Source organism: Streptomyces sp. yr375 (genome assembly GCF_900110755.1).
GTDB lineage: Bacteria > Actinomycetota > Actinomycetes > Streptomycetales > Streptomycetaceae > Streptomyces.
In genome coordinates, this window is sequence record NZ_FOFF01000057.1 from 1 (window position 1) to 51,369 (window position 51,369).

At 70.4% G+C, this 51,369-nt stretch carries 39 protein-coding genes, 2 tRNA genes and 1 pseudogene; 9 read left to right on the plus strand and 33 right to left on the minus strand.

The window, feature by feature from the left end:
* The 10 genes from BMZ82_RS34635 to BMZ82_RS34680 form a co-directional block, all read right to left on the minus strand.
* A partial coding sequence (locus tag BMZ82_RS34635; RefSeq protein ID WP_256252272.1) for a DUF4277 domain-containing protein occupies positions 1–186 on the minus strand: 186 nt, incomplete at its 3' end.
* Between the two features lie 265 nt (positions 187–451).
* On the minus strand, positions 452–1,420 hold the full coding sequence (gene galE / locus BMZ82_RS34640; protein ID WP_093781372.1) for a UDP-glucose 4-epimerase GalE: 969 nt from the start codon (positions 1,418–1,420) through the stop codon (positions 452–454).
* Positions 1,421–1,427: 7 nt separating this feature from the next.
* The gene (locus tag BMZ82_RS34645; RefSeq protein ID WP_093781373.1) at positions 1,428–2,711 is read right to left on the minus strand and encodes a nucleotide sugar dehydrogenase; all 1,284 of its coding nucleotides are present in this window, start codon (positions 2,709–2,711) and stop codon (positions 1,428–1,430) included.
* A gap of 9 nt (positions 2,712–2,720) precedes the next feature.
* Positions 2,721–4,460 (minus strand): glycosyltransferase family 2 protein, encoded by a 1,740-nt coding sequence (locus BMZ82_RS34650; protein WP_093781374.1) that lies wholly within the window; start codon positions 4,458–4,460, stop codon positions 2,721–2,723.
* Between the two features lie 110 nt (positions 4,461–4,570).
* Entirely contained in the window at positions 4,571–5,596 is a 1,026-nt protein-coding gene (locus BMZ82_RS34655) for a Gfo/Idh/MocA family protein (RefSeq protein ID WP_093781375.1), read from the minus strand.
* Positions 5,593–6,708 (minus strand): DegT/DnrJ/EryC1/StrS family aminotransferase, encoded by a 1,116-nt coding sequence (locus BMZ82_RS34660; protein ID WP_093781405.1) that lies wholly within the window; start codon positions 6,706–6,708, stop codon positions 5,593–5,595. The genes BMZ82_RS34655 and BMZ82_RS34660 overlap by 4 nt, the downstream gene beginning before the upstream one ends.
* A gap of 437 nt (positions 6,709–7,145) precedes the next feature.
* On the minus strand, positions 7,146–11,300 hold the full coding sequence (locus BMZ82_RS34665; protein ID WP_093781376.1) for an Rne/Rng family ribonuclease: 4,155 nt from the start codon (positions 11,298–11,300) through the stop codon (positions 7,146–7,148).
* A 277-nt stretch (positions 11,301–11,577) separates the two neighbouring features.
* On the minus strand, positions 11,578–12,342 hold the full coding sequence (locus BMZ82_RS34670; RefSeq protein WP_093781377.1) for a TIGR03936 family radical SAM-associated protein: 765 nt from the start codon (positions 12,340–12,342) through the stop codon (positions 11,578–11,580).
* A 47-nt stretch (positions 12,343–12,389) separates the two neighbouring features.
* Positions 12,390–13,484 (minus strand): hypothetical protein, encoded by a 1,095-nt coding sequence (locus tag BMZ82_RS34675; protein ID WP_093781378.1) that lies wholly within the window; start codon positions 13,482–13,484, stop codon positions 12,390–12,392.
* Between the two features lie 61 nt (positions 13,485–13,545).
* Positions 13,546–14,667 (minus strand): glycosyltransferase, encoded by a 1,122-nt coding sequence (locus BMZ82_RS34680; protein WP_093781379.1) that lies wholly within the window; start codon positions 14,665–14,667, stop codon positions 13,546–13,548.
* Positions 14,668–14,934: 267 nt separating this feature from the next.
* On the opposite strand from BMZ82_RS34680, the gene BMZ82_RS42570 reads away from it, so the two are divergent.
* A complete protein-coding gene (locus tag BMZ82_RS42570) occupies positions 14,935–15,789 on the plus strand; it encodes a hypothetical protein (RefSeq protein ID WP_305729231.1) in 855 nt (284 codons plus the stop codon).
* A 66-nt stretch (positions 15,790–15,855) separates the two neighbouring features.
* On the opposite strand, the gene BMZ82_RS34690 is transcribed toward BMZ82_RS42570, so the two are convergent.
* The 11 genes from BMZ82_RS34690 to BMZ82_RS34740 all read right to left on the minus strand — a co-directional run bounded on the left by BMZ82_RS34690 (position 15,856) and on the right by BMZ82_RS34740 (position 31,359).
* Complete coding sequence (locus BMZ82_RS34690) at positions 15,856–17,808, minus strand: TIGR03960 family B12-binding radical SAM protein (protein ID WP_093781380.1); 1,953 nt, start codon at positions 17,806–17,808, stop codon at positions 15,856–15,858.
* Positions 17,809–17,930: 122 nt separating this feature from the next.
* Positions 17,931–19,475 carry a CYTH and CHAD domain-containing protein gene (locus tag BMZ82_RS34695; RefSeq protein ID WP_093781381.1) on the minus strand — a complete coding sequence of 515 codons (1,545 nt, stop codon included), beginning with the start codon at positions 19,473–19,475 and terminating at the stop codon, positions 17,931–17,933.
* 93 nt (positions 19,476–19,568) lie between these two features.
* Complete coding sequence (rodA, locus tag BMZ82_RS34700; protein WP_093781382.1) at positions 19,569–20,768, minus strand: rod shape-determining protein RodA; 1,200 nt, start codon at positions 20,766–20,768, stop codon at positions 19,569–19,571.
* On the minus strand, positions 20,765–23,059 hold the full coding sequence (mrdA, locus tag BMZ82_RS34705) for a penicillin-binding protein 2 (RefSeq protein ID WP_093781383.1): 2,295 nt from the start codon (positions 23,057–23,059) through the stop codon (positions 20,765–20,767). Before mrdA ends, rodA begins: the two co-directional genes overlap by 4 nt.
* Before the next feature lie 166 nt (positions 23,060–23,225).
* Positions 23,226–23,897 carry a rod shape-determining protein MreD gene (gene mreD, locus BMZ82_RS34710; RefSeq protein WP_093781384.1) on the minus strand — a complete coding sequence of 224 codons (672 nt, stop codon included), beginning with the start codon at positions 23,895–23,897 and terminating at the stop codon, positions 23,226–23,228.
* 15 nt (positions 23,898–23,912) lie between these two features.
* Positions 23,913–24,851, minus strand: coding sequence for a rod shape-determining protein MreC (gene mreC / locus BMZ82_RS34715; RefSeq protein ID WP_093781385.1), 939 nt, complete (start codon positions 24,849–24,851; stop codon positions 23,913–23,915).
* A gap of 205 nt (positions 24,852–25,056) precedes the next feature.
* On the minus strand, positions 25,057–26,076 hold the full coding sequence (locus tag BMZ82_RS34720; RefSeq protein ID WP_054244925.1) for a rod shape-determining protein: 1,020 nt from the start codon (positions 26,074–26,076) through the stop codon (positions 25,057–25,059).
* Between the two features lie 233 nt (positions 26,077–26,309).
* The gene (gene ndk, locus BMZ82_RS34725; RefSeq protein ID WP_093781386.1) at positions 26,310–26,723 is read right to left on the minus strand and encodes a nucleoside-diphosphate kinase; all 414 of its coding nucleotides are present in this window, start codon (positions 26,721–26,723) and stop codon (positions 26,310–26,312) included.
* Positions 26,724–26,785: 62 nt separating this feature from the next.
* A complete protein-coding gene (locus BMZ82_RS34730; RefSeq protein WP_093781387.1) occupies positions 26,786–27,151 on the minus strand; it encodes a DUF4233 domain-containing protein in 366 nt (121 codons plus the stop codon).
* A gap of 9 nt (positions 27,152–27,160) precedes the next feature.
* Positions 27,161–28,645, minus strand: a complete 1,485-nt coding sequence (locus tag BMZ82_RS34735; RefSeq protein ID WP_093781388.1) for a bifunctional tetrahydrofolate synthase/dihydrofolate synthase — start codon at positions 28,643–28,645, stop codon at positions 27,161–27,163.
* Positions 28,646–28,734: 89 nt separating this feature from the next.
* A complete protein-coding gene (locus BMZ82_RS34740) occupies positions 28,735–31,359 on the minus strand; it encodes a valine--tRNA ligase (RefSeq protein WP_093781389.1) in 2,625 nt (874 codons plus the stop codon).
* A 136-nt stretch (positions 31,360–31,495) separates the two neighbouring features.
* On the opposite strand from BMZ82_RS34740, the gene BMZ82_RS34745 reads away from it, so the two are divergent.
* A complete protein-coding gene (locus BMZ82_RS34745; protein ID WP_093781390.1) occupies positions 31,496–32,536 on the plus strand; it encodes a hypothetical protein in 1,041 nt (346 codons plus the stop codon).
* A gap of 78 nt (positions 32,537–32,614) precedes the next feature.
* Here the strand turns inward: BMZ82_RS34745 and clpX are convergent, their stop codons facing one another.
* The 5 genes from clpX to BMZ82_RS34770 form a co-directional block, all read right to left on the minus strand.
* Positions 32,615–33,904: an ATP-dependent Clp protease ATP-binding subunit ClpX gene (gene clpX / locus BMZ82_RS34750; protein WP_093781391.1), complete on the minus strand. Its 1,290-nt coding sequence runs from the start codon at positions 33,902–33,904 to the stop codon at positions 32,615–32,617.
* 182 nt (positions 33,905–34,086) lie between these two features.
* Complete coding sequence (locus BMZ82_RS34755; RefSeq protein ID WP_093781392.1) at positions 34,087–34,767, minus strand: ATP-dependent Clp protease proteolytic subunit; 681 nt, start codon at positions 34,765–34,767, stop codon at positions 34,087–34,089.
* 227 nt (positions 34,768–34,994) lie between these two features.
* Complete coding sequence (locus tag BMZ82_RS34760; RefSeq protein WP_177244809.1) at positions 34,995–35,600, minus strand: ATP-dependent Clp protease proteolytic subunit; 606 nt, start codon at positions 35,598–35,600, stop codon at positions 34,995–34,997.
* Between the two features lie 387 nt (positions 35,601–35,987).
* Entirely contained in the window at positions 35,988–37,382 is a 1,395-nt protein-coding gene (gene tig / locus BMZ82_RS34765) for a trigger factor (protein WP_093781394.1), read from the minus strand.
* Positions 37,383–37,688: 306 nt separating this feature from the next.
* Positions 37,689–37,765: transfer RNA gene (locus BMZ82_RS34770), tRNA-Pro, on the minus strand.
* A gap of 165 nt (positions 37,766–37,930) precedes the next feature.
* Between BMZ82_RS34770 and BMZ82_RS34775 the strand changes: the two genes are divergently transcribed.
* Both BMZ82_RS34775 and BMZ82_RS41065 read left to right on the plus strand, forming a co-directional pair.
* Positions 37,931–38,001: transfer RNA gene (locus BMZ82_RS34775), tRNA-Gly, on the plus strand.
* A 175-nt stretch (positions 38,002–38,176) separates the two neighbouring features.
* Positions 38,177–38,644: a DUF6083 domain-containing protein gene (locus tag BMZ82_RS41065; RefSeq protein ID WP_177244807.1), complete on the plus strand. Its 468-nt coding sequence runs from the start codon at positions 38,177–38,179 to the stop codon at positions 38,642–38,644.
* Positions 38,645–38,666: 22 nt separating this feature from the next.
* Here BMZ82_RS41065 and BMZ82_RS34785 read toward each other — a convergent pair whose 3' ends face one another.
* Positions 38,667–38,861: a hypothetical protein gene (locus tag BMZ82_RS34785; protein WP_093781395.1), complete on the minus strand. Its 195-nt coding sequence runs from the start codon at positions 38,859–38,861 to the stop codon at positions 38,667–38,669.
* 390 nt (positions 38,862–39,251) lie between these two features.
* On the opposite strand from BMZ82_RS34785, the gene BMZ82_RS34790 reads away from it, so the two are divergent.
* Positions 39,252–40,406 carry an acyltransferase family protein gene (locus BMZ82_RS34790; RefSeq protein ID WP_093781396.1) on the plus strand — a complete coding sequence of 385 codons (1,155 nt, stop codon included), beginning with the start codon at positions 39,252–39,254 and terminating at the stop codon, positions 40,404–40,406.
* 5 nt (positions 40,407–40,411) lie between these two features.
* Here BMZ82_RS34790 and BMZ82_RS34795 read toward each other — a convergent pair whose 3' ends face one another.
* Positions 40,412–40,864 (minus strand): HD domain-containing protein, encoded by a 453-nt coding sequence (locus tag BMZ82_RS34795; RefSeq protein WP_093781397.1) that lies wholly within the window; start codon positions 40,862–40,864, stop codon positions 40,412–40,414.
* A 55-nt stretch (positions 40,865–40,919) separates the two neighbouring features.
* Positions 40,920–42,104 carry a PP2C family protein-serine/threonine phosphatase gene (locus tag BMZ82_RS34800; protein WP_093781398.1) on the minus strand — a complete coding sequence of 395 codons (1,185 nt, stop codon included), beginning with the start codon at positions 42,102–42,104 and terminating at the stop codon, positions 40,920–40,922.
* Between the two features lie 163 nt (positions 42,105–42,267).
* On the opposite strand from BMZ82_RS34800, the gene BMZ82_RS34805 reads away from it, so the two are divergent.
* On the plus strand, positions 42,268–43,539 hold the full coding sequence (locus BMZ82_RS34805; RefSeq protein ID WP_093781399.1) for a GNAT family N-acetyltransferase: 1,272 nt from the start codon (positions 42,268–42,270) through the stop codon (positions 43,537–43,539).
* Between the two features lie 49 nt (positions 43,540–43,588).
* Here the strand turns inward: BMZ82_RS34805 and BMZ82_RS34810 are convergent, their stop codons facing one another.
* The gene (locus BMZ82_RS34810) at positions 43,589–44,395 is read right to left on the minus strand and encodes an Fpg/Nei family DNA glycosylase (protein ID WP_093781400.1); all 807 of its coding nucleotides are present in this window, start codon (positions 44,393–44,395) and stop codon (positions 43,589–43,591) included.
* A gap of 827 nt (positions 44,396–45,222) precedes the next feature.
* Complete coding sequence (locus BMZ82_RS34815; protein ID WP_093781401.1) at positions 45,223–45,708, minus strand: ribose-5-phosphate isomerase; 486 nt, start codon at positions 45,706–45,708, stop codon at positions 45,223–45,225.
* A gap of 225 nt (positions 45,709–45,933) precedes the next feature.
* Here BMZ82_RS34815 and BMZ82_RS34820 point away from each other — a divergent pair, with 225 nt between their 5' ends.
* Positions 45,934–47,397 carry an amino acid permease gene (locus BMZ82_RS34820; protein WP_093781402.1) on the plus strand — a complete coding sequence of 488 codons (1,464 nt, stop codon included), beginning with the start codon at positions 45,934–45,936 and terminating at the stop codon, positions 47,395–47,397.
* Positions 47,398–47,463: 66 nt separating this feature from the next.
* On the opposite strand, the gene BMZ82_RS34825 is transcribed toward BMZ82_RS34820, so the two are convergent.
* Positions 47,464–49,296 carry a protein kinase domain-containing protein gene (locus BMZ82_RS34825; RefSeq protein ID WP_143098968.1) on the minus strand — a complete coding sequence of 611 codons (1,833 nt, stop codon included), beginning with the start codon at positions 49,294–49,296 and terminating at the stop codon, positions 47,464–47,466.
* Between the two features lie 201 nt (positions 49,297–49,497).
* On the opposite strand from BMZ82_RS34825, the gene BMZ82_RS34830 reads away from it, so the two are divergent.
* Positions 49,498–50,211: an LPXTG cell wall anchor domain-containing protein gene (locus tag BMZ82_RS34830; RefSeq protein WP_093781403.1), complete on the plus strand. Its 714-nt coding sequence runs from the start codon at positions 49,498–49,500 to the stop codon at positions 50,209–50,211.
* Between the two features lie 132 nt (positions 50,212–50,343).
* Here the strand turns inward: BMZ82_RS34830 and BMZ82_RS34835 are convergent, their stop codons facing one another.
* Positions 50,344–50,925 carry a biotin transporter BioY gene (locus tag BMZ82_RS34835; protein ID WP_093781404.1) on the minus strand — a complete coding sequence of 194 codons (582 nt, stop codon included), beginning with the start codon at positions 50,923–50,925 and terminating at the stop codon, positions 50,344–50,346.
* A gap of 146 nt (positions 50,926–51,071) precedes the next feature.
* On the opposite strand from BMZ82_RS34835, the pseudogene BMZ82_RS34840 reads away from it, so the two are divergent.
* Positions 51,072–51,369: pseudogene (locus tag BMZ82_RS34840) on the plus strand (LLM class flavin-dependent oxidoreductase); the annotation flags it as partial.

Consider the following 51,369-nt stretch of genomic DNA (forward strand, 5'->3'; position numbering starts at 1 on the left):
CCAGTCCCCGACCCGCACCAGCGGCGCCGGCGAGGTCAACCGGTTCGCCACCATCGCCTCGATCACCTGCCCGTGGCTCAGGTGGGCGCTCGCGCCGCCCGGGCACAGCTCGTCGACGATCCTGGCTACATCCAGCCGGCGCAGAAACTCGGCAGCGACAGGCAGAGCACCCAGACGCTTCTCCACCACGGACACCACCGCGCACTCGAAGCGCTGACGCTGAGACCGTGGCCGCGGGGACCGGGAAGTCATCGACACACCCCACCCAACGCCACACCCCCGGCCCAGGACACCCCGGGCCGGTCACACCATACGAATCAGCGACCCGCGAAGTACGGGACTAGCCGCGTCGGTACCCAGGAAATCGGTACATCGGTACATGGGAAGGGCCCCCGGAAACATTCCGGGGGCCCTTCCCATGTGTACCTTCTGGCATGCCTTCCGGCAGTGGCTACGGGTGCCGCAGCCGCCACCCCGCCCACGCGGACTCCACCATCTCCCGCACCCCGCGCCGCGCGCTCCAGCCGAGCTCCTCGCGGATGAGGTCGGCGGAGGCCACGACCCGGGCGGGGTCGCCCGCGCGGCGGCCGGTCACCTGCGGCTCGGCGTCCGCGCGGCCGGTGACGTCCCGGATGACCTCGATCATCTCGGCCACCGAAACGCCCTCGCCGCGGCCGATGTTGAGGACCAGCCGGGCATCGGGGTCGGCGGCCAGCCGACGCACTGCGGCGACGTGCGCGGACGCGATGTCCTCGACGTGGATGTAGTCGCGCACGCAGGTGCCGTCGGGCGTCGCGTAGTCGGCGCCGAAGATCCGCGGCGCCTCACCCGCCTCCAGCCGCTCGAACACCATCGGTACGAGGTTGAAGACGCCCTCGTCGCCCAGCTCGGGCGTGGCCGCGCCGGCCACGTTGAAGTAGCGCAGCGACGCGGTCGCCATCCCGTGCCGGGCGCCGACCGCCGCCACCAGCCACTCGCCGGCGAGCTTCGTCTCGCCGTACGGGTTGATCGGCGCGCACGGCGTCTTCTCGGTGACGAGGTCGACGTCCGGCATGCCGTACACGGCGGCGGACGACGAGAACAGGAACCGGCCCACGCCCGCGGCGACGGCCGCGTCGAGCAGGACGCGCATGCCCTCGACGTTCTCGCGGTAGTAGTGCAGCGGCCGGTCCACGGACTCGGCCACCTGCTTCTTGCCCGCGATGTGCACGATGCCGGTGATGCCGTGCCCGCGCAGCACCCGCGCGACGGCGTCGCCGTCGAGCACCGTGCCGACCTCCAGGACGACGCCGTCCGGGAGCCGCTCGGCGCGGCCGGTGCTCAGGTCGTCGAGGACGACGACCCGCTCACCGGCGTCCGTCATCGCCTTCACCACATGCGAGCCGATGAAACCGGCGCCGCCCGTGATCAGCCAGGTCATGGGAGGCTCAGCCGCCGATGACGACCCGGCGGACGCCCTTCCAGGCCTCCGGGTCCGTCGTACGGCGACCGTCGACGAGGACGGTGACGTCGGGCAGGTCGGCCGGGGTCAGCGTGCGGTACTCGGCGTGGTCTGCCTGGAGGACCGCCGCGGTGACCTTCTCGCCCGCGTGCGGGGTCAGGCCGTGCGCGACAAGCTCCTCGTCGGTGTACATCGGGTCCGAGACGAAGGGGACCGCGCCGCGCGCCTTGAGGGCCTCGACGGTCGGGAAGACGCCCGAGAAGGCCGTCTCCTTCACGCCGCCGCGGTAGGCGGCGCCCAGCACCAGGACGTTCACGCCGGTCAGGTCGCCGTAGGCGGCGGCCAGCAGGTCGACGGCGTACTCGGGCATCGCGGCGTTCGCCTCGCGGGCGGAGCGCACGACGGTGGCCGCCGGGTCGTTCCACAGGTACATCCGCGGGTAGATCGGGATGCAGTGGCCGCCGACGGCGATGCCCGGCTGGTGGATGTGGCTGTAGGGCTGCGAGTTGCAGGCCTCGATGACCTTCTTGACGTCGATGCCGTTGCTGTCGGCGAACCGGGCGAACTGGTTCGCCAGGCCGATGTTGACGTCCCGGTAGGTCGTCTCGGCGAGCTTGGCGAGCTCGGAGGCCTCGGCGGTGCCCAGGTCCCAGACGCCGTTGGCCTGCGGCAGGTCGGCGCGCTCGTCGAAGTCGAGGACGGCCTCGTAGAACTCCACACCGCGGGCGGCGGACGCGTCGTCGATGCCGCCGACCAGCTTGGGGTAGCGGCGCAGGTCGGCGAAGACCCGGCCGGTCAGGACGCGCTCCGGGGAGAACACCAGGTGGAAGTCCTCGCCGGCGGTCAGGCCCGAGCCCTCGGCCAGCATCGGCGCCCAGCGGGTGCGGGTGGTGCCGACCGGCAGGGTCGTCTCGTACGAGACGAGAGTGCCGGGCTTGAGGCCCTGCGCGATCGCCTTCGTCGCGGAGTCCATCCAGCCGAAGTCCGGGGTGCCCTCGGCGTCCACGAACAGCGGGACGACCACGACGACGGCCTCGGACGCGGCGACCGCGGACGCGGTGTCCGTGGTCGCGCTGAGCAGCCCGGCGTCGACGGCCTGCTTCAGCTTGACGTCCAGGTCGTGCTCGCCGGGGAACGGCTCGACGCCGGCGTTGACCAGCTCGACGACCTTCTCGTTGACGTCCGCGCCGATGACCCGGTGGCCCTTGGAGGCGAACTGCACGGCCAGCGGCAGGCCGATCTTGCCGAGTGCTACTACACAGATGTTCATGGAGGGTCGCTACTTCCTTTTGGAACCGGTCGGCTTCTTGAGACCGGCGGACTTCAACTTCCTAACCCCGACCGCCCGCGCGCGGACGGCCAGGGACTTCAGCTTCCGGACGGGAACTGCCAGCGCCCGGATGACCAGTGCCCGCTTCGGCGGGTACATCTGGGCCGTGTCGACGACGACACGCCCCTTGTCGTTCACGATGGCCGACGCCCGGTAGGGGTCCCCCTCCCGGCCCCACTGCCGGGCCAGCGGCATCGGCAGATCCGTGCCCCGCACGGGCACCTCGTACGTGGCACCGGCCACGTCCAGGTATACCCGCACCCCGCGCTTCGCGGTGACGTGGTCCAGCGGAACCCGGGCGTGCAGCACCGTCGCGGCGCCGTCCGCGGCGGGCTCCCGCCGTATCTCGCCCACCGGCGCGGGCAGGGCGTGGTCGGCCTTCAGCCGGCGCCCGCCGGGCTTGTCCGCCGACTTGGGCATGGCCTTGGCGGCCAGCCGCAGCACCGCGCCGTCGACGTCGCCGAGGACCGGCACCCGCACGGACACCGTGTAGGCGAGCGCCTCGCCCTGCTGCTCCCAGTCGGAGGCGAGCAGCCGGGTGCCCTGGGCCAGCGGGGCGGCGACGGACTCGCCGAGCACCTCGTAGACCCGGTCGGACAGGCCGATGCGCGGGTCGCGGAAGCCGGGGTAGCGGGCGTGGGCCCGGCCGCCCTCGACGACGAACGGGATCGCCCCGCCGGCCTTCACGGACCCCGTGGACCGCGCGGACTCCGCGGTCTCCGCCGAGATCGCCTCGACGAGTTCGTCGATCGCGCCGACCTGCGCCAGCGCGATGCGCACCCGGCGCTTGACGTCCATCGCGTCCCGGATGCCGTCGGTGAAGTAGGCGTCGGCGAGCCGCGCGATGCCCGCGCAGATCTGCCGCTGCACCTCCCGCTCCAGGCCCGGGAAGTCGTCCTGGACGAGCTTGGCGAGCTCCCAGGTGAAGTGCCGGCGCAGCACGTGGTCGCGCTCGGGGCCGGCGTCGATGAGACCGGCCGTGAAGTCCATGATCTCGGCCGTGGCGCGCAGCCGCGCCAGGTGGTCGGCGCGGTAGGTGATGTTGCTGGCGTCGCCGCGCTTGACCGCGTAGTAGCAGGTGTAGTCGGCCACCACCGAGATCTTCTTGGCGCGTACGCACGCCTCGATGGTGAACGGCTGGTCGCTGCCCACGGGCAGGTGCTCGGGGAAGCGCAGCTTGTACTTCTCGACCAGGTCCCGGCGGAACAGCTTGGTGTTGGCCAGCGTGAACGGCAGCGCCGAGTCGTACAGGCTGACGTCCCGGTCGTTCTCCTTGTACAGCGCCTGGTGCACGTACCGGCCGTTGGTGCCGACCATCTTGCCGACGACGACGTCCGAGCCGTGCTGGTCGGCGACCGTGACCATGCGCTCCAGCGCTTCCTCGCCGAGGTGGTCGTCGGAGCCGATGAAGTACACGTACCGGCCGGTGGCCGCCTCCAGCGCCCGGTTGCTGGGCGCGGCGGGTCCGCCGGAGTTCGGCTGGTGGATCACCTTGACGGTGTCCGGGTACAGCGCGGCGAAGCGGTCCAGTTCGGGGCCGCTGTCGTCGGTGGAGCCGTCGTCGACGGCGACGATCTCCAGCCGCTCCCGGCCGATGCTCTGCCCGACCAGGGAGTTCAGGCACTCCGTGAGGTACGGCATCGTGTTGTAGACGGCAACGACGACGCTGACGTCAGGCGCAGCACGCATTCCCTGGCTCCTGGTCTCCGACAGCCGACGGCCGGCTGGGTCCTGCGGGGAAAGTCTCACAGAACATAGGAGTCCCGCCGAGCACGCACCGTTCCCCCGATGTGTGATGCTCAGCTTCCATGTGCGGCCAGGTCCTCCGGCTGAAGGGACACGCTGTGACCGGTCGTCGCCGACTCGAGCACGGCGGCCGCCACCTCGACGGTCCGCATGCCCTGGCGCAGCGTACAGATGTCGGCGGCCTTGCCGAGCACCGCGTCCCGGAACAGCTCGTGCTCGACCTGGAGCGGCTCGCGCTTCGGGATGGCGTAGCGGATCATGTCGCCCTCGGAGACCCCGCGGAAGGCCTGGAGGGCCTCCCACTCGGTGGTCACGGCGGCGTTGGAGTGGAACGTGAGGTCGGCGGTGAGGGTGTCGGCGATGAAGCAGCCGCGCTCACCGGTGACCGAGGTGAACCGCTCCTTGAGCGGGCTCAGCCAGTTGACCAGGTGGTTGACCATGGTGCCGTCGTCGAGCCGGCCCACCGCGGAGACCATGTCCTCGTGCGCCCGGCCGCTCTTGGAAACGGTGTGCGCCGCGATCGACACGTACTGGCGGCCGGTGACCCAGCCGGTGAGGTCGATGTCGTGCGTCGCGAGGTCCTTGACCACGCCGACGTCCGCGATGCGGTGCGGGAACGGGCCCTGGCGGCGGGTGACGACCTGGTAGACGTCGCCCAGCTCGCCGGCCTCGAGGCGGGCGCGCAGCGACATCAGCGCCGGGTTGCAGCGCTCGATGTGACCGACGCCGGCCACCAGCCCGCGCGACTCGAACGCCTCGACGAGACGGCGGGCGCCGTCCACGGTGTCGGCGACGGGCTTCTCGACCAGCGCGCACACCCCGGCCTCGGCGAGCGCCATGCCGACCGGCTCGTGGAGGGCGGTGGGGCAGGCCACGACGGCGTAGTCCACGCCGAGGGCGATGAGCTCCTCGACGGTGTCGAGGATCGGCGCGCCCTGGGCGGCGCCGAACTTGTCGCCCATCGGGTCGACGACGGCGACGAGGTCGACGCCGTCCAGACCGGACAGGACGCGGGCGTGGTGACGCCCCATGGAACCGAGGCCGACGAGACCAGCCCGCAGCGACTTCCCGGTGCTCACAGTTGCTCCCCCAGAGCATTGACGGCGGTGACGATGCGCTCCAGGTCCTGCGCCGACAGGGCCGGGTGCACGGGCAGCGAGACGACCTCGGCGGCGGCGCGCTCCGTCTCGGGCAGGTCCCAGGTGCGGCCGGCCTTCTGGTCCGGCTCCCAGAACGGCTTCAGCCGGTGGATGGGCGTCGGGTAGTACACGGCGTTGCCGATGCCGGCCTCGCTGAGCTTGGCCATGGCGGCGTCCCGGTCGCCCTGGATGCGCACGGTGTACTGGTGGTAGATGTGCCGGGCGCCGTCGGCGACCTTCGGCGTGACCACGTTCGGCGCGGTGATGTGCTCGGTGAGGTACGCGGCGTTGGCGATGCGCTGCTCGGTCCAGCCGTCCAGCTTGCGGCGCTGGACGCGGCCGATGGCGGCGGACACGTCCGTCATACGCACGTTGAGGCCGACGATCTCGTTGGCGTAGCGCGTCTCCATGCCCTGGTTGCGCAGCAGGCGCAGGGTGCGCGCGGTCTCCGCGTCGCCGGTGGAGATGATGCCGCCCTCGAGGCTGTGCATGTTCTTCGTCGGGTAGAAGCTGAACGTTCCGACCGCGCCGAAGGCGCCGACCGGGGTGCCGTGCAGCGCGGCCGCGTGGGCCTGGCAGGCGTCCTCGACGACGGCGAGCCCGTGCTGTCCGGCGATCGCCATGATCTTGTCCATCGCGGCCGGGTGGCCGTACAGGTGGACCGGCATGATCGCGGCGGTGCGCGGCGACAGGGCGGCCTCGACCGCGGCCGGGTCCAGGCAGTAGGTCTCCGGGTCGATGTCGACGAAGACCACGTCGGCGCCGACCAGCCGCACCGCGTTGGCGGAGGCGGCGAACGAGAACGACGGCACGATGACCTCGTCGCCCGGGCCGAGACCGAGGGCGAGGAGCGACAGGTGCAGCGCGGAGGTGCCGGAGTTGACCGCGACGCAGTGGCGTCCGTCGACCAGCTCCGAGAACTCCTCCTCGAAGGCGGCCACCTCGGGACCCTGGACGACCATGCCGCTGCGCAGCACGCGCACCGCGGCGTCGATCTCCTCCTCGCCGATCACGGGTTTGGCGGCCGGAATGAACACATGGGCGTCGGTCATCGACATCCCCTCCTCTACGGCGACCTTGAAGGCGCACCACGTCTACATGGCCGGGAAGGCACCGTGTCGATGCTCAGCACGGCCGCATCCCCGTTGTCCGCCGGCGCCGGTGGGCGGGCGGACGGCTCGTACACAGGACCCCGCCCCGTGAGGGTTCCTTGCGGGAAGTCAGCCGTGTCCGGCTGGAAGACCGGATGTGCTCATCGGCTGTGGTCACGGTGTGCATGCCTTTGGCCACCGGGACCAGAGTGCACGTTACCAGCCCGGAGACGGCGATTTTCCCCAGGGTTACCACAGCGAAACCCACCGCGCGGGTGCCCTGTATCACAAGCGAAACACAGGGTAACGCCGGGATGAACCTCCTGCGACACGGGCGCGGGCGCCCGGATGCATCATGCACCGGACGCCCGCTCCACCACTGTCGACCCGCCCCGACGTCAGTCCTCCGTCGAGGCCGGGACGGAGGTCGAGGCCGAGACGGACGGGGCGCTCTGCTGCGCCGCCACCGTCTTCTTCGCCACCGTCTTCGCCGCCTTCTTGGCCGTCGTCTTCTTGGCGACGGTCTTCTTGGCGGCCGTGGCCGTCTTCTTGGCCGCCGCCGTCTTGGTGGTGGCGGCCTTCTTCGCCGTGGCCTTCTTCGCCGTCTTGCGGGCGGCCGTCTTCTTCGCCGGAGCGGCCTCCGCCTCCTCGGCGGGCGCCTCGGGCGCCGCGCTCTCGGCGCTCGCCTCGGCGGCGACCTCCGCCGCGGCCGACGGGACGACCATGACGGCCGTCTCCTCGGACGCGGTCGGCGCGGTGGCCTTGCGCACGGCGCGACGCCGCGGGCGGGCCGGGGCCGCGCTCTCGACGACGGCCTCGGCGACCTGCCCGGCCTCGGCCTGCTCCACCGGAGCGGCCTCCGCCACGGCTGCCTCCACGACCACCGGCTCGGCGACCGTCACCACGGCGGCCTCCGCTCCCGCGGGCGAACCGGCCGGCGCGGACACCTTGCGGGTGGCGCGACGGCGCGTACGGCCCTTGGGCGCGGCGTCGTCGACGACCGGAGCCTCGACGACCGGGTCCTCGACGGCGTCCGGCTCGGCCTGCGCGACGGCGGCCTCGACGACGACGTCCGGCACGGCGGGCGTCTCCACGACCGGCTCGGCAACCGGCTCTGCGACCGGTTCGACGACTGCCTCGGCGGACTCCTCCAGGGCCGCGGCGAACGACTCGGAGCCGCCCGACCTGCGCGAACCGCCGCGCGGCGCACCCGCAGGAGCGGACGCCCTGCGGCTCGCCCGGCGCCGGCCCCGGCCACGCGTGGCGGAGGCCTCCGCCTCGGCGATGCTGCTGTACAGCTCCTCGTCGGGCGCGAACTCGGGCGCGGCGAGCGCGACCGGCTCGGCCACCTCGGCGGCGACCTCGGCCTCGCTCTCCGCCTCCTCCTCGACGCTCACCAGCGGCTCGGCGAGGGGCTCGACGAGGTCGGCCGCCCCCGTCTCGAACTCGTGGTCGTGGTCGTGGCCCTGCCCGTCGCCACCGCGCCCGCGCTTCTTGCGCTTGCCGGTGCCACCGCCGCCGACGGCGGTCGGCTGCTCCATGTGGACGATGACCCCGCGCCCGTTGCAGTGCACACAGGTCTCGGAGAACGACTCCAGCAGCCCCTGGCCCACCCGCTTGCGGGTCATCTGGACCAGGCCCAGCGACGTCACCTCCGCCACCTGGTGCTTCGTACGGTCGCGGCCCAGGCACTCCAGGAGGCGGCGCAGCACCAGGTCCCGGTTGGACTCCAGCACCATGTCGATGAAGTCGATGACGATGATGCCGCCGAGGTCGCGCAGCCGCAGTTGGCGCACGATCTCCTCGGCCGCCTCCAGGTTGTTCCTGGTGACCGTCTCCTCCAGGTTGCCGCCCTGGCCGGTGAACTTGCCGGTGTTGACGTCGACGACGACCATCGCCTCGGTCCGGTCGATCACCAGCGAACCGCCGCTGGGCAGCCAGACCTTGCGGTCCAGCGCCTTGGAGAGCTGCTCGTCGATCCGGTACGTGGCGAAGACGTCGACCTCGGAGGTCCACCGCGACAGCCGGTCGGTCAGGTCGGGCGCGACGTGCGAGACGTACCCGTGGATCGTCGACCAGGCCTCGTCACCGCTGACGATGACCTTGGTGAAGTCCTCGTTGAAGATGTCGCGCACGACCCGGACGGTCATGTCCGGCTCGCCGTACAGCAGCGTCGGGGCGTTGCCGCCCTTGGCGCGCTTCTGGATCTCCTCCCACTGCCCCTGCAGCCGCTCGACGTCACGGCGCAGTTCGTCCTCGCTCGCGCCCTCGGCGGCGGTGCGCACGATGACGCCCGCGTCCTCGGGGACGATCTTCTTGAGGATCGTCTTCAGCCGGGCCCGCTCGGTGTCGGGCAGCTTGCGGCTGATGCCGGTCATCGAGCCCTCGGGCACGTACACGAGGTAGCGGCCCGGCAGGGAGACCTGGCTGGTCAGCCGGGCGCCCTTGTGTCCGATCGGGTCCTTCGTCACCTGGACGAGGACCGGCTGGCCCGACTTCAGGGCGGCCTCGATACGGCGCGGCCCGTTCGCCATGCCGAGCGCCTCGAAGTTGACCTCACCGGCGTACAGGACGGCGTTGCGCCCCTTGCCGATGTCGATGAACGCGGCCTCCATCGACGGCAGCACGTTCTGGACCTTGCCCAGGTAGACGTTGCCGACGTACGAGGTCGCCTGCTCCTTGTTGACGTAGTGCTCGACGAGCACGCCGTCCTCCAGGACGCCGATCTGGGTGCGCTCGCCGCTCTGGCGGACGACCATCACCCGCTCGACGGCCTCGCGCCGGGCCAGGAACTCGGCCTCGGTGATGATCGGGACGCGCCTGCGGCCCTGCTCGCGGCCTTCACGGCGGCGCTGCTTCTTGGCCTCCAGACGCGTGGAGCCCTTGATGGACTGCACCTCGTCGGACGGCTCGGACTGCTTGCGCGGCTCGCGGACCTTGACGACCGTGCGCTCGGGGTCGCCGTCGCCCGGCTGCTCGGCCTCGCCCGAGGAGTCACCGGCGCGGCGACGACGGCGGCGGCGACGGCGGCTGCCTGCGGTCGAGCCACCGGCGGTGTCGTCCTCGTCGTCCTCGTCGTCCTGCTCGGGGGTGAACTCGGCGTCCCGCGTGGTCTGCTCGGCGGCGAAGTCGCCCTCGCCGTCGTCACCGGAGTCGCCCTCGCCGTCGGCGGCGTCGCCACGGCGACGGCGCCGGCCGCCACGGCGACGGCGGCGGCGCGACCCGGTCTCCTCGGCGTCGTCGTCACCGTCGACGGCGTCCTCGGCGTCGGCCTCGTCCGGCTCGGCCTCCGGCTCGTCCTCGACGACGGGGGCGGCGGCCTGCGCGACGGGCGCGGCGGCGCGGCCGGTCTCGGCCTCGTCGCCGAAGCCACCGGCACGGCGGCGACGGCGGCGGGAGCGCGACCCGGTCGGCTCCTCCGGAAGCTCCTGCGCCTCCTGCGTCTCCTCGGGCTCCTCGACCTCCGTGACCTCCGCCTCAGCGGCGGCGGCCTCGGCGGCGGCCCGCTGCGGCGTCTGGAACTGCGGCTCGGCGAACACAGGCGCCTGGAACACGGCGACGGAGGGCCGCGCGGGGCGACGCGGCGCGTCGTCCTCGCCGCCCTTCACCGGCTCGGGCGCCGAGAAGCCACCGGCGGCCCGACGGACCACCCGGCGACGCCCACGGCGCGGACCGGCGTCCTCATCGGCAGGCGTCTCGGCCTTCGCCTCTTCGACAGCGGCGGGAGCGGCGACGACCGGCTCCGCGGCGGCCACCTCGGTGACCTCCGCCACTTCGGTCGCCGCGGCCTCGGCGGGCGCGGAGACGCGGCGCGTGGCGCGACGGCGGCCACGGGGGGCGGCCTCGGCGGGCGCCTCTTCGGTCACGGCGACGACCTCGGGCGTCGGCGTCGGCCTCATCTCGGCCTCCGGCGCACCGGCGGGCGCGGTCGCCCGACGGGTGGCCCGGCGGCGCGCGCGGGGCGCGGCCTCGACGGGCTCTGGCGTGGGCTCTGATGTGGTCTCGGACTCTGCGGCGGGCTGTTCCACGACGGCGGCCTCCTGGGCGGCGGTCTCGACGACCTCGGCCGGAGCGGCTCCGGCGGGCGCGGACACGCGACGCGTGGCCCGGCGGCGGGTACGGCGAGGAGCGGCGTCCTCGTCGGCGGTGTCCTGGGCTTCGGCGTCCTGGACCGCGGTCTCCACGGCGGCGGCAGCCACGGGCACGACCGTCTCGGTGACGTCCGCGACGACCTCGGCGGCCTCGGTGACGGCCGGCGCGGAGGCCCGGCGGGTGGCGCGGCGCCGCGCACGGGGCGCGGCTTCGGCGACCTCGGCGGGCTGGTCGGACTGGATGTCCTCCTCCGCCAGCTCCTCGACGGATTCCACGGCCGGTATGGCCGGCGTGGTGATCTCGGCGGAGGTGTCGCCGGCGACCGGCGGACCCGCCGGCCGGGAAGCGGCACGGCGCCGACGACGCGGCGGCAGGGTGTCGCTGGGGGTGTTCGCTTCGGAGTCCGGCACAGCCCCTGTCAGGGGTTTTACGGACTCTGTGGATTCGGTTGGCTCGAGCATGCGGGCGTTTCTCCCGTCAGGCTCCCGGGCGCCGCGCCTGGTCCGGCGTCGATCACGGGGGATCGATCGCCGTTGACGTCCGCGGCTCGCGCGATGCGCGGTGCCGCCGTCCGGGGCGCGGGCGCCGCACGGGAGCTCTCTGTGTCCTGTCTCGCCGGTTCCGTACGCCGAATGCGTACGGCCTGGCGAAAGTCTTCTGGTCGGCGCGCTGCCCGACCCAGGTGGCTCCCGAGTACGAGGGCGGCGCTTACGACGTGCGTCCCTTCGCGGGACTTCCCTACGCGGGCGCCTTCGCGGCGGCAGCGGGATCGGCCGTTGTGGGGGCCTGAGCTGCCTCGCGGTCGGGCGCGAGCGGGTCGGTCACCGTGCCGGTCTCTTCATCGAGCAGCCCCTGCGCCAGCCTGGTCACCGCAGCGGGGACCGGCGGCGCCAGGTCGGCCACGGCGCGAAGACCGGACAGGACGTCGTCGGGTCGAACGGCAGGCGTCACGTGCCGAACAACCAGCCGCAGTATCGCACAGGGCTGGTCGCTAGGCCTATCAGCAGCTTCACTGTGCGTTTCCAGGTGTACGACCGCGGCCCTGGCGTCGAAGGTGCGGACGCCGTTCTTGGCCATGCGCTGGACCTCGACGAGGTCCGCCGCGTTGAAGGCGGCCACCGCGCGGTCGGCGTCGGCCGGGTCCACACCGGCCAGCCGCAGCTCCCACACGGAGGCCGTCAGCCGGTCGGCGAGCCCCGAGGTCCGGGCCTCGACCGCGTCGACGATGTCGAGCCCGGCGGGCAGCGACTCGTCGAGGAGGATTCTGAGCTTCTCCGGGTCACGCGCCGCGGTCAGCGCGATCTCCAGGAACTCCGCCTCGCTGCCCGTGCCGGTGGGTGCGGCATTGGCGTACGACACCTTCGGGTGCGGTGTGAACCCCGCCGAGTACGCCATGGGCACCTCGGCACGGCGCAACGCCCGCTCGAAAGCGCGCTGGAAGTCACGGTGGCTGGTGAACCGGAGGCGGCCGCGCTTGGTGTAGCGCAGTCGGATGCGCTGCACCGCGGGTGCGGGCGGCGGGCCTTCGGGCTGTCGCTTGCCCAGTGTCGTCAGTCCTTCGTGAGAGCGGTCGTACTTCTACCAAGAGTACGTGTCTCGCCCGCCGATGGTTCCCGCCGGACGACCGCCTCCCGCTCCCTGGGCTGCTTCGGCTCCCCGAACAGCATCCGGCGCACGTCCACGCGGGCCTGCCGGGCCGTCTCCCGGGCGGCGGCCAGCGCCTGCCGGGCGGTGCGGCCCACACTGCGCGCGGCCCGGGCGGCGGGACGCAGCACCGCGTCACGGACGACGTGCCCGACCGGGGTGAGGACCGTCCGGTACACCCAGCGCACGGGCTCGACGAAGATCCACCGGAAGAGCGTCCCGAGGGACCGGCCGACCGCGCGCGAGATCCGTCCGGCGATCCGCCAGGCGTGCCCGAGGGCGTCCCCCACCTCGCGCGCGACGACCGCGAGGAACCGGCCGACGGGGGCGAGCACCCAGCGCCACAGGGCGAGCGCGGGCAGCACGAGGAGGATCCGGCCGGTCCAGTACAGGACCAGACCGATCCCCCTCGCCAGCATCCCCAGGAACAGCCACACCTCGCGCACGCACCAGGCGACGCCCCGCCCGACCGGCGCGAGGCACCACGCGTACACCCAGCGGGCCGGAACGACGACCAGGTACCGCAGCAGCCACGCCACACCGGTGTGCGCGCCGACGCCGACGGCCCCGAGGACGGCCCCGATCCCCCTCAGCAGCCACAGCGCCGCGAGCCCGACCGGCGTCAGCACGCGCGCGTACACCCACGCCAGTCCGACTCCGGCAGGAGTCAGGAGGTACCGGTGGCACCACACCGCCGGCACGACGAGCAGCACGTGCCCGAGCCACCCGAGCGCCCTGCCCCCAGGGACGACGGCGTACCGCCACAGCCCGATCAGCGGCCAGACGCACAGCGCCTTCCCGAGCCACCACAGGCCCCGCCCGAGCGGCCGGAGCACCGCGTCCCCGAGGAACCGTCCCCCGACGACGAGCGCGTCCCACACCATCCGCACGGGCAGCACCAGCACGAGCACGACGATCCGCACCGGCAGCCGGATCGCGACGACGAGACACCCCTCGGGCGCCGCAACGGGCGGTGCGGCGGGCGGTTTTTGCAGCTCCATGTCGTCGTAGACGCTACAGGCGCCCTGGTGGATGCGTTGCTGAGCAGCCGTCAGGGAGCCGCTACCGCTTGCGTTTCTTCCGCCCGTTCTGGTTGCCCTGGCTGCCGCGGGGCTTGACGTGCGGGGCGGAGAACGCGCGGTTGGTCTCGGTCTGACGGCGGATCGGCTCGGGCAGGTCCGGCATCGCCAGCAGGGCGTCGCAGGCGCGGACGGCGGCCGTGTGGTCGCCGACCCAGTAGGCGCAGATGGCGAACTCGAAGAGCAGACCCCACCGGTACACCCAGGCCCTGGTGAACAGCAGATCGTCCGGCTCACGTGCGCCGACGACCCCGCCGAGCAGGGCGTACGCGGTGTGGTAGCGGTTGCGCAGCCGCAGTCGCGAGGCCATTTCGTAGACGGCTTCGAGGCGGGCGGGGCGCGACTCCCAGGCGCGCGAGAACGCGTCCAGGGCGCCGGGCCAGTCGTCCGCCTGCTCGGCTCGGAGGATGCCGGCTTCCAGGAGCGAGCAGTAGACCTCCTCGCCCCAGCCGCCCAGTTCGGCCCGCCGTTCGTACAGCGCGATCGCCTCGTCCGCGTGCCCGAGGTCGCGCTCGGTGTTGGCGAGGTAGAAGACGGTGCGCGGGTTGACCGGGTCGCGCTCCAACTCGCCCCGCAGCAGGCGCGCGTCGCGCTCGAACTTGTCGGCGCGGCAGCCGCCGTCCGCGTGGTCCTCGATGACGAGCGCGTCCAGGTTCTCCTGCCGGTCGCTCTCGTCGGTGCACGGGTACTCGTGGGTGACGCCCTCGTAGCGCCACGCCCGGTCGCCGCGCATGAGGTGCTTGAAGCGGTGCTGGGTGCCGGGGGTGTCGTAGCGCAGCATGTACGAGTCCGCCGCCAGCCGGGGCAGCGGGGCGTCCTGGCGCAGGACGTGGTCGGCGTCGAGGGTGAGCAGGTAGTCGGCCTTGCCGCGGGCGTGCCGGATGTTCCGCGTCCGGTTGTGCCCGAAGTCGACCCACGGGTCCTCGTGGAGCTCGCCCGGGATGCCGTCGAGCACCTTGCGGATCAGCTCCTGCGTGCCGTCCGTGGAACCGGTGTCGGAGATCACCCAGTAGTCGACGAGGGGGCGTACGGACTCCAGGCAGCGTTCGATCACCCGCGACTCGTCCTTGACGATCATGCACAGGCACAGGGTCTGCTGTTTCACGGCGCCAAGGTGGCACGGACCCGATCCCGGGACGGCCGTCCCACGCTCGGGAATGACCCATCAGCAGGTACCCATTAGTCCGATACGTCCATAAACATACGCATTCGGCCCCTGTGCCGCGCCCGACCCCGTCCGCTCAGGTCAAGCTCGCCCTCAGGTTCGGAGACCTCCCGTACCGGTCAAGGCAAGGAGCATGTGATGCACCCTCAGTTCGGACCGTACGCACTTCTCGGGCCGGTGGCCCGGCACCGATGTAAGCAGGCCGGCATGGTGGCCTCACTCGCCGTCGTCCTGGCGGCAGGCGTGATCAGTCCGGCCGCCGCGGCGGCACGCACCGTCACCGACCGGGCGGAGGCACAGGCCCCCGCCCCCGGCGACAAGTGCAAGCCGGGCCACCACCCGTCCCGGGCCGTCGAGACCGGCGGCAAGGAAAACTGCAAGGGCCCGAAGGGCCCCACCGGCCCCAAGGGTCCCAAGGGCGAGAAGGGCCCGAAGGGCGACAAGGGAGCCACCGGCGCGACGGGGCCGAAGGGCGCGACGGGTGCCACGGGCCCGACCGGCGCCCCGGGCATGCAGGGTGTGACAGGCGGAACCGGCCCGACCGGAGCCACGGGCGGCACCGGAGCAACCGGAGCCACCGGAGCCACGGGCACGGCAGGCACCAACGGTCTCACCGGAGCCACCGGGGCCACGGGCGCGACCGGACCCTGTTCCGACATCGACGCCGCGCAGGAGTCGGACGCCTTCGAGCTGCGGGTCGCGCTGACCGGCGGCCGCACCTACGCCGGCATCCACGACCTCCGTGCCGCCGGTGCGCCCCACAATTTCCTGTGGACCGACCTCAGCACCCACGCCAACTACCCTGCGGGCGGCATCGACCCCGACGGACGTGACGTCGGCTTCGTCTGCGGAGCAGCCGTCAACGGGCACAACGCCGTCACCGGGAACCCCATCAAGTTCGACGTCATGACCACCACGGGCCAGGTCTGGGAGACCACCTGCCTCGCGGTCGGCACCACCAACCCGGCCACCCTGAACTGCAACAACGCCCTGGGCATCCCCATCCCGTGGACCAAGGTGACATTGCAGCCGGCGCCCAGCGCCATCAACGGCGGCGCATGAGAAAGGGGTGCCCGAAGGCCGGCCGACCGGCCTCCGGGCACCCCTCACGAAACGTGACCGCGCCCCTCAGTGACTGTGCGCCGCACTCCCCGCCGGCTGCTTCACCGTGAGCGGCAGCAGCTTCTTGCCGGTCGGGCCGATCTGGATCTCGGTCTGCATGGCCGGGCACACCCCGCAGTCGAAGCAGGGCGTCCAGCGGCAGTCCTCGACCTCTGTCTCGTCGAGGGCGTCCTGCCAGTCCTCCCAGAGCCAGTCCTTGTCGAGGCCCGAGTCCAGGTGGTCCCAGGGCAGGACCTCCTCGTAGGTCTTCTCGCGGGTCGTGTACCAGTCGACGTCCACGCCGAACGCGGGCAGCGTCTTGTCGGCGCAGGTCATCCAGCGGTCGTAGGAGAAGTGCTCGCGCCAGCCGTCGAACCGGCCGCCGTCCTCGTAGACGGCCCGGATGACCGCGCCGATGCGGCGGTCGCCGCGCGACAGAAGGCCCTCGATGATGCCGGGCTTGCCGTCGTGGTAGCGGAAGCCGATCGAGCGGCCGTACTTCTTGTCGCCGCGGATCTTGTCCCGGAGCTTCGTGAGGCGCGCGTCCGTCTCCTCGGCGGAGAGCTGGGGCGCCCACTGGAACGGCGTGTGCGGCTTGGGCACGAACCCGCCGATCGACACCGTGCAGCGGATGTCGCCCTGGCCGGAGACCTCGCGGCCCTTCTGGATGACGTTCATCGCCATGTCGGCGATCTGGAGGACGTCCTCGTCGGTCTCCGTCGGCAGCCCGCACATGAAGTACAGCTTCACCTGCCGCCAGCCGTTGCCGTACGCGGTGGCTACGGTCCTGATCAGGTCCTCTTCGGAGACCATCTTGTTGATGACCTTGCGCATGCGCTCCGAGCCGCCCTCGGGCGCGAAGGTCAGACCGGAGCGGCGGCCGTTGCGCGTCAGCTCGTTCGCCAGGTCGACGTTGAAGGCGTCCACGCGGGTGGAGGGGAGGGACAGGCCGACCTTGTCCTCCGTGTAGCGGTCCGCGAGGCCCTTCGCGATCTCGCCGATCTCGGAGTGGTCGGCGCTCGACAGCGACAGCAGCCCGACCTCCTCGAAGCCGGTCGCCTTCAGGCCCTTCTCCACCATGTCGCCGATGCCCGTGATGGACCGCTCGCGCACCGGGCGCGTGATCATGCCCGCCTGGCAGAACCGGCAGCCGCGCGTGCAGCCGCGGAAGATCTCGACCGACATCCGCTCGTGGACCGTCTCGGCGAGCGGGACCAGGGGCTGCTTCGGGTACGGCCACTCGTCCAGGTCCATGACCGTGTGCTTCGACACCCGCCACGGCACGCCCGACTTGTTCGGTACGACCCGGGCGATCCGGCCGTCCGCCAGGTACTCGACGTCGTAGAACGCCGGGATGTACACCGCGCCCGTCTTCGCGAGGCGGAAGAGGACCTCCTCGCGGCCGCCGGGGCGGCCCTCCGCCTTCCACTCGCGGATGATCTTCGTCATGTCCAGCACGGCCTGTTCGCCGTCGCCGATGACCGCCGCGTCGATGAAGTCGGCGATCGGCTCGGGGTTGAACGCCGCATGGCCGCCCGCGAGGACGATCGGGTCGTCGACCGTGCGGTTCCTGGACTCCAGGGGGATCCCGGCGAGGTCCAGGGCGGTCAGCATGTTCGTGTAGCCCAGCTCCGTGGAGAAGGACAGGCCGAACACGTCGAAGGCCTTCACCGGGCGGTGCCCGTCGACCGTGAACTGCGGGACGGCGTGCTCCCGCATCAGCGCCTCCAGGTCCGGCCACACGCTGTACGTGCGCTCGGCGAGGACGCCCTCCTGCTCGTTCAGCACCTCGTACAGGATCATGACGCCCTGGTTGGGCAGCCCGACCTCGTACGCGTCCGGGTACATGAGCGCCCAGCGGACGTCGCAGGACTCCCAGGGCTTGACCGTGGAGTTGAGCTCGCCGCCGACGTACTGGATCGGCTTCTGCACATGCGGGAGCAAGGCTTCGAGCTGCGGGAAGACCGATTCGACAGACATCGCGGCGTTACCTTCGTGAGCTGACAGGGGTGGCCATCTAGCCTAACCCGCCGACAGACCCTCCCCGGCCCACGAAAAATCGGCGCGAACGGCCCAGAACCTCGGCCCCGCAGCCCTCCCCCTCACACCTCCATCGCCCCCCGCGTCGTCTTCCACTGCGCCGGCAGCTCCGTCTCGACGGCCGTCGCCCGCTGCTCCTCGCGCCCGTACAGCACGCCGTACGTGAACGCGCTCTCCCCGGCCGCGTGTGCCACGGCCGACAGTTCGCGCAGGGTGACGCGGGCCATGAGACTGTCCTGGTGCTCGCCGAGGAGGCTCTGGAGCGACTTCATGGACTTGGTCAGGGCCTTGGCGGGGCCGCCGAGCGCCGGGTTGGCGGTCTCGGCGGCGTACCGGGTCCGCTTGGCCTTCTTGCGGGCCTCGTGCAGGGCGAGGTCGCGGTCGGTGCCGGGCGGCTGCCCCATGGCCTCCTCGACCAGCGCGGACACCTTCGCGAAGTCCTTGCGTACGGCCTTGGCGAGCACCTTCTCCGGGTCGCCCCCGGCCGCCTTCAGCAACGGCGGGCCGGCGACCAGGGCGTCCAGGGTGTCGAGCAGGGTCAGATAGCGCTGGGAGTCCAGGGCGCCGAGCAGCCGGCGGCGCGAGCCGTGATGCTGCGCCTTCGCCCAGCTCTGCAACCGTTCACGGACCGGTCCCGAGACCAGGGGGTGGGGCAGGTCGTCCAGACCGGCCGCCAGCCGCTCGCTGAGCACCTCCTGATCGCGGCCCACACCCAGCTCACCCGCGAGCCACTTCAGCTCGACGGCGATCGGGTCGGTGACGGTCCGGTCGAGTACCTTGCCGAAGGAACGGAACGTGCTGCGCAGCCTGCGCGTCGCGACACGCATGTCGTGCACGGACTCCTCGGCCTCCAGCCGGACCGCCGGATCAAGCTCCACGATCGCGTCCCGCTGCACCCGGACATACGCCAGCACATGATCGCCGGCGGTGCCGCCTTCACCGACGAAAGGTTTCTCCCCCTCCCCCTGCCCTGCCCCCTTCGCCTTGGACCCCTTCTTGGGCTTCTTCCTGGACGCCGTCTCCGTCAGCGCCCGCGCCAGCTTCGACGACGACTTCGACGGCCGTACGCCCGCCTTGCGCAACCGCTTCTCCACCTTGTCGAGGAGGGCCGGGTCGCCGCCGTCGGCGAGCTCCACCTCGATCTCGGTCCACTGGGCGCTGCCCGTACCGCCGAACAGCCGGTCCGCCCGTACGGCGTCCACGCTGGCCTCGGCGAGCAGTCGGCCCTCGACGTCGACGAGGTCCCGGACGTCCCGGCTGGAGCGCAACCGCACCACCGGCACCAACTGCCCCTCGCGCACCCGGGCCCGGACCAGCCCGGCGAGTTCCTCGGGCACCGTGTCGGAGAGCGGGGCGTGCACCTCGTCCCGGACGCCCGGGCTGACCGGCAGTTTCAGATGCCAGCCGGCGTCGGACCCGCCGGTACGGCGGCGCAGCGTGATCGAGGCCGCGGCCAGGCGGAGGTCGGAGGTGTCGTAGTAGGTCGCGTCCAACTCGGCGACGCCCTTGTCCAGGACGGACACCACCCCGGCGACGCCGGTGAGGTCGGGCAGCCCACTGTCGTCGGATTCGTACTTGCGTTCGATCTCGCGTTTCGTCTCCGCCATGAAACGAATCTAGTCCCAGTCGGGCCCGAGCGGCAGAGCGCACGGAACCCGAACCACGGCTGAACTCCGGGAAACCGCAGGGTGTCCGGGCCCTTACGCCGACATGGGTCTCTGCACCCGGATGGACTGCAGCAGCCCCACCGCCACCCACACCGAGAACATCGACGTGCCGCCGTACGAGACGAAGGGCAGTGGCAGGCCGGTCACCGGCATGATGCCGAGCGTCATCCCGATGTTCTCGAAGGACTGGAAGGCGAACCAGGCCACGATGCCGGCGGCGACGATCGTGCCGTACAGCTCGGTCGTCTCCCGGGCGATGCGGCAGGCGCGCCACAGGACCACGCCGAGCAGGACGATGATCAGGCCCGCGCCCAGGAAGCCCAGCTCCTCGCCCGCGACGGTGAAGACGAAGTCCGTCTGCTGTTCGGGGACGAACTGCCCGGTCGTCTGCGAACCGTGGAAGAGCCCGGCTCCCGCTAGGCCGCCGGAGCCGATGGCGATGCGCGCCTGGTTGGTGTTGTAGCCGACGCCGGCCGGGTCGAGGCTGGGGTTGGCGAAGGCGGCGAAGCGGGCGATCTGGTACTCGTCCAGGATGTGCAGTTGCCAGACGGCGACCGCGCCGGCCGCGCCCGCGCCGAGCAGCCCGAAGACCCAGCGGTTGGACGCGCCGGAGGCCAGCAGCACGCCCAGCACGATCATCACCATCACCATGACCGACCCGAGGTCGGGCATCAGCATGACGATCAGCATGGGGATGGCCGCGAGACCCAGTGACTGGATCACCGTGCGCTGGTCGGGGTAGAGCTTGTCGCCCGCGTCGACCCGGGCCGCCAGCAGCATCGCCATGCCCAGGATGATCGTGATCTTCACGAACTCGGAGGGCTGGAGCGAGAAGCCGCCGCCGAGCACGATCCAGGAGTGCGCGCCGTTGACCGTCGAGCCCAGCGGCGTCAGCACCGCCAGGATCCCCATCAGCGAGAGGCCGTACAGGACCGGTACCGCGTTGCGCAGGGTGCGGTGGCCGAGCCAGACCGTGGCGATCATCAGGGCGAGCCCGATGCCCGTGTTCATGAGGTGCCGGATGAGGAAGTAGTACGGGTCGCCCTGGTTGATCTCGGTGCGGTTGCGGGTGGCCGAGAAGACCAGGAGCGAGCCGATCAGCGACAGGGCGATCGACGACAGCAGTATCGGCCAGTCCAGCCGCCGGGCCAGCGAGTCACGGGCGAAGACGCGCGTCCAGCCGGCCCGCTCGGGCCCGTATCCGGAGACGGAGAAGCTGTTCACGCCGGTCATGTGCACATCCTCCGGCTTCCCCTGCTTCCCTGACTGCCCCTGCTTCCCTGGCATTTCTGGCTTCCCCGCCTGCGCCGTCGCCTGCGGGTGTCACGGTTGGTGCCGGTGTCCTGCGGGACGGTCGCCCCCGGCTGCGTCTCGCCCGGCTTGGGCGCGCCCTCCTGGGCGACGCGCTGCTCCTTCCCCGGGTCCTTGGAGATCTTCGGGGACTTGATCGTGCCGTCCGCCTGGACCTTCGGCAGGGTGGTCTGCGGGGTGGGCAGCAGGGCGTTCTTCTTGTTGATCTTGCCGTCGTCGGAGACGCCGTACATCGCGTTGTAGATGTGCCGCACGGCCTCACCGGAGGCGCCCGAACCCGTACCGGCCTGGGCGATCGTCATGACGATCGTGTAGTCCTTGCTGTACGTGGCGAGCCAGGACGTCGTCTGCTTGCCGTAGACCTCCGCGGTACCCGTCTTGGCGTGCAGCGGGATCTTGTCCTGCGGCCAGCCGCCGAACTTCCACGCGGCCGTACCCCGGGTGACCACGCCCTCCAGGGCTGCGTCCATGCCCTTGATCGTGGCCTGGTCGACCGGCAGCCTGCGCTGGACGTGGGGCTTGATCTCCTGGACGGTCTTCCCGTCGGCGCTGACGATCGCCTTGCCGATGGTCGGGGTGTACATGGTGCCGCCGTTGGCGAGCGCCCCGTAGATCACGGCCTCCTGGATCGGGGTGACGAGCGTGTCACCCTGCCCGATGGAGTAGTTGATCGAGTCGCCCTCGCGCATCTTGTTGCCCTCGAGGCAGTTCTCGTACGCGATCATCTCGACGTACGTGCCGCCCTTCTTGCCGTACTTGCACCAGGCGTCCTTGTTGGCCTTCCAGTAGGACTCCTTCCACTGGCGGTCCGGGACGCGGCCGGTGACCTCGTTCGGCAGGTCGATGCCGGTCTCCTTGCCGAGGCCGAACTGGTGCGCGGCCTTGTAGAAGTAGTCCTTGGGCTCACCCTTCTTCGGGTTGATGCCGCCGTCCCGCTTCCACTCCCGGTCCGCGAGACCGTAGAAGACGGTGTCGCAGGAGACCTCCAGAGCGCGGCCGAGGGAGATGGGGCCGAAGCTCTCCCCCTCGAAGTTCTTGAAGACCTGGCCGCCCACCGAGTACGAACTCGTGCACGGGTAGCCGCCGTCCCACTCGTAGCCGGCCTCGACCGCGGCGGCCGTGGAGACCACCTTGAACGTCGAACCGGGCGCGGACTGACCCTGTATGGCCCTGTTGAGCAGCGGGTAGTCCGAGTTCTTCCCGGTGAGCTTCTTGTAGTCCTTGGCGGAGATGCCGCCGACCCAGACATTGGGGTCGTAGGCCGGGGCGGACGCCATGGCGACGACCCGGCCGGTCCTGGCCTCCATCACCACGACCGCCCCGGAGTCGGCCTTGTAGTTCTCGCCGGTGATCTTGTCGAACTGGGTGCGGGCGATCTTCATCGCGTTGTTCAGCTCGTACTCGGCGACCCGCTGGACGCGGGCGTCGATGCTGGTGACGAGGTTGGCGCCGGGCTGCGCCGCGTCCGCCTCGGCCTGGCCGATGACGCGGCCGAGGTTGTCGACCTCGTAGCGGGTGACGCCCGCCTTGCCGCGCAGCTCCTTGTCGTACTGGCGCTCCAGACCGGAGCGGCCGACCTGGTCGGAGCGCAGGTAGGGCGAGTCACTGTCCTGGGCCTTGGTGATCTCCTCGTCGGTGACCGGGGAGAGATAGCCGAGGACCTGGGCGGTGTTGGCGTTGCCCGGGGCCGCGTAACGCCGCACGGCCTCGGGCTCGGCGGTGATGCCGGGGAAGTCCTCGGCGCGCTCGCGGATCTGCAGGGCCTGCTTGGCGGTGGCCTCGTCGGTGATGGGGATCGGCTGGTACGGCGAGCCGTTCCAACAGGGCTGGGGCGTCTGCGCGTCGCACAGGCGCACCTTCAGCGCGACCTCCGCGGGCTTCATGCCGAGGACGGCCGCGAGCTTGGCCAGGACGGCCTTGCCGTCGTCCGGCTGCTTCAGCAGGTCGGTCCGGGAGGCGGAGACCACGAGCCGTGTCTCGTTGTCGGCGAGGGGCACTCCGCGCGCGTCCAGGATCGAACCGCGCACGGCGGGTTCGACGACCTGTTGGACGTGGTTGCCGGAGGCCTCCTTGGCGTACGCCGCGCCCTCCCGGATCTGGAGGTACCACAGCCGGCCGCCGAGGGTGCCGAGCAGGGAGAGGACGAGGATCTGGATCACGACGAGCCGGATCTGCACCCGTGGTGTCCGGCCGGTCTCGGGAATGTTGGTCACTGCGGCTGCCTCCCCCTCTCCGTGCGCGGCCGTGCGTGCGCGGACTGATGTGCGCGAACATGTGTGCGGCTGTGGGTCCGTACGCATGATGAACGACCGGCCTGTGCGCCCGCGTTCCGCCGGAACTTCCCCGTTCGAGTGAACCTTGCAGAGAACTCGTCGGCGCTCACAGCCGCTTGACCCCCTTGATGCGGCCCGCCCGGGTCGCCCGCGACTTGGCCGCCTTCAGCTTCAGGCCGCCGCGCTGCCCGCCGATCCGCAGGCCCGTCCCGGAGGAGAGCCAGCCGGCCGAGATGTCGGTGCCCTTCCCGGCGGAATTGGTCTCCGCGAGCGGGTCGTTGTCGGCGCGCCGCGCCAGGAACATGACCGCGGGCACCACGAACGGGGCGAGCAGCAAGTCGTACAGAGCGGCCGTGAACAGCAGCCCGGTGAGACCGACATGGCGGGCGGCGGTGTCGCCGACGAGGGCGCCCACGCCCGCGTACAGCAGGGTGGAGCCGAGCGCCGCGCCGACCACCACGACCATCGGACCGGTCGCCGACTTGATCTGCCCGCTCTCGGGCTTGACCAGCCCGGCGAGATAGCCGATCACGCACAGCACGAGGGCGTAGCGCCCGGCGGCGTGGTCGGCGGGCGGGGCGAGGTCGGCCAGCAGACCTGCGCCGAAGCCGATGAGAGCGCCGCCGACATGGCCGTAGATCATGGCGAGGCCGAGGACGGTGAGCAGGAGGAGGTCGGGGACGGCGCCGGGGAGGTGGAGGCGGGCGAGGACGCTCACCTGGATCACCAGGGCGACCACGATCAGCGGGACGGTGAGCAGGATCCGGTTGACGCGCATGGGGGTTGTCAGCTCCTACTGCTGCTGGCCGTCTACGGGTGCGTTCGCGTTCGGCGTGACCGTGACGGTCACCGTCGGCGTGGGGACCGGTTTGGGCTTCGAGGGGAGCACGGTGTCGCGCGGATCCTTCGTCGGGGCCTGGACGACGACGCCGACGATGTCGAGCTTGGTGAAGCTGACGTACGGCGTGACGTACAGGGTGCGGGTGAGGTCGCCGCCGGAGGGGTCGACGCGGGAGACCACGCCGACCGGCACACCCGGCACGAAGGGCTTGTCGGCCTGCGAGCCGAAGGTGACCAGCCGGTCGCCCTTCTTCACGTCGGCCTTGCCGTTGAGGAGTTCGACGCGCAGCGGCAGGTCGCCCTGTCCGGAGGCGAAGCCGAGCTCGTCGGACGCCTCCATGCGGGTGCCGACGGTGAAGTCGGGGTCGCTGGCCAGCAGCACGGTCGACGTGTCGGGCCCGACGGTGGTGACGCGGCCGACCAGCCCGTCCCCGTTCAGGACGGTCATGTCGCGGCGGACTCCGTCGTTCGCGCCGACGTCGATGGTGATGGTCCAGGAGAAGCCCTGGGCCGCTCCTATCGCGATGACCTGCGCGCCCTTGATGCCGTACTGGCCCGCGCCGGCGATCTTCAGCATCTTGTCGAGCTGCGCGAGGCGGCTGCGGTTGCGGTCGTCGCTGCCGAGCTTCGCCTTGAGGGCCGCGTTCTCCTTCTCCAGCCCGGCGAGCCGGTCATGGCGGGTGCCGGAGTCACGGACGGCGGAGACGGCGTTGCCGACGGGGTCCACCGCCGACGCGACACCGTCCTCGATCGGACCGAAGGCCGCGGCCGCGGCCCGCCGGGCGCCGTCGACCGGGGAGTCCTCCCCGCCGCGGATGTCCACCGTGATCAGCGCGAACGCGACGGCGATCAGCAGCACCAGGAGCAGCCGGCTCTCTCGTGTGTCCCTCACGTGCGGCGGCCGTGCCCTTCCTCGAGAGAAAACAGATCAGGAATCAGAAAGCGGGATCGGTAAGCAGGATGGGGAAGCGGGATCGGGAAATCCGGTAGCCCCGGGCCAGGATGACCAAGGGCGCTTTGTGGGAGCTTATGCCGAGATATCAACGATCCGCCGCACGAGAGGAGATCATCCCGTACGGCGGAATCGAAGCGTTACGTCATCTGCGGGGCGCGGCGTCCAGGACCTGCTGGAGCGCCTCGAACTCCTCGACGCACTTGCCGGAGCCGAGCGCCACGCTGTCCAGCGGGTCCTCGGCGATGTGGATGGGCATGCCGGTCTCCCGGCGCAGCCGCTCGTCCAGACCGCGCAGCAGGGCTCCGCCGCCGGTCAGAACGATTCCGCGGTCCATGATGTCGCCGGACAGCTCCGGCGGGCACTTGTCGAGGGTGGTCTTCACGGCGTCGACGATCGCGTTGACCGGTTCCTCGATCGCCTTGCGCACCTCGGCGGCCGAGATGACGACGGTCTTGGGCAGTCCGGAGACGAGATCGCGGCCACGGATTTCGGTGTGCTGGTCGTCGTCGAGGTCGTACGCGGAACCGATCGTGATCTTGATCTGCTCGGCCGTCCGCTCACCGAGGAGGAGCGAGTACTCCTTCTTGATGTGCTGGATGATCGAGCTGTCCAGCTCGTCACCCGCGACGCGGATGGACTGGGCGGTGACGATGCCGCCGAGCGAGATGACCGCGACCTCCGTGGTGCCGCCGCCGATGTCCACCACCATGTTGCCCGTGGCCTCGTGGACCGGCAGGCCGGAGCCGATGGCCGCGGCCATGGGCTCCTCGATGATGTGCACCTGACGGGCGCCGGCCTGGGTCGACGCCTCGATGACGGCGCGGCGCTCGACGCCCGTGATGCCCGAGGGCACACAGACGACGACCCGCGGCCGAGCCAGATACCGACGCTTGTGGATCTTCAGGATGAAGTAGCGCAGCATCCGCTCGGTGATCTCGAAGTCGGCGATCACGCCGTCCTTCAGCGGACGCACGGCAACGATGTTGCCGGGCGTGCGCCCGATCATCTTCTTCGCTTCGGCGCCGACCGCGAGGATGCCACCGGTGTTGGTGTTGATCGCGACGACGGACGGCTCGTTGAGTACGATCCCGCGACCCCTGACGTACACCAGCGTGTTGGCGGTCCCGAGGTCGACAGCCATGTCACGGCCGATGAACGACATTGAGTTCCCCATCAGGATTCGACTGGCCTTCCATGGGCTTTTGAGGGCTTTTCAGGTCGGCGTGGTGGGTGCTGTGACGTGAAGGCTTCCATCGTAAACGCGCCTGCACGAACACTGCGGAGCGGTCTCCGCCATTGTTTGCAGATGCTGTGTGGGTTCGCTTCTGGAGACGGGCGTTCGGGGGCACACGTTCCCTCGATCGCCCGCTTCAGCCGCTCCGGCCGCCGTCGGAATCAGGCGCGACCGGGGAAGAAGATCTTCACCTCGCGGTCGGCGGACTCCTCGGAGTCGGAGGCGTGGATCAGGTTCTCGCGGACGATGACGCCGTAGTCGCCGCGGATCGAGCCGGGTCCTGCCGCGATCGGGTCGGTCGGACCGGCGAGCGCGCGCACGCCCTCGATGACCCGCTCGCCCTCGACGATCAGCGCGACGACCGGACCGGACGCCATGAACTCGACCAGCGGCTCGTAGAAGGGCTTGCCCTGGTGCTCGCCGTAGTGCTGCTCCAGCGTGTCCTGGTCCAGCGTGCGCAGCTCCAGCGCGGTGATCTGCCAGCCGGCCTTGCGCTCGATACGGCTGATGATCTCGCCGGTCAGACCACGACGGACGGCGTCGGGCTTGAGCAGGACGAGGGTGCGCTGGCTCACGGGGTGACTCCTTCTACTGCGGGTGCGGTGGGATGAGGCTACAGGGCGTGTCCGGGCGGCTGTTACGCAGCGTCAGCGGTATCCGCGGAGGCCGCGGCGGCCTGTGCGGCGAAGCGGGCCTTGGCCTCGTCGACCTTCCGGCCGAAGTGCACGGACGCCCACCACAGGGCCCCGAAGAGCACCCCCATGAAGAACATGACGGGGACGAAGAAGCCGGACGCGACGAGGGCGATCTGCAGCGCCCAGCCGAGGGCGACGCCCCCGGGCCGGGTGACCACGCCGCACAGCAGCACGCAGAAGACCATGGCGATGCCGCAGACCGTCCACACCGTGGACGGGGTCAGGTCGGCGTCCTTCATGGCGACCAGACCGGCGAAGCCGATGACGAAGAACTCGCCGATCAGGGTCGAGGAGCAGAGCGTACGCATGACGGGGCCTCAGCCCTTCCCGAGAAGCAGCCGGGCCTCGCCGACGGTGATGACGGAACCGGTGACCAGCACGCCGCCGCCGGTGAACTCGCCGTCCTCCTCGGCCAGCGTGATCGCCGCCTCCAGGGCGTCGGGCAGCCGCGGCTCGACCTGGACGCGGTCGTCGCCGAACACCTCGACGGCGATCGCCGCCAGCTCGTCGGCGTCCATCGCCCGGTGGGTGGAGTTCTGGGTGACGACGATCTCCGCGAAGATCGGCTCGAAGGCCTCGAGCAGCCCTCGTACGTCCTTGTCGGCGCTGGTCCCGACCACGCCGATCAGCCGGCTGAAGTCGAAGGCCTCGCCGACCGCCTCGGCGGTGGCGCGGGCGCCGGCCGGGTTGTGCGCGGCGTCGAGGACGACGGTCGGGGAGCGTCGTACGACTTCCAGACGGCCCGGCGAGGTGACGGCCGCGAAGGCCTTGCGGACCGTGTCGATGTCGAGCGGCTCGGGCCGCTGGGAGCCGACGCCGAAGAACGCCTCGACGGCGGCGAGCGCGACGGCCGCGTTGTGCGCCTGGTAGGGGCCGTGCAGCGGCAGGTACACCTCGGGGTACTCGCCGCCGAGGCCGCGCAGGGTGAGCACCTGCCCGCCGACGGCGACCTGCCGGGCGACGATCCCGAACTCCAGCCCTTCCCTGGCCACCGTCGCGTCGACCTCGACGGCCTTCTTCAGCAGCACCTGCGCCGCGTCGACGGGCTGCTGGGCCAGGATGACCGTCGCGTCCTGCTTGATGATCCCGCCCTTCTCGGCGGCGATCGCGGCGGTCGTCCCGCCGAGCCGGTCGGTGTGGTCGAGGTCGATGGGCGTGACGACGGCGACGTCACCGTCGATGACGTTCGTGGCGTCCCAGGCCCCGCCCATGCCCACTTCCACGACGGCGACGTCGGCGGGCGCGTCCGCGAAGGCGGCGTACGCCATGCCGGTCAGCACCTCGAAGAAGGACAGCCGGTACTCCTGCGTACCGTCGACCATCTCGACGTACGGCTTGATGTCCTGGTACGTCTCGATGAAGCGCTCGGCGGAGACGGGCGCGCCGTCGAGGCTGATCCGCTCGGTGATCGACTGGACGTGCGGGCTGGTGTACCGGCCGGTGCGCAGCTCGAAGGCGCCGAGCAGCGCCTCGACCATGCGGGCGGTGGACGTCTTGCCGTTCGTCCCGGTGATGTGGATCGAGGGGTACGAGCGCTGCGGGTCCCCGAGCACGTCCATCAGCGCGGCGATGCGGGTGACGGAGGGCTCCAGCTTGGTCTCGCCCCAGCGGGTGGCGAGCTCCGCCTCGACCTCGCGCAGGGCCTTGTCGACCTCGGGGTCCTCGGGCCGCCCGGGGACGTCGCCCTGCGGCGCGCCACCCTGGGTGCGGAGGGTGCGGCTGCCGGCCTCGATCACCGCGAGGTCGGGGTCGCGGTCGGTCTCGGCGGCGACGATCTCGTCGAAGGGGTCGCTTTCACTCACGGGGCCAGTCTACGGACGACCACTGACAGACGTAGACGAAGGCCCCCGGCGCTCGGCTCCGGGGGCCTTCGCTGACGTACGGCTACCGCTTACGCCTCGGGCAGGCGCTCCAGTTGGGTCTGGATGCGGGTGATGTCCTCGTCGGCCTTGGTGAGGCGGGCGCGGATCTTCTCGACCACGTTGTCCGGGGCCTTGGCCAGGAACGCTTCGTTGCCGAGCTTGGCGTTGGCCTGGGCCTTCTCCTTCTCGGCGGCGGCGAGGTCCTTGGCCAGGCGCTTGCGTTCGGCGGCCACGTCGATCGTGCCGGACAGGTCCAGCGCGACCGTGGCGCCGGCGACCGGCAGGGTCGCCGTCGCGGAGAAGGCGTCGCCCTCCGGCTGAAGGCGCAGGAGCTGGCGGATGGCGGCCTCGTGCGGGGCGAGCGCGGTGCCGTCGAGGCTCAGCCGGGCCGGGACGCGCTGGCCGGGCTGCAGACCCTGGTCGGCGCGGAACCGGCGGACCTCGGTGATGACCGACTGGAGGCTCTCGATCTCCCGCTCGGCAGCCGCGTCCCGGAAGCCGCTGTCGGCCGGCCACTCGGCGACGACGACCGACTCGCCGCCGGTCAGCGTCGTCCACAGGGTCTCCGTGACGAACGGGACCACCGGGTGCAGCAGCCTCAGGGTGACGTCGAGGACCTCACCCAGGACCCGCTTGGAGACCTCGGCCGGCTCGCCGCCCGCCTGGAACGTCGTCTTGGACAGCTCGACGTACCAGTCGAAGACCTCGTCCCAGGCGAAGTGGTAGAGGGCGTCGGAGAGTTTGGCGAACTGGAAGTCGTCGTAGAACGCGTCGACTTCGGCCACCGTCTTGTTCAGGCGAGAGAGAATCCAGCGGTCCGTCGCCGACATCGCCGAGGCCTCCGGCAGCGGGCCGTCGACCGTCGCGCCGTTCATCAGCGCGAAGCGCGTGGCGTTCCAGATCTTGTTGGCGAAGTTGCGGGACGCCTGGACCCAGTCCTCGCCGATCGGGACGTCGACACCGGGGTTGGCGCCCTTGGCCAGGGTGAAGCGGACGGCGTCGGAGCCGTACGCGTTCATCCAGTCCAGCGGATCCACGGCGGTGCCCGAGGACTTGGACATCTTCTTGCCGAACTGGTCGCGGACCAGGCCGGTCAGGGCGATGGTCTTGAAGGGGACCTCGCCGTCCATCGCGTACAGGCCGAACATCATCATCCGGGCGACCCAGAAGAAGATGATGTCGTGGCCGGTGAGCAGGACGTCCGTTGTGTAGAACTTCTTGAGATCCGGGGTCTGTTCGGGCCAGCCGAGGGTGGAGAAGGGCCACAGGCCGGAGGAGAACCAGGTGTCCAGGACGTCGGGGTCCTGGGTCCAGCCCTCGCCGGTGGGCGGCTCCTCGTCGGGACCGACGCAGACGGTCTCGCCGTCGGGGCCGTACCAGACGGGGATGCGGTGGCCCCACCACAACTGGCGCGAGATGCACCAGTCGTGCATGTTGTCGACCCAGTCGAAGTAGCGCTTCGACATGTCGGCGGGGTGGATGGCGACCCGGCCGTCGCGGACGGCGTCACCGGCGGCCTGGGCCAGCGGGCCGACCTTGACCCACCACTGCATGGACAGCCGGGGTTCCAGCGTCGTCTTGCAGCGGGAGCAGTGCCCGACGGAGTGGACGTAGGGGCGCTTCTCGGCGACGATCCGGCCCTCGGCGCGCAGCGCGGCGACGATGGCCGAACGGGCCTCGAAGCGGTCCAGGCCCTCGAAGGGGCCGTGGACGGTGATGACACCGCGCTCGTCCATGACGGTCAGCGACTCCAGGCCGTGCCGCTGGCCGATGGCGAAGTCGTTCGGGTCATGGGCCGGGGTCACCTTGACCGCGCCGGTGCCGAACTCGGGGTCGACGTGGGTGTCGGCGACGACCGGGATGGAGCGGTCGGTCAGCGGCAGCTTGATGAGCTTGCCGATCAGGTGGCGGTAGCGCTCGTCGTCGGGGTGGACGGCGACGGCCGTGTCACCGAGCATCGTCTCCGCGCGCGTGGTGGCGACGACGATCGTGTCGTCCCCCTCGCCGTACGTCATGGAGACGAGCTCACCGTCGTCGTCCTGGTACTCGACTTCGATGTCGGAGATCGCGGTCAGGCAGCGCGGACACCAGTTGATGATGCGCTCGGCGCGGTAGATCAGCTCGTCGTCGTAGAGCCGCTTGAAGATGGTCTGGACGGCCTGGGACAGGCCCTCGTCCATGGTGAAGCGCTCGCGGGTCCAGTCGACGCCGTCGCCGAGCCGGCGCATCTGGCCGAGGATCTTGCCGCCGTACTCCTCCTTCCACTGCCAGACGCGCTCGACGAACGCCTCCCGGCCCAGGTCGTGGCGGGACTTGCCCTCCTTGCCGAGCTCACGCTCGACGACGTTCTGGGTGGCGATGCCGGCGTGGTCCATGCCCGGGAGCCAGAGCGCCTCATAACCCTGCATGCGCTTGCGGCGCGTCAGGGCGTCCATGAGCGTGTGCTGGAAGGCGTGCCCCAGGTGCAGGCTGCCCGTGACGTTCGGTGGCGGGATGACGATCGTGTACGGGGGCTTCTCGCTCTTCGCGTCGGCCTCGAAGTAACCGCGCTCGACCCAGCGCTCGTACAGCGGCCCCTCTACCTCGGCCGGCGCGTACTGGGTCGGCAGTTCGGTGGGGGGCGCTGGTGGCTGCTGCTGAGCGTTCTCGGTCACGGGCCCAGTTTAGGGGTGTCACCGGGCCGTCCCGAAACGTGTTTGCCGTGTGACGGTACGGGCCCCGCCGCCGTGCAGGTGTTGGCTTTGAGCCAGGATGTGAAAATCACATAAGCATCTGGAGGGGAACCCAGAAATGAGTCACAACCAGCCGGGCCCGTACGGCGGGCAGCCTCAGCAGCCCGGACCATACGGCCAGCCCGGCCCGTACGGCCAGCCGCCGCAGGCGCCCCAGCCCGGCTACGGCTACCCCCAGCAGCCCCCCGCCCCGCAGCCCGGCTACGGCTACCCGCAGCAGCCCCCGCAGGGCGTCCCCCCGCAGACCCCGCCCTACGGCCAGCAGCCGCCGTACGGTCAGCAGCCGCCCCCGCCGCCGTACGGCCAGCCCCCGTACGGCCAGCAGCCGCCCTACGGCCAGGCCCCCTACGGCGTCCCGCAGCCCCCCGCGCCGAGCGGCGGCGGCAAGAAGGCGGGGATCGTCATCGGCGCGGTGGCGGTCGTGGCGGCGGTCTGTGTGGGCGCGTACTTCGTGATCGGCGGGGGCAGCGGCGCGGGCGGTCTGGAGGACGACGGCGCGCACAAGCTGGCCACCCCGGCGACCGTGCTCACCGACTACAAGCGGGTCTCCAAGGAGGGCGCGAGCGCCGGCGACGACTCGGCGGCCGACCTGGAGAAGAGCGGCGTCAAGAACGGCACGTCCGTGATCGGCATCTACTCGACGGCGGACCTGACCGGGTACGACCCCGCGGACCCGAGCACCGCCCCCGACGCGGCCGAGCTCGCGACCGCCAAGGGCATGACGTTCGCCGGCGCCTACGGCACGATCGCCGACCCCGAGAAGGCGCTGGACCTGTTCTTCGCCAACTTCAAGAAGTCGTCCGAGAAGAGCTCCTCCGACAGCAGCGACAGCAGTGACAGCGGCAGCACCGGTGCTTCGGACGCCCAGTTGGTCGGCGAGCCCGAGGCGGTCGATCTCGACGGCGCGGTCATGAAGTGCCAGGCGGCCACGGGGACGGACACGGTCACCAAGCAGGAGAAGACCGACTGGTTCTGCGCGTGGGCCGACTACAGCACCATCGCCATGGTGTCGCCGGGTGACACCACCAAGGGCATCACCAAGGACGTGGCGATCGACCTCACCACGAAGCTGCGCGACGAGGTCCGCGTCAAGGCATGACGTGAGGTGACGTGACGTGCAACAGCGAAGGGGCCCCGGTCGGTTGTGACCGGGGCCCCTTCGGTTGAGCCGAGCTGCTTACGCCGTCTTCTGCTCCCCCGGACCGCGGCCGCCGCGCGCGTCGCGCGGGATCAGGGTCGGGTTGACGTTGGACAGGACGACATCCGCGGTGATGACCACGCGGGCCACGTCCTTGCGGGACGGGACCTCGTACATGACCGCCTGGAGGACTTCCTCCATGATGGCGCGCAGGCCGCGCGCGCCGGTCTGGCGGAGGATGGCCTGGTCGGCGATGGCCTCCAGGGCCTCACGCTCGAAGTCCAGCTCCACGCCGTCGAGTTCGAAGAGCCGCTGGTACTGCTTGACCAGCGCGTTGCGCGGCTCGATGAGGATCTGGAGCAGGGCCTCGCGGTCCAGGTTGTGGACCGAGGTGATGACCGGCAGCCGACCGATGAACTCCGGGATCATGCCGAACTTGACCAGGTCCTCGGGCATGACGGCCTCGAACTGGTCCTTGGACTCCATCTCGCGCTTGGAGCGGATCGTCGCGCCGAAGCCGATGCCCTTGGCGCCGGCCCGGGTCTCGATGATCTTCTCCAGGCCGGAGAAGGCGCCGCCCACGATGAACAGCACGTTCGTCGTGTCGATCTGGATGAACTCCTGGTGCGGGTGCTTGCGGCCGCCCTGCGGCGGCACCGAGGCCGTGGTGCCTTCCAGGATCTTCAGCAGGGCCTGCTGCACGCCCTCGCCCGACACGTCACGCGTGATGGAGGGGTTCTCGCTCTTCCGCGCGACCTTGTCGATCTCATCGATGTAGATGATCCCGGTCTCGGCCTTCTTGACGTCGTAGTCCGCGGCCTGGATCAGCTTCAGGAGGATGTTCTCGACGTCCTCGCCGACATACCCCGCCTCGGTCAGCGCGGTGGCGTCGGCGATGGCGAACGGCACGTTCAGCATGCGCGCCAGGGTCTGGGCGAGGAGGGTCTTGCCCGAGCCGGTGGGGCCGAGCAGGAGGATGTTGGACTTCGCCAACTCGATGGCGTCCTCGCGGCTTTGGCCGCCGCCGTTCTCACCGGCCTGGACGCGCTTGTAGTGGTTGTACACCGCGACCGACAGGGCCTTCTTGGCGGGCTCCTGGCCCACCACGTACCCCTCGAGGAACTCGTAGATCTCGCGCGGCTTCGGGAGTTCCTCCCAGCGGACCTCGCTCGTCTCCGCGAGCTCTTCCTCGATGATCTCGTTGCAGAGGTCGATGCACTCGTCGCAGATGTACACACCGGGCCCTGCGATGAGCTTCTTGACCTGCTTCTGGCTCTTGCCGCAGAACGAGCACTTGAGCAGATCGCCGCCGTCACCGATGCGTGCCACGGTGTGCTTCCCCTTCGCCTGGGAGACGCCTGGACGCTTTCGAATCCAGCGGCTCCTGGTGCTGCCTTATTCCGACGGTACCTTGCCTGGGCCCCCGTTCGGGTCCCCCTTGGCACGGTTCACTGCGACGTGGACCGTGTCACACCGTGCCGAGGAGGGCCCGAACGGGACGAACCCGTGGGTCAACGCAGAGAGCCGTTGTTCATCTTCCGGGTGGAGATGATCTGGTCGATCAGGCCGTACGCCAACGCGTCGTCGGCCGTGAGGATCTTGTCGCGCTCGATGTCCTCGCGGATCTTCTCGATCGGCGTGGTGGAGTGCTTGGCCAGCATGTCTTCCAGTTGCGCACGCATCCGGAGGATTTCGTTGGCGGCGATCTCCAGGTCGGAGACCTGACCGCGGCCGGTCTCGCTGTAGGGCTGGTGGATCAGCACGCGGGCGTTCGGCAGCGCCATGCGCTTGCCCGGCGTACCGGCCGCCAGCAGGATCGCGGCGGCGGAGGCCGCCTGGCCCATGCAGACGGTCTGGATGTCGGGCTTCACGAACTGCATCGTGTCGTAGATGGCCGTCAGCGCGGTGAAGGAGCCGCCGGGGCTGTTGATGTAGACCGAGATGTCGCGGTCGGGGTCCATCGACTCCAGGCACAGCAACTGCGCCATGACGTCGTTGGCGGAGGCGTCGTCGATCTGCACGCCGAGGAAGATCACGCGCTCCTCGAAGAGCTTCGCGTACGGGTCGTACTCGCGCACACCCTGGGAGGTGCGCTCGACGAAGCGCGGGATGACGTAGCGGGACTCGGCGCGGGGGCCGGTGTATTCGGCCTCGGTGCGGGCGTAGATGCCGCTGCCGGGGAAGTCGTTCACGGTGTCTCCTGGAGAGAGGGCTGGGGCGGTGGGCTGGAGGGGCTGGACGGGGCGCTGACGGCTTCCGAGGCCCTGGGTGGCCCCGGGGGGCCTGAGGGTCCTCCGGAGCCCCGGAGAGGCCCCGAGGGGCTTCCTGGACTCCCGGAGGGCCTCGGCGCTTCGGAAGAGGGCTCGCGGGGCGGGGCTCCGGGGAGCTGCCTGTGCGGCCCTGCTGCCGCCAGCGGCCCTCAGGCCGCTCCGGTACCGCCGCCGCCCGGCATGCCGGCAGCCGTTGGCATGACGTCGTCGATGAGGCCGTACTCCTTGGCCTCGAAGGCGTCGAACCAGCGGTCGCGGTCCGAGTCGCGGGTGACCTGCTCGACCGTCTGGCCGGTGTGCTGGGAGGTCAGCTCGGCCATGCGCCTCTTGGTGTGCAGCAGCCGCTCGGCGTGGATCTTGATGTCCGAGGCCGAGCCGGCCAGACCCGCGGAGGGCTGGTGGATCAGGATCTCGGCGTTCGGCAGCGCGAAGCGCTTGCCCGGGGTGCCCGCGCTGAGCAGGAACTGCCCCATCGAGGCCGCGAGGCCCATGGCGATGGTCACCACGTCGTTCTTGATGTACTGCATGGTGTCGTAGATCGCCATACCGGCCGTGATCGAGCCGCCGGGGCTGTTGATGTAAAGGAAGATGTCCTTGTCCGGCTCGGCGGCAAGGAGCAGCAACTGTGCGGTGATCTTGTTGGCGATGTCGTCGTCGACCGCCTGGCCGAGGAAGATGATCCGCTCGCCGAGCAGCCGGTTGTAGACCTGGTCGCCGAGGCCACCACCGATAGGGTCGCCGGCGGCTGTGGGCATCAGATTCGTCACGTATCCACCTGCTCGTCTTACGACGGCGCCGGGCCGTCTCACGTGTACTGCGGGGGGCAACGGGGACTCCCCTGCCCTCGTACTCATGGACCCTAACGCGCGGGTCCCTTCGGGGAATCCCGGAGAGTGGAGTGTTCGCCGGGGGCGTAGTCGCCGGCGACGCAGCGTGTTCACCGTATCCATGGGCTTCGGCGCTCCGCGCCTCGCCCCGGGCGTGGGATCGGGCGGTCCCGCGCGCGGGTTCGAGCGGGGGCTCGGGGACAGGCCGGGCACGGGCTCGGGGGCGGGCCGGAAGCACGAAGGGCCCCGGGGCGACTACCGCCTCGGGGCCCTTCGTGTCTACATCGGATCTACGTCAGAAGTACCGCGAGCCGCTCAGGCCTCGGGCTTCTCCTCGGGCTCGCCGGCGCCCTCGACGGCCTCGACCGTCTCGGTGGCGGCCTCGACCTCGTCCTCTTCGTCGTCCAGGTCGATGACCTCGCCGTTGGTGTCCTTCACCGTGGCGGACTCGACGACCGTGGCCAGCGCCTTGCCGCGGGCGACCTCGCCGACCAGGAGCGGAACCTGGCCGCCTTCGACGACCGCCTGGGCGAACTGGTCGGGCGACATGCCGGAGGAAGCGGCGCGGCGCATGAGGTGCTCGGTGAGCTCCTCCTGGTTGACGTTCAGCTTCTCGCGCTTGACGAGCTCGTCGAGCACGAACTGGGTCTTGATGCCCTTGACCGCGGCCTCACGGGTCTCGGCGTCGAACTCCTCGGCGGTCTTGCCCTGGATCTCCAGGTACTTGTCGAGGTCGAGGCCCATCTGGCCGAGCTGGTGGTGCTCCAGGTTGTGCTTGCGGGTGTTGACCTCGTCCTCGAGGAGCTTCTCGGGGACGGGCACCTCGACGAGCTCCAGCAGCTTCTCGAGGACGCGCTCCTGGGCCTGCGTGGCCTGGTCGTACTGCTTCATGTTCTCGAGGCGCTTGCGGCTGTCGGCCTTCAGCTCGTCGAGGGTGTCGAACTCGGAGGCGAGCTGCGCGAACTCGTCGTCCAGCGCGGGCAGTTCACGGGCGGCGACCTGGGTGACCTTGACGGTGACCTCGGCCTCCTTGCCGGCCGCCGAGCCGCCCTTGAGCTCGGAGGTGAAGGTGGTCTCGCCACCGGCCTCCAGGCCCTTCACGGCGTCGTCGATGCCCTCGAGCAGCTCACCGGAGCCGATCGTGTAGGAGACGCCGCTCGCGACGCCGTCCTCGAGGACCTCGCCGTCGACCTTGGCCTCCAGGTCGACGGTCACCACGTCGCCGTCCTCGGCGGCGCGCTCGACCGGGGAGGTCGAGGCGAAGCGCTCACGGAGCTGCTCGACCGACTTGTCGATGTCCTCGTCCGACACCTCTACGGCGTCGACCTCGACCTCGATGGAGGAGAAGTCCTCGGGGAGCTCGAGGGCGGGGCGGACGTCGACCTCGGCGGTGAAGTTCAGCGTCTCGCCGTCCTTCAGCTCCGTGATGTCGACCTCGGGCTGGCCGAGGACGTCGATCTCGGCCTCGTTGACCGCCTCCGTGTAGAACTTCGGCAGCGCGTCGTTGACGGCCTCCTCCAGCACGGCGCCACGGCCGAAGCGCTGGTCGATGACCCGGGCGGGGATCTTGCCCTTGCGGAAGCCCTTCACCGTGACCTGCTGGTTGATCTTCTTGTACGCCGCGTCGAGGCTGTCCTTGAGCTCCTCGAAGGGCACCTCGATGCTGAGCCGAACCCGAGTCGGGTTCAGGGTCTCCACGGCGCTCTTCACGGTTCGGTCTCCTTGGGGGCTGACTTCTTGAGGTTCTGCCGGAGCCAGACTGGCCCGGCGGATTTAGCCGCCCGGAGGACTTCAGTGGATGAGGACGCACGGGCGTGCAGCTTGCATAGTAACGGCAGCGACGACACGCCCCAAAGGCGATCAAGCGAACCGACCGAACAAGTGGCCGGTCACGACCGGTGAGGGCCCTTCGATGACCGACCGATGGCGATGATGCCGGTCGTTCGATCGTGATGACGCAGGTCGGTCGATCGCGATGGCGCCGGTCGGCCGGTGGCGATGATGCCGGTCGATAAATGGTCGGGGTGGCGGGATTTGAACCCACGGCCTTCCGCTCCCAAAGCGGACGCGCTACCAAGCTGCGCCACACCCCGTCTGGTGCGACACGTAGGGTACATGCCCGCAGCCCGTCTGACCGCCTCTTTTGCCGAGCGCCGGGGCGGGCCGCGGCGGGCCGGGAAACGGGGTGTGCGACACAGGGGGCCGACCCGCTACGATGCTCACAGTGCCGCGGTCGGCTGACCTGCGGCGCGTCCTCTGCGGGCGTAGCTCAATGGTAGAGCACTAGTCTTCCAAACTAGCTACGCGGGTTCGATTCCCGTCGCCCGCTCTGTACGACTCAGGGCCAGGTCGGAGGTTCAATTCTCCGCCTGGCCCTGATCGTTTTCCGGGGCCGTGGTGGAGGGTGGACGTGGCCGTATGGATGGCATCTGCGCCTCTGATCGTCGAATACGGCCAAATCGCGACCTACTGGGATCCCGTCGGATTCGCTCACACTCAAACACATGGGGGCGATTCGGGATCGTGACCAGTCGGCATGCCATCGCTGCGGGGAGATCGGCCGCACCGTGCGTGAGCGCGGGCGGTTCGGCCTCATGGCGAGCTACTGCGAGAGGTGTTGGAACACCTTCGCCAACGAGATGGCCGTAGCCGACGGGGCCACAGCCGCGCCCGGACCGGATCCCGACCCCGACGACGTGACATGGATCGAGCCGCCGATCTGCCCGGAATGCGGCGCGTCGGTCCGCGTGTATCCCACCAGCTACGACCGGTGGATCAGCCTCGCCATGGTGGAACTGCCCGCCAAAGACGTACCGGAGGCCTTCAGGTGGCGATTGACGAGGCTTCCGGGCCGCTCCCCCGTCCCCGCGGACATCGTGGCCGTACGGGTGCGTGGCATCGATCCGCTGCCGAGCGAACCCGTCACGCCGGCTCACCGCATGATGTGCGTCCCCGAGTGGGGTGAGCCGTAGCGGGGCGCGACGAAGGGCGGGGTCAGAAGGTGATCGAGTTGATCGTGTCCGCCAGGGAGTTGAGGAAGCGGTTGATCGACGGGGCCATGCCGGTCGACGCGAGGAAGAAGCCGAACAGGATCGCGACTATCGCCGGGCCCGCCTTGATCGACCCTCCTCTGATCAGTACGACCAGGATGATCGCCAACAGCACCACCACTGACAGTGAAATCGCCACAACTGATCACACACCCTCGATCGGTCCGCACTCCCGAGACCATCGTGCCACCAACCCGGCCTCCCTATGCGGCCTGTGACGCATCATCGCGCGAGTCTCCCGGGCGCGGCTGCGCCGCACGGTAATTCGAGCGCGTATCCGCACCGGGAATTGGGGCAGTTGGTTTCCATATTCACACAACGCGTGCGCAGGTAATTCGAATTATGGCCGCGGGCACGTCAACTACCGCCACACAACCGGCGTTATGCACCTTTTAGTCGGGATGAATCGTGACATCAAGGGCAGTTGCGAAGTGGGCGCGACTCAATAGGAAAGGGGGCGGGAAGGCGGGTAACGAGGAATGACCTGGGGTGTTTTACGAATGCGTGCACGGGACGTAGGGTGCCTTGGATGTTCTCCGCCGCCGCGTCACTCGTTCCGAGTCAGAACGATCAGCAGCACGACCAGTCCTCGGACAGATCCGCCGAGCGGCCGTCCGCGCGGCCCGTCGCGCAGCGTGACGCGTTCTTCGACAACGCCAAGTATCTGGCGATCGTGCTGGTGGCGGTGGGCCACTCCTGGGAGCCGCTCAAGGGCGACAGCCGGCTGCTGCAGGCCGCGTACCTGCTCGTGTACTCCTTCCACATGCCGGCGTTCATCGTCGTCTCCGGTTACTTCTCGCGCAGCTTCGACGCGAGTCCCGACCGGCTCCGGCGGCTGATCACGGGCGTCGCCGTGCCGTACGTGATCTTCGAGACCGCCTATCCGCTGTTCCGGCGTGTCGTCGACCACAACCCCGCCCAGGAGATCAGTCTCCTCGACCCCTGGTATCTGACCTGGTTCCTGTGCGCGTTGTTCATCTGGCGGCTCACCACGCCCGTCTGGAAGCTCGTGCGGTATCCGCTGCCGCTCGCGCTGGGCGTGGCCATGCTGGCGACCGTCACCCCGGCCATCGGGGACGACCTGGACCTCCAGCGGGTGTTGCAGTTCCTGCCGTTCTTCGTCCTGGGGCTGTGTCTGCGGCCCGAGCACTTCCGGCGGGTGCGTCGCCGCTCGGTGCGGATCGCGGCCGTGCCGGTGTTCGCCGTCGCGCTGGCCTTCACCTGGTGGGCGGTGCCGCGGATGAACGCCTCGTGGCTCTACCACCGCGACTCCGCCCAGGAGTTGGGCGCGCCCTGGTGGGCCGGGCCCGTCATGCAGCTCGCCCTGTTCGGCTGCTCGCTGCTGCTGACGGCCTGCTTCTTCTCCTGGGTGCCGGGCCGCACGATGTGGTGCACCACGCTCGGCGCGGGCACGCTCTACGGCTATCTGCTGCACGGGTTCCTGATCAAGGCCGCCGACTACCGCGGCTGGTTCGACCACCCCGCGCTGCACCGGCCGCTCGGCGAGATCGCCGTCAGCGTCACGGCGGCCGTGGCCGTCACTCTGTTGTGCACCGCGCCCGTGCGACGGGTCTTCCGGTTCGCCGTGGAGCCGCGGATGGAATGGGCGTTCAAGCGGGACGCCGCGACCCTCGCCCGTGAGCGGGAGAAGGGGCGGGAGGGGGAGAAGGGCGCGCTTGGTTAGTCGTCTTACTCGTCGCTCCGGTACGGCAGGCCGAGGAGTGTGTGCATGTGCGCGTATTTCTCGGTCAACCGGGTCCGGGTCGGGGTGTCCAGGGCGGCCAGGCGGGCCGGGTTCGCGTTGTGGGCCAGGTCCGCCTGCTTCACCAGCAGCGCGCCCGGTGTGGCCAGGATGCGCCCCGCATACGCCTCCGGTGTCTCCCCCGGCCGCTTGGTGACCGCCAGGACGACCGTCTTCGTGCGGTCGCTCAGCGCGGCCTCGTCGAGCCAGGTCTGCGGCAGGGCGTCGTCCTCGACGGCGTCGTGCAGCCAGGCGGCGGCGATCTGGTCGGCGTCGCCGCCACGCGCGCGTACGCCCTCCGCGACCGCCTGGAGGTGCTCGGCGTAGGGCCGGCCCGCCTTGTCGGTCTGGCCCTCGTGGGCGGCGCGGGCCAGGGCCTCCACCTCGGACAGGGTGAGCATGCGGGTCCCCCGTACTCAGATACTCGGATATTCAGGTGCTCGGATATTCAGGGGTTCAGGCGAGTGGGGTCATCTGGGACGTAGGGCCCTCGCGGCAGACCAGCAGCAGGGCGCGGTCGTCGTTGACGTCCTTCGCGACCGCCTCGATCAGGTGCCAGGCGGCGCCCTGGAAGCCGCCGGCCACATAGCGGTCGGCCTCGCCGGTGAGGCGGTCGATGCCCTCGACGATGTCCCGGTCGGAGGTCTCCACCAAGCCGTCGGTGAAGAGCATCAGCACGTCACCGGGGCGCAGCGAGCCCTTCACGGGGTCGAACTGCGCGCCGTCGTACACCCCGAGGAGGGGGCCTTCGGCGGCCTTCTCCTCCCAGCGGCCGCTGCCCGCGCTGAGCTGGAGGCCCGGCGGGTGGCCGGCGGAGTAGAGCTCGTAGTCGCCGGAGTCGAGGTCGAGGACCAGGTGGATGGAGGTCGCGAAGCCCTCGTCCCAGTCCTGGCGGAGCAGATAGCCGTTGGCGGCCGGGAGGAAGGCGTGCGGGGGCAGGGAGCCGAGCAGGCCGCCGAAGGCGCCGGACAGCAGGAGCGCGCGCGAACCGGCGTCCATGCCCTTGCCGGACACGTCCGTGAGGACGACCTCCATGGTGCGGCCGCCGTTCGTGCGGGCCGCGACGACGAAGTCGCCGGAGAACGACTGGCCGCCCGCCGGCCGCAGCGCCATCTCGCGGTGCCAGCCGTGCGGCAGGTTCGGCAGCTTGCTCTGCACGCGGATGCGTTCGCGCAGGTCGAAGAGCATGGTGCCGCCGCGCCGCCAGGGCACGCCGACCCGGCTGCGGAACTGGGCGATGAGCAGCCCGAAGAAACCGCATGCCGCGACGACCAGGACCACGCCCGGGGTCACCCGCGAGGGGCCTTCGGTGTACGGGCCGAGCTGCACGGACTCCACGATGAGGGCGGTGGCCGCCGCCGCGTACAGGCCGAGCAGGCTCGACGGGCGCAGCACCAGGCCGCCGGCGACGATCGGCAGGACCAGCGCGGCCGGTGAGCACCACACCGAGTTGGCGAGGGTGGTGAGGGCGATGAGCGGGACGGTGAGCAGCAGGAAGGCCAGCGCGATCCAGTCCGAGCCGTCGCCCCGGAAGTAGTCCACGGCGCTTCTGCGCACGCCGGTGCGGACCCGGTGCATCCAGTGCTTCAACCGGGCCGCCAACGTCTCGGCTTCCGCGCGCCGCTGTCGTCCTTCTGCCATTAGTTCGGGACCCTATCCATCGAACCCGCCGCTTGGCACGGGAGGTCCCACTTGTCCCCCGTCCGAGGCCCAACTTCACAGTGAACTTCACGGAAAGCGCTCGCGTCGCCAGGAGGGCGAAATTGCCTGGCTCGTCCCGCATCGGGCTGCTAGGCATGAACCCATGACGAGTGCGGCGAGTGAGGCGAGCAGCGGCGGGTCCCGGCCTGCGGACGGCCTGCGGACCCTGCGGCGGGACGAATGGGACGAGTGGTACGACACCCTGATCCGCGCCTTCGGCGGGGTCGAGGAACCGGCCGAGGAACGGGAGCTGTTCAGGGCGCTCACCCCGTACGAGCGCTCCCTGGGGGTGTGGGACGCCGGCGCGTGCGTGGCGACGGCGGGGGCGTACGACTTCCGGCTGACCGTGCCGGGCGGGGCCTCGGTGCCGGCGGCGGGCGTGACGATGGTCGGGGTGAGCCCGACGCACCGGCGGCGCGGGCTGCTGACGTCGATGATGCGGCGGCAACTGGACGACGTGCGGGCGTGGGGCGAGCCGCTGGCCGTCCTCACCGCCTCCGAGCCCGTGATCTACGGGCGGTTCGGGTACGCGGCGGCGAGCTTCGGGCTGCACGCCGAGATCGACACGAGTCGGGTACGGCTGTCCGTCCCGGCCGGCACGGACGGCGTACGGCTGCGGTACGTCGATCCCGGCGCGGAACTCGACGCGTGCGAGGCGGTGTACGCGCGGACCGTGCCCGGGCGGCCGGGGATGCTCGCGCGGCGGCCCGGGTGGGAGCGGCTGGGGCTGCTCGATCCGGAGAGCGGGCGGGGCGGGGCGTCGCCGTTGCAGTGCGTGCTCGCGGAGCGCGGCGGTGAGGTCACCGGGTACGTCCGGTTCCGGGTGCGGCCCGAGTGGACGGACAGCGGGCACAACGGGCAGGTGCTGCTCCAGGACCTCGCGGGGCTCGATCCGGTGTCGGAGGCGGCGCTGTGGCGGTTCCTGTTCGGGATCGACCTGACGAGCACGCTGAAGGTGCGGGGGCGGCCGGTGGACGAGGGCTGGCAGCATCTCGTGTCCGACATCCGGCGGTGCGAGCTGCGGGTGCGGGACTCGTTGTACCTGCGGCTGGTGGACGTGGGCGCGGCGCTGGAGGCGCGGACGTATCAGGCGCCGGTGGATGTGGTGTTGGCGGTCGAGGACGACTTCTGCCCCTGGAACTCCGGGCGTTGGCGGCTGTCCGGGGACGCCAAGGGGGCGGTCTGCGGGCGTACGTCCGACGCCGCCGATCTTTCCTTGTCCGTACGGGAGTTGGGGGCGGCGTACCTGGGCGGGGTGAGCCTCGGGGCGCTCGGGGCGGCGGGGCGGGTGCGGGAGGTGCGGCGGGGGGCGCTGGCGGGGGCGGCGGTGGGGTTCGGGGCGGGGGCGGCGCCTTGGTTGCCGCATGGGTTTTGAGCGGGGGCGGATAGCAGGGGGGTGGCTAGCGGGAGGGGGCTGGGGACTGTCAGGGTTTTTGGCAGGTTGGGCACCAGAAGAGGTTGCGGGCTGCCAGGTCCGCGGTGCGGATGGTGTCGCCGCAGAGGTGGCAGGGCTGGTGGGTGCGCCGGTAGACGTACACCTCGCCGCCGTGGTCGTCGACGCGGGGCGGGCGGCCCATCGCCTCGGGGGTGTGTTCCGGACGGACCGTGTCGATGCGGTTGTTGCGGACTCCCTCGCGCATGAGGGCGACCAGGTCGGTCCAGATCGCGTCCCACTCGGTGGGGGTGATGGTCCTGCCGGTGCGGTACGGGTCGATGTGGTGCCGGAAGAGGACTTCGGCGCGGTAGACGTTGCCCACGCCGGCGATGATCTTCTGGTCCAGGAGGAGGGCGGCGATCGTCGTACGGCTGCGGGCGACGCGGGTGTACGCGGCGGCTGGGTCGGCGTCGGCGCGGAGGGGGTCGGGGCCGAGGCGGGCGTGTACGGCCTGCTTCTCGGGGTCCGTGATGAGGGCGCAGGTGGTGGGGCCCCGGAGATCCACGTACGACGTGCCGTCGGCCAGGCGGAGTCGGACGGTGTCCGTGGGAGGCGGGGCCGGGGCCGGGCCGAAGGTGACCTTGCCGAAGAGGCCGAGGTGGATGTGGATCCATACGTCGCCGGTGAAGCCGAGGAAGAGGTGTTTGCCGTGGGCCTCGGTGCGGGTGAGGGTGGCGTCTTTGAGGAGGGCGGCGGCGTCGGTGAACTTGCCCTGGGGGCTGGTTAGTTGTGTGGTGCGGTGGGTGAAGCGGGCGTAGTCCTGCGCCAGTCGGTGAATCGTGTGGCCTTCCGGCACCGGTCTCTCCTCATCGTCATACCTTGCCCACCCACCCGCCCGACTCGCTTGCGCAAGAGCTGAACCCTCTTCGGGGCTCCGCCCCGAACCCCACGGGAGCTCCGCCCCCTGCACCCCAACGGGGCTCCGCCCCTGCACCCCCTCCTGCATCGCCGCCGCGACCCGGTCGCACTTCGCCGCCACGGCCCGCCGTGCTGCGCCGCAGGTGCCCATGCCGGGGCTTCGGTTCCGCTTCCCTGGGGTGCGGCTTCGCCGCTGCAGCCCTGCCGTACTTCACCACCGCGCCCCGCGCCGCGCCAGTCACCACGGCCCCGGGGCGCTGCGGCGCCGCAGCCCTTACTGGGGGTTCCGCTCCGCGTCCCCGGGGCTGCGCCTCAGGCCTGCATCCCCGGCTGACGTATCCGCCCCAGGATCCGTCCGGCCGACACGTCAGCCGGACGTCACCGGCTGGCGCCGTAGTCCTGCGCCTGCAGCGGTGCCTGCCGGTTCTGGAGCTACAGTCCGCGCTCAGAGACGTGGACCGACGGCCCGTCCCTCAGGCCGGTGCCCTGAGCCCGTCCCCTTGGGGCTATGCCCGGGGGCCTGTCCCTGGGGGCTGCGCCCGGGGGTCGCCCCTGAGGACTGCACCCGGGGTTCGTCCCTGAGGACTGGACCCGGGTTCGTCCCTGGAGGCTGAAACGCAGCCCGTTTCTCAGCGCCTTGGGGCTGTGGGGTGGAGGACGTGTCTCAGGCCCGCGTTCCCAGTCGGCCCATCTGCCCTCGCGCGCCCCTGCGCGGCCGTCGGTGTGGTTCGTGGCTGCGGTTGTCGTGGGTGGGTGTGCGTGGGGTCAGGGGTGGGGGTGGTGTGCGGGGATGGGGGGGAGGGTGCCGGTGGTTTCGTAGGTTGCCAGCATGTCGATTCGGCGGATGTGGCGGGTGTCCTCGGAGAACGGGGTGGCCAGGAAGGTTTCGACGAACTTCGTCGCCTCGTCCTGGGTGTGCATGCGGGCGCCTACCGCGACGACGTTGGCGTTGTTGTGCTGGCGGCCGAGGGACGCGGTCTCCTCGCTCCAGGCGAGGGCGGCACGGACGCCCTTCACCTTGTTGGCCGCGATCTGCTCGCCGTTGCCGGAGCCGCCGATCACGATGCCGAGGGAGTCGGCGTCCGCGGCCGTCCGCTCCGCGGCGCGGAGGCAGAAGGGCGGGTAGTCGTCCTGGGCGTCGTAGATGTGGGGGCCGCAGTCGACCGGGTCGTGACCCGCCGCCTTCAGCCATTCGACGAGGTGGTTCTTGAGTTCGAAGCCGGCATGGTCCGAGCCGAGATACACGCGCATGGCACGAGTGTGACACGGGTGTTGCCGGGCAGCAGCGCCGGGTGTCGCGGCCGAAAAAGTTCAACAATCCTGTGAAGCTCAGGGGATCCTCAAGTAACGATCTGAAATCAAAGGTTCCCGAATTCATTCACCTCGGATTCACTGGACCGGATCGTGCGCTCCCCGGCACTACCCAGTGCTCCCCCGCACGATTCCCATCACGCGGCGCAAAGGAAAACCGTCCCCATGACTTCGCAGCCGACCCTCGCCAAGGCCGAAAGCGGCCCCGGAGGTCCCGGAGAACCCGGCCCCGGACTTCACGCAGGTCTCAAGAACCGGCACCTTTCGATGATCGCCATCGGCGGCGTCATCGGTGCCGGGCTGTTCGTAGGTTCCAGCTCCGGTATCGCCACCGCCGGCCCCGGCATTCTGCTCTCCTACGCCCTCGTCGGCATGCTCGTGGTGCTGGTGATGCGGATGCTCGGGGAGATGTCGGCGGCCAATCCGACCTCCGGTTCGTTCTCCGCGCACGCCGACCGCGCGCTCGGCCGCTGGGCCGGGTTCTCCATCGGCTGGCTGTACTGGTTCTTCTGGGTCGTCGTGCTCGCCGTGGAGGCCACGGCCGGCGCGAAGATCCTCGAAGGGTGGATTCCCGCCGTCCCGCAGTGGGGGTGGGCGCTCATCGTGATGGTGGTGCTGACCGCCACCAACCTCGTCTCCGTCAGCTCCTACGGCGAGTTCGAGTTCTGGTTCGCCGGCATCAAGGTCGTCGCGATCGGCGCGTTCGTCGTCGTGGGCGGGCTCGCCGTGTTCGGCGTGCTGCCCGGTGTCGACAGCGCCAAGGCGGGACTCGGCAACCTCACGGACCACGGCGGCTTCCTGCCCAACGGGCCCGGCGCCATCCTGACCGGCGTCCTGCTCGTCGTCTTCTCCTTCATGGGCAGCGAGATCGCGACCCTCGCGGCCGGCGAGTCCGAGGACCCGCAGCGCGCCGTCACCAAGTCCACGAACAGCATCATCTGGCGGATCGGCGTCTTCTACCTCGGGTCGATCTTCGTCGTCGTCACGCTGCTGCCCTGGAACGACCCCTCCATCAAGCAGGAGGGTTCCTACGTCGCCGCGCTCGACTCGCTCGGCATCGCGCACGCCGGTCAGCTCATGAACTTCATCGTGCTGACGTCCGTGCTGTCCTGCCTCAACTCCGGGCTGTACACGGCCTCCCGCATGGCCTTCTCGCTCGGCGAGCGGGGCGACGCGCCGAAGGTCTTCGCCCGGACGACGAGCCGTGGCGTTCCCCTCGCGGCGATCATCGCCTCCGTCGTCTTCGGGTTCGTCGCCGTCTTCTTCAACTACCGGTTCCCGGACTCCGTCTTCCTCTTCCTCGTGAACTCCAGCGGGGCCGTGGCCCTGTTCGTGTGGCTCGTGATCTGCCTCTCGCAACTGCGGATGCGGAAGATCATCCAGGCCGAGTCGCCGGAGAAGCTGATCGTGAAGATGTGGCTGTACCCGTACCTGACCTGGGCCACCGCCGCGCTGATCGTCTTCGTTCTCGGGTACATGCTGACCGACACGGAGGGCGCGAGCAGTGGGCGGACGACCGTCCTGCTGTCGCTGGCCGTCGCGGGCGTCGTCGTCCTCATCGCCCTCGTGAAGGAAAGCCGGATCAAGGCCAAGGCCAAGGCCGACAGTGTCCAGGCCGACGTCTCGTAATCAGCTCTGCCGAGTGTCAGCTCTCTTGAGCGTGTGAAAGGGGTCCGCTTCGGCGGGCCCCTTTTCTCATAGCACCGTGAAGCTGGTCTTCACCCTCTCGTACGTCTTCAGGGCCGTCGCCTCGGTCTCGGGCTGGTACCAGGTGTTGATCTGGTACGACTTCCCGCTCTCGTTGAAGCCCAGCAGACGGGCGTGCCAGTAGGTGCCCTGGAGGGTGAAGGCGTACTCCCAGACGACCGCCGGCCGGCCTCGGAACGTCGTCTCCTCCAGGCGGATCTTGCGGTAGCCCCGGCCCTGGTGGGCGTTGGCTTCGGAGGTCTGCCAGGTGTCCATGAGGTCGCCTCGGGCCAGGGAGGACTTGGCCACCAGTTCCTGGGTGCCGTCGGGGGACGTGTAGTGCACCTCGGCGCCCGTCTTCACGTCCCGCCGCCAGCCCTTGGGCGTCGCCCACGCGTACCCGCCCGCCTCCTGATGCGCCCCCGGGGGCAGGCTCGGCGGCCTGAACGTCCCCTCGACCGTGGGTGACATGGAGGAGGTCGAGGGGCTGGGGCTGGTGCTTGGGCTGGTGGCCGTGGCCTGGTTGTCCTTGTTGTTGTCGTGCGGGCCCGGGGGTGACGCCAGCACGATCGCGGCGATCGTGCCTACCGCTACGACGCCGATGGCGGCCATCACTCCGGTACGGCGGTGTCCCGGGCGGCCGTTGTCCCTTCGTCGCCGGGTGGCGGACGGGACCGCCGGGCCGGGCAGTTCGCCGTCCGGCGGTATCTCCCTGCGCCGGGTCTCCGCGTGCGGGGTGGGGGTGGCTTCCGGAATCGGCCTGCGTTCGGTCGGCGCTTGGGCTCGGATGAGGGAGACGCCGGAGTGGGGGCGGGGGACCGGGCGGCGCGTCTCCTCCGGGGCCGTTTCGGTCCGGGCCTGGGGGCGGGCGGAGACTTCGGCGAAGGGTTGTCCCGGTGTCGGTGGTGGTGTTGGGGGTGGTGGTGTTGGTGTCGGGGGTGGGTGGGCGATGGGGGCCAGGGCCGTCTCCAGGTCGGTGAGGGAGGCTCGGACCGTGGGTTCCTTTTGGAGGAGGGCGGTGAGGACGTCGTACAACGGGCCCGCGGTGGGCGGGAGTTGGGGTTCCTCATAGAGGACCGCGTGCAAGGTCGCCAGGGTGGTGTCGCGGGCGAAGGGGGAGTGGCCGGCCAGGGCGGCGCAGAGTGTCGCGCCCAGGGACCACACGTCCGACGGCGGGCCCTGCGGTCGGCCCGAGATGCGCTCGGGGGCCATGTAGTCGGGGGAGCCGACCAGCATCCCGACCATGGTCAACGCCTTCGCGTCCTGGATCGCGGCTATGCCGAAGTCGGTGAGGACGACTCGGTGTTCGCCCCGCCCGCCGGTTCCTTCCCTGGCCGCTTCTCCGTTCCCTTCTCTGGTCCCTTCCCTGTTGCTCCCCCTAGTCCCCCTACTCCCCCTACTCCCCCTGCTCCCTGTGTTCTCCACCAGCACGTTGCCCGGTTTGATGTCGCGGTGCAGGACCCCCCTCGCGTGGACCTGGCGCAGCGCCGTGACCAGGCCCAGGCCGATGCGGGCGGTCTCGTGCGGGGCCAGTGGTCCTTCCTCGGCCATGATCTGCTCGAGGGAGCGGCCGACGACCAACTCCATGACGATCCAGAGGCGTTCGCCCTCGTCCACGACGTCGTAGACGCGCACCACGTTGGGGTGGTCGATGCGGGCGGTGGCCCTGGCCTCGCGCAGGGTGCGTTCGCGGCGGGTGCGGGTGTCCTCCGGGTCGAGGCCGTCGATGCGCATCTCCTTCACCGCGACCTGCCGGTCGAGCACCTCGTCGGTGGCCCGCCACACCCGCCCCATTCCCCCCTGGCCAATACTTTCGACCAGCCGATAGCGCCCCGTCACCAGCAACCCCGGAAAACCGCCGCTCCCCGGATTCCCCGTGTTTCCCGAATTTCCCGGCAATCCGCTGCACCCCCTCGGCTACGGTCCATTACCCGACCCCTGAAACACAATAGTCACACTTAAGGCCGTACCAGCATAGTGCGGAGAAATCTTGTGGTACCTCTTCAAGTACTGCGAATTCAGGCGCAGCCAAGGGGGGCGAACATGAGTTCTCGTCGTGCGACGACCATCGCCGGATCGCTGGTCATGGCATCTTTCTCGGCGATGTTGATCCTTTCCTTCCCCGCCGGGGCGGATGACCAGGGGCCGGGCAGCGGCAAGGGGGGAAAGTCCGTCGACGAGGCGCCTGCGGGCGTGAAGACGACGACCCTGTTGCCGGAGCGGATCTCGGTCGACAACAGTTCCAAGAAAACGGCGATCACCGCCACGGTGAAGAACGAGGGGACCAAGGACAGCGGGCAGATACGGCTTTTGGTCGTGGGGTTCGACGGGCTCACGGTAAAAAGCGTTCAGGGGTGTTCCGCGATTGCGGAGAAAGATCTTCCGGAAGGATCCAACAGCGGTTTCTCCTGCCCCATCGACAATCTCGCGGCCGGGGCGTCGAATTCGTACGCCGTCGACGCGACCTTCGATCTCAGCAAGACCGGGAAGATCTGTCTGCCCGTCCAGACCAGTGACGGGAAGAAGACGTTCTGGCAGCAGGGCCCGGTGCCGTTCGGTACGACGAACCCGTCGCCGAACGCCCCCGCCACCCCGCTGCTGCTCGGCACCGACAACACTCCCGTGGCTCCCGGCGGCGACGAACTGCCCAAGACCGGCGTCGGACGGGACCTGCTGCCGCTCGGTGCGGCCGGGGCGACGCTGATCGCGGCGGGCACGGCCGGGGTGTGGTGGTCGCGGCGGCGACCGGTGAGCTGATCCCGCACCGAGAGAGACAGAGGGTGAAAGACGCCGGGAACGTCGAAGAGGCTCGTCGGGTCGCGTCTCGGTGCGCGGGCCGGCGAGCCTCTTCGGCGGTAGTTGAAGGCGGTTGAGTTCGGTTGACGAGCGTTAGCGCTGGAGCAGCTTCCATGTCGTCGGCAGCAGGCCCATCGCCAGGATCGCCTTGACTGCGTCGCCGATCAGGAACGGGGTGAGGCCGGCCGCGAGGGCGGCGGAGGCCGACATTCCGGTGGCGTAGGCCAGGTACGGGACGCCGACGGCGTAGATGATCGCCTCGCCCAGCAGCATCGCGCCGGCCGTGCGCAGCATGGAGCGGTCGGCGCCGCGGCGGGCCAGGGCGCCCACGGCGGCGGACGCGAGGATCATGCCGAGGATGTAGCCGAAGGAGACGGAGATGCCGGAGGCGCCGCCCGCGAACCACGGCACGCCGGCGAGACCGGCCAGCGCGTAGACGGCGAGCGCGGAGACTCCGCGGCGGGCGCCGAGCGACGTGCCGACGAGCAGTGCGGCGAACGTCTGGCCGGTCACCGGGACCGGGCTGCCGGGCACCGGCACCGCGATCTGCGCGGCGAGGCCGGTGAGCGCGGCGCCGCCGAGGACGAGTGCGACGTCCCGGACACGGGAGGCGGGGAGCAGGTCGGCGAGGACCTGCCCGGGACGGGCGGGGTTGGCGACGGCGGTGCTGCTCATGGGGACTCCGCAAGGTCGGGACGGGTGCCGGGACGGATCAGGACACGGTGACGCTATCCCAGGGGCATGCGGACGATCACCGTCGGTGTTCGACAAACGGGCGTTCGCGGCCTTGGTGGGCTCCGGACAAAGCGTGGCGGTTACACGCGGTACGAGGTGCGGAGGCGGTGTTCACCGCGCAGCAGACCCTCGGCGACGCGCAGGCCTTCTACGCCGACATCAAGTCCCGTACGCGGCAGGCCGGTCGGGATCCGGAGCACCTGAAAGTGCTGCCGGGGATCGTCCCGGTGCTCGGCTCCACGGAGGCCGAGGCGCGGGCCAACGAGCAGGTGCTCGAGGACCACATCGTGCACCGGCACGGGGTCGCCAACCTGGAGCGACTGCTGCAACTGCCGTCCGGCACGCTTGAGTTGGATGCCGAGTTGCCTGCCGAACTGCCCCCCC

What these genes read in the sequence shown, in the direction of transcription:
- galE (WP_093781372.1), bottom strand. Translation starts at nt 1,420, where the DNA reads ATGACCTGGCTGATCACGGGCGGCGCCGGTTTCATCGGCTCGCATGTG.
- BMZ82_RS34645 (WP_093781373.1), bottom strand. Translation starts at nt 2,711, where the DNA reads ATGAACATCTGTGTAGTAGCACTCGGCAAGATCGGCCTGCCGCTGGCC.
- BMZ82_RS34650 (WP_093781374.1), bottom strand. Translation starts at nt 4,460, where the DNA reads ATGCGTGCTGCGCCTGACGTCAGCGTCGTCGTTGCCGTCTACAACACG.
- BMZ82_RS34660 (WP_093781405.1), bottom strand. Translation starts at nt 6,708, where the DNA reads ATGACCGACGCCCATGTGTTCATTCCGGCCGCCAAACCCGTGATCGGC.
- BMZ82_RS34665 (WP_093781376.1), bottom strand. Translation starts at nt 11,300, where the DNA reads ATGCTCGAGCCAACCGAATCCACAGAGTCCGTAAAACCCCTGACAGGG.
- BMZ82_RS34675 (WP_093781378.1), bottom strand. Translation starts at nt 13,484, where the DNA reads ATGGAGCTGCAAAAACCGCCCGCCGCACCGCCCGTTGCGGCGCCCGAG.
- BMZ82_RS42570 (WP_305729231.1), top strand. Translation starts at nt 14,935, where the DNA reads ATGGTGGCCTCACTCGCCGTCGTCCTGGCGGCAGGCGTGATCAGTCCG.
- BMZ82_RS34690 (WP_093781380.1), bottom strand. Translation starts at nt 17,808, where the DNA reads ATGTCTGTCGAATCGGTCTTCCCGCAGCTCGAAGCCTTGCTCCCGCAT.
- BMZ82_RS34695 (WP_093781381.1), bottom strand. Translation starts at nt 19,475, where the DNA reads ATGGCGGAGACGAAACGCGAGATCGAACGCAAGTACGAATCCGACGAC.
- rodA (WP_093781382.1), bottom strand. Translation starts at nt 20,768, where the DNA reads ATGACCGGCGTGAACAGCTTCTCCGTCTCCGGATACGGGCCCGAGCGG.
- mreD (WP_093781384.1), bottom strand. Translation starts at nt 23,897, where the DNA reads ATGCGCGTCAACCGGATCCTGCTCACCGTCCCGCTGATCGTGGTCGCC.
- BMZ82_RS34720 (WP_054244925.1), bottom strand. Translation starts at nt 26,076, where the DNA reads ATGTCGTTCATCGGCCGTGACATGGCTGTCGACCTCGGGACCGCCAAC.
- BMZ82_RS34730 (WP_093781387.1), bottom strand. Translation starts at nt 27,151, where the DNA reads ATGCGTACGCTCTGCTCCTCGACCCTGATCGGCGAGTTCTTCGTCATC.
- BMZ82_RS34745 (WP_093781390.1), top strand. Translation starts at nt 31,496, where the DNA reads ATGAGTCACAACCAGCCGGGCCCGTACGGCGGGCAGCCTCAGCAGCCC.
- BMZ82_RS34760 (WP_177244809.1), bottom strand. Translation starts at nt 35,600, where the DNA reads ATGCCCACAGCCGCCGGCGACCCTATCGGTGGTGGCCTCGGCGACCAG.
- BMZ82_RS41065 (WP_177244807.1), top strand. Translation starts at nt 38,177, where the DNA reads ATGGGGGCGATTCGGGATCGTGACCAGTCGGCATGCCATCGCTGCGGG.
- BMZ82_RS34790 (WP_093781396.1), top strand. Translation starts at nt 39,252, where the DNA reads ATGTTCTCCGCCGCCGCGTCACTCGTTCCGAGTCAGAACGATCAGCAG.
- BMZ82_RS34795 (WP_093781397.1), bottom strand. Translation starts at nt 40,864, where the DNA reads ATGCTCACCCTGTCCGAGGTGGAGGCCCTGGCCCGCGCCGCCCACGAG.
- BMZ82_RS34800 (WP_093781398.1), bottom strand. Translation starts at nt 42,104, where the DNA reads ATGGCAGAAGGACGACAGCGGCGCGCGGAAGCCGAGACGTTGGCGGCC.
- BMZ82_RS34805 (WP_093781399.1), top strand. Translation starts at nt 42,268, where the DNA reads ATGACGAGTGCGGCGAGTGAGGCGAGCAGCGGCGGGTCCCGGCCTGCG.
- BMZ82_RS34815 (WP_093781401.1), bottom strand. Translation starts at nt 45,708, where the DNA reads ATGCGCGTGTATCTCGGCTCGGACCATGCCGGCTTCGAACTCAAGAAC.
- BMZ82_RS34820 (WP_093781402.1), top strand. Translation starts at nt 45,934, where the DNA reads ATGACTTCGCAGCCGACCCTCGCCAAGGCCGAAAGCGGCCCCGGAGGT.
- BMZ82_RS34830 (WP_093781403.1), top strand. Translation starts at nt 49,498, where the DNA reads ATGAGTTCTCGTCGTGCGACGACCATCGCCGGATCGCTGGTCATGGCA.
- BMZ82_RS34835 (WP_093781404.1), bottom strand. Translation starts at nt 50,925, where the DNA reads ATGAGCAGCACCGCCGTCGCCAACCCCGCCCGTCCCGGGCAGGTCCTC.